The sequence below is a fragment of the Oleiphilus sp. HI0128 genome (genome assembly GCF_001635365.1).
In genome coordinates this window covers 1-50,860 of the sequence record NZ_LWGG01001230.1, presented here as the reverse complement: position 1 = coordinate 50,860, position 50,860 = coordinate 1, and the positions used below count along the sequence as shown (strand labels likewise).

At 44.5% G+C, this 50,860-nt stretch carries 54 protein-coding genes and 1 pseudogene; 34 read left to right on the top strand and 21 right to left on the bottom strand.

Annotated features, from left to right (window positions below):
- The first annotated feature begins 141 nt into the window (after nucleotides 1–141).
- The 4 genes from A3763_RS20955 to A3763_RS20940 are packed head-to-tail and all read left to right on the top strand — an operon-like array spanning nucleotide 142 to nucleotide 3,585.
- Nucleotides 142–729, top strand: a complete 588-nt coding sequence (locus A3763_RS20955; RefSeq protein WP_068553422.1) for a gamma carbonic anhydrase family protein — start codon at nucleotides 142–144, stop codon at nucleotides 727–729.
- Nucleotides 730–1,665, top strand: coding sequence for a ribosome biogenesis GTPase YlqF (gene ylqF, locus A3763_RS20950; RefSeq protein ID WP_068553421.1), 936 nt, complete (start codon nucleotides 730–732; stop codon nucleotides 1,663–1,665).
- 5 nt (nucleotides 1,666–1,670) lie between these two features.
- On the top strand, nucleotides 1,671–2,453 hold the full coding sequence (locus A3763_RS20945; protein ID WP_068553420.1) for a TSUP family transporter: 783 nt from the start codon (nucleotides 1,671–1,673) through the stop codon (nucleotides 2,451–2,453).
- A gap of 25 nt (nucleotides 2,454–2,478) precedes the next feature.
- The gene (locus A3763_RS20940) at nucleotides 2,479–3,585 is read left to right on the top strand and encodes a YafY family protein (RefSeq protein ID WP_068514624.1); all 1,107 of its coding nucleotides are present in this window, start codon (nucleotides 2,479–2,481) and stop codon (nucleotides 3,583–3,585) included.
- Nucleotides 3,586–3,648: 63 nt separating this feature from the next.
- Here the strand turns inward: A3763_RS20940 and A3763_RS27725 are convergent, their stop codons facing one another.
- The 3 genes from A3763_RS27725 to A3763_RS20930 all read right to left on the bottom strand — a co-directional run bounded on the left by A3763_RS27725 (nucleotide 3,649) and on the right by A3763_RS20930 (nucleotide 5,786).
- Nucleotides 3,649–3,792 carry a hypothetical protein gene (locus A3763_RS27725; RefSeq protein WP_156490390.1) on the bottom strand — a complete coding sequence of 48 codons (144 nt, stop codon included), beginning with the start codon at nucleotides 3,790–3,792 and terminating at the stop codon, nucleotides 3,649–3,651.
- Between the two features lie 113 nt (nucleotides 3,793–3,905).
- Nucleotides 3,906–5,153 (bottom strand): alpha/beta hydrolase, encoded by a 1,248-nt coding sequence (locus tag A3763_RS20935; protein ID WP_068514622.1) that lies wholly within the window; start codon nucleotides 5,151–5,153, stop codon nucleotides 3,906–3,908.
- Between the two features lie 78 nt (nucleotides 5,154–5,231).
- A complete protein-coding gene (locus tag A3763_RS20930) occupies nucleotides 5,232–5,786 on the bottom strand; it encodes an NnrU family protein (RefSeq protein WP_068514618.1) in 555 nt (184 codons plus the stop codon).
- A gap of 303 nt (nucleotides 5,787–6,089) precedes the next feature.
- On the opposite strand from A3763_RS20930, the gene A3763_RS20925 reads away from it, so the two are divergent.
- The 3 genes from A3763_RS20925 (at nucleotide 6,090) to A3763_RS20915 (ending at nucleotide 8,333) form a co-directional block, all read left to right on the top strand.
- Nucleotides 6,090–6,419 (top strand): hypothetical protein, encoded by a 330-nt coding sequence (locus A3763_RS20925; RefSeq protein WP_068554002.1) that lies wholly within the window; start codon nucleotides 6,090–6,092, stop codon nucleotides 6,417–6,419.
- A 137-nt stretch (nucleotides 6,420–6,556) separates the two neighbouring features.
- Nucleotides 6,557–6,973: a hypothetical protein gene (locus A3763_RS20920; RefSeq protein ID WP_068552917.1), complete on the top strand. Its 417-nt coding sequence runs from the start codon at nucleotides 6,557–6,559 to the stop codon at nucleotides 6,971–6,973.
- A 106-nt stretch (nucleotides 6,974–7,079) separates the two neighbouring features.
- Nucleotides 7,080–8,333 (top strand): methyl-accepting chemotaxis protein, encoded by a 1,254-nt coding sequence (locus A3763_RS20915; protein WP_068514611.1) that lies wholly within the window; start codon nucleotides 7,080–7,082, stop codon nucleotides 8,331–8,333.
- A 10-nt stretch (nucleotides 8,334–8,343) separates the two neighbouring features.
- On the opposite strand, the gene nadE is transcribed toward A3763_RS20915, so the two are convergent.
- A complete protein-coding gene (gene nadE / locus A3763_RS20910) occupies nucleotides 8,344–9,183 on the bottom strand; it encodes an ammonia-dependent NAD(+) synthetase (RefSeq protein WP_068513073.1) in 840 nt (279 codons plus the stop codon).
- Nucleotides 9,184–9,247: 64 nt separating this feature from the next.
- Nucleotides 9,248–10,075 carry an outer membrane protein assembly factor BamD gene (locus A3763_RS20905; protein WP_068514606.1) on the bottom strand — a complete coding sequence of 276 codons (828 nt, stop codon included), beginning with the start codon at nucleotides 10,073–10,075 and terminating at the stop codon, nucleotides 9,248–9,250.
- 222 nt (nucleotides 10,076–10,297) lie between these two features.
- Here A3763_RS20905 and rluD point away from each other — a divergent pair, with 222 nt between their 5' ends.
- On the top strand, nucleotides 10,298–11,242 hold the full coding sequence (gene rluD, locus A3763_RS20900) for a 23S rRNA pseudouridine(1911/1915/1917) synthase RluD (protein WP_068514603.1): 945 nt from the start codon (nucleotides 10,298–10,300) through the stop codon (nucleotides 11,240–11,242).
- The gene (pgeF, locus tag A3763_RS20895; RefSeq protein WP_068514602.1) at nucleotides 11,239–12,009 is read left to right on the top strand and encodes a peptidoglycan editing factor PgeF; all 771 of its coding nucleotides are present in this window, start codon (nucleotides 11,239–11,241) and stop codon (nucleotides 12,007–12,009) included. The genes rluD and pgeF overlap by 4 nt, the downstream gene beginning before the upstream one ends.
- 15 nt (nucleotides 12,010–12,024) lie before the next feature.
- Here pgeF and A3763_RS20890 read toward each other — a convergent pair whose 3' ends face one another.
- From A3763_RS20890 to folX, 5 genes are all read right to left on the bottom strand, one after another.
- Nucleotides 12,025–12,972, bottom strand: coding sequence for a VanZ family protein (locus A3763_RS20890; RefSeq protein ID WP_068514599.1), 948 nt, complete (start codon nucleotides 12,970–12,972; stop codon nucleotides 12,025–12,027).
- Nucleotides 12,973–13,797, bottom strand: a complete 825-nt coding sequence (locus tag A3763_RS20885; RefSeq protein WP_068514595.1) for a DUF2059 domain-containing protein — start codon at nucleotides 13,795–13,797, stop codon at nucleotides 12,973–12,975.
- Nucleotides 13,798–13,988: 191 nt separating this feature from the next.
- Entirely contained in the window at nucleotides 13,989–14,609 is a 621-nt protein-coding gene (locus A3763_RS20880; protein ID WP_068514593.1) for an FKBP-type peptidyl-prolyl cis-trans isomerase, read from the bottom strand.
- 126 nt (nucleotides 14,610–14,735) lie between these two features.
- Nucleotides 14,736–15,452 (bottom strand): dihydromonapterin reductase, encoded by a 717-nt coding sequence (gene folM / locus A3763_RS20875; RefSeq protein WP_068514591.1) that lies wholly within the window; start codon nucleotides 15,450–15,452, stop codon nucleotides 14,736–14,738.
- Between the two features lie 6 nt (nucleotides 15,453–15,458).
- Entirely contained in the window at nucleotides 15,459–15,827 is a 369-nt protein-coding gene (gene folX / locus A3763_RS20870) for a dihydroneopterin triphosphate 2'-epimerase (RefSeq protein WP_068514588.1), read from the bottom strand.
- Nucleotides 15,828–16,042: 215 nt separating this feature from the next.
- Between folX and A3763_RS20865 the strand changes: the two genes are divergently transcribed.
- The 8 genes from A3763_RS20865 to A3763_RS20830 all read left to right on the top strand — a co-directional run bounded on the left by A3763_RS20865 (nucleotide 16,043) and on the right by A3763_RS20830 (nucleotide 24,727).
- Complete coding sequence (locus tag A3763_RS20865) at nucleotides 16,043–17,281, top strand: HD-GYP domain-containing protein (protein WP_068634312.1); 1,239 nt, start codon at nucleotides 16,043–16,045, stop codon at nucleotides 17,279–17,281.
- A gap of 134 nt (nucleotides 17,282–17,415) precedes the next feature.
- On the top strand, nucleotides 17,416–18,126 hold the full coding sequence (locus tag A3763_RS20860; protein ID WP_156494858.1) for a GspH/FimT family pseudopilin: 711 nt from the start codon (nucleotides 17,416–17,418) through the stop codon (nucleotides 18,124–18,126).
- On the top strand, nucleotides 18,111–18,662 hold the full coding sequence (gene pilV, locus A3763_RS20855) for a type IV pilus modification protein PilV (RefSeq protein WP_068634310.1): 552 nt from the start codon (nucleotides 18,111–18,113) through the stop codon (nucleotides 18,660–18,662). The genes A3763_RS20860 and pilV overlap by 16 nt, the downstream gene beginning before the upstream one ends.
- A 14-nt stretch (nucleotides 18,663–18,676) precedes the next feature.
- A complete protein-coding gene (locus A3763_RS20850) occupies nucleotides 18,677–19,840 on the top strand; it encodes a PilW family protein (protein ID WP_082880544.1) in 1,164 nt (387 codons plus the stop codon).
- Nucleotides 19,841–19,859: 19 nt separating this feature from the next.
- Nucleotides 19,860–20,342, top strand: coding sequence for a PilX N-terminal domain-containing pilus assembly protein (locus tag A3763_RS20845; RefSeq protein ID WP_068634309.1), 483 nt, complete (start codon nucleotides 19,860–19,862; stop codon nucleotides 20,340–20,342).
- Nucleotides 20,302–20,808, top strand: a complete 507-nt coding sequence (locus A3763_RS20840) for a hypothetical protein (RefSeq protein WP_197475992.1) — start codon at nucleotides 20,302–20,304, stop codon at nucleotides 20,806–20,808. The genes A3763_RS20845 and A3763_RS20840 overlap by 41 nt, the downstream gene beginning before the upstream one ends.
- Nucleotides 20,805–24,260 carry a pilus assembly protein gene (locus A3763_RS20835; RefSeq protein ID WP_068634307.1) on the top strand — a complete coding sequence of 1,152 codons (3,456 nt, stop codon included), beginning with the start codon at nucleotides 20,805–20,807 and terminating at the stop codon, nucleotides 24,258–24,260. The genes A3763_RS20840 and A3763_RS20835 overlap by 4 nt, the downstream gene beginning before the upstream one ends.
- Complete coding sequence (locus A3763_RS20830; RefSeq protein WP_068634306.1) at nucleotides 24,260–24,727, top strand: type IV pilin protein; 468 nt, start codon at nucleotides 24,260–24,262, stop codon at nucleotides 24,725–24,727. The genes A3763_RS20835 and A3763_RS20830 overlap by 1 nt, the downstream gene beginning before the upstream one ends.
- 64 nt (nucleotides 24,728–24,791) lie before the next feature.
- On the opposite strand, the gene A3763_RS20825 is transcribed toward A3763_RS20830, so the two are convergent.
- Together A3763_RS20825 and A3763_RS20820 are read right to left on the bottom strand one after the other, a co-directional pair.
- Nucleotides 24,792–25,250 carry a DUF1499 domain-containing protein gene (locus A3763_RS20825; protein WP_082865110.1) on the bottom strand — a complete coding sequence of 153 codons (459 nt, stop codon included), beginning with the start codon at nucleotides 25,248–25,250 and terminating at the stop codon, nucleotides 24,792–24,794.
- A 107-nt stretch (nucleotides 25,251–25,357) separates the two neighbouring features.
- Complete coding sequence (locus A3763_RS20820) at nucleotides 25,358–26,311, bottom strand: hypothetical protein (protein WP_068506619.1); 954 nt, start codon at nucleotides 26,309–26,311, stop codon at nucleotides 25,358–25,360.
- A gap of 287 nt (nucleotides 26,312–26,598) precedes the next feature.
- On the opposite strand from A3763_RS20820, the gene A3763_RS20815 reads away from it, so the two are divergent.
- Genes A3763_RS20815 through A3763_RS20805 form a run of 3 tightly spaced genes read left to right on the top strand, consistent with a single transcriptional unit; the run spans nucleotide 26,599 to nucleotide 28,957 of the window.
- Nucleotides 26,599–27,258: an alpha/beta hydrolase gene (locus A3763_RS20815; RefSeq protein WP_068513036.1), complete on the top strand. Its 660-nt coding sequence runs from the start codon at nucleotides 26,599–26,601 to the stop codon at nucleotides 27,256–27,258.
- 25 nt (nucleotides 27,259–27,283) lie between these two features.
- The gene (locus A3763_RS20810; protein ID WP_068514564.1) at nucleotides 27,284–28,537 is read left to right on the top strand and encodes a glutathione S-transferase family protein; all 1,254 of its coding nucleotides are present in this window, start codon (nucleotides 27,284–27,286) and stop codon (nucleotides 28,535–28,537) included.
- A 42-nt stretch (nucleotides 28,538–28,579) separates the two neighbouring features.
- Nucleotides 28,580–28,957, top strand: a complete 378-nt coding sequence (locus A3763_RS20805; RefSeq protein WP_068514560.1) for a hypothetical protein — start codon at nucleotides 28,580–28,582, stop codon at nucleotides 28,955–28,957.
- A gap of 10 nt (nucleotides 28,958–28,967) precedes the next feature.
- Here the strand turns inward: A3763_RS20805 and rep are convergent, their stop codons facing one another.
- Nucleotides 28,968–30,983, bottom strand: coding sequence for a DNA helicase Rep (gene rep, locus A3763_RS20800; protein ID WP_068514558.1), 2,016 nt, complete (start codon nucleotides 30,981–30,983; stop codon nucleotides 28,968–28,970).
- Between the two features lie 353 nt (nucleotides 30,984–31,336).
- Between rep and A3763_RS20795 the strand changes: the two genes are divergently transcribed.
- From A3763_RS20795 to rmf, 3 genes are all read left to right on the top strand, one after another.
- Complete coding sequence (locus A3763_RS20795; RefSeq protein WP_068514555.1) at nucleotides 31,337–33,697, top strand: Tex family protein; 2,361 nt, start codon at nucleotides 31,337–31,339, stop codon at nucleotides 33,695–33,697.
- 57 nt (nucleotides 33,698–33,754) lie between these two features.
- Nucleotides 33,755–35,353, top strand: coding sequence for a glutamate--cysteine ligase (gene gshA, locus A3763_RS20790; protein ID WP_068514553.1), 1,599 nt, complete (start codon nucleotides 33,755–33,757; stop codon nucleotides 35,351–35,353).
- A gap of 524 nt (nucleotides 35,354–35,877) precedes the next feature.
- Nucleotides 35,878–36,087 (top strand): ribosome modulation factor, encoded by a 210-nt coding sequence (gene rmf, locus A3763_RS20785; protein ID WP_068514633.1) that lies wholly within the window; start codon nucleotides 35,878–35,880, stop codon nucleotides 36,085–36,087.
- Nucleotides 36,088–36,139: 52 nt separating this feature from the next.
- Here rmf and A3763_RS20780 read toward each other — a convergent pair whose 3' ends face one another.
- On the bottom strand, nucleotides 36,140–36,565 hold the full coding sequence (locus tag A3763_RS20780; RefSeq protein ID WP_068514550.1) for a flagellar basal body-associated FliL family protein: 426 nt from the start codon (nucleotides 36,563–36,565) through the stop codon (nucleotides 36,140–36,142).
- Nucleotides 36,566–36,820: 255 nt separating this feature from the next.
- Between A3763_RS20780 and A3763_RS20775 the strand changes: the two genes are divergently transcribed.
- The 3 genes from A3763_RS20775 to A3763_RS20765 all read left to right on the top strand — a co-directional run bounded on the left by A3763_RS20775 (nucleotide 36,821) and on the right by A3763_RS20765 (nucleotide 39,146).
- The gene (locus tag A3763_RS20775; protein WP_068511884.1) at nucleotides 36,821–37,318 is read left to right on the top strand and encodes a disulfide bond formation protein B; all 498 of its coding nucleotides are present in this window, start codon (nucleotides 36,821–36,823) and stop codon (nucleotides 37,316–37,318) included.
- A gap of 244 nt (nucleotides 37,319–37,562) precedes the next feature.
- The gene (locus tag A3763_RS20770; RefSeq protein WP_068554126.1) at nucleotides 37,563–38,033 is read left to right on the top strand and encodes an Rsd/AlgQ family anti-sigma factor; all 471 of its coding nucleotides are present in this window, start codon (nucleotides 37,563–37,565) and stop codon (nucleotides 38,031–38,033) included.
- Between the two features lie 162 nt (nucleotides 38,034–38,195).
- A complete protein-coding gene (locus tag A3763_RS20765; RefSeq protein ID WP_082865345.1) occupies nucleotides 38,196–39,146 on the top strand; it encodes a WD40 repeat domain-containing protein in 951 nt (316 codons plus the stop codon).
- Nucleotides 39,147–39,201: 55 nt separating this feature from the next.
- Here A3763_RS20765 and A3763_RS20760 read toward each other — a convergent pair whose 3' ends face one another.
- A complete protein-coding gene (locus A3763_RS20760; RefSeq protein ID WP_368664592.1) occupies nucleotides 39,202–39,831 on the bottom strand; it encodes a cytochrome c in 630 nt (209 codons plus the stop codon).
- Between the two features lie 262 nt (nucleotides 39,832–40,093).
- Here A3763_RS20760 and yihA point away from each other — a divergent pair, with 262 nt between their 5' ends.
- Nucleotides 40,094–40,759: a ribosome biogenesis GTP-binding protein YihA/YsxC gene (yihA, locus tag A3763_RS20755; RefSeq protein ID WP_068508187.1), complete on the top strand. Its 666-nt coding sequence runs from the start codon at nucleotides 40,094–40,096 to the stop codon at nucleotides 40,757–40,759.
- Here the strand turns inward: yihA and A3763_RS20750 are convergent.
- The gene (locus tag A3763_RS20750) at nucleotides 40,756–41,418 is read right to left on the bottom strand and encodes a TetR/AcrR family transcriptional regulator (RefSeq protein WP_068514544.1); all 663 of its coding nucleotides are present in this window, start codon (nucleotides 41,416–41,418) and stop codon (nucleotides 40,756–40,758) included. The genes yihA and A3763_RS20750 overlap by 4 nt on opposite strands.
- Before the next feature lie 265 nt (nucleotides 41,419–41,683).
- On the opposite strand from A3763_RS20750, the gene A3763_RS20745 reads away from it, so the two are divergent.
- The 4 genes from A3763_RS20745 (at nucleotide 41,684) to A3763_RS20730 (ending at nucleotide 44,897) form a co-directional block, all read left to right on the top strand.
- Nucleotides 41,684–43,147: a coniferyl aldehyde dehydrogenase gene (locus A3763_RS20745; RefSeq protein WP_369820153.1), complete on the top strand. Its 1,464-nt coding sequence runs from the start codon at nucleotides 41,684–41,686 to the stop codon at nucleotides 43,145–43,147.
- A gap of 208 nt (nucleotides 43,148–43,355) precedes the next feature.
- Entirely contained in the window at nucleotides 43,356–43,826 is a 471-nt protein-coding gene (gene coaD, locus A3763_RS20740; protein ID WP_068634304.1) for a pantetheine-phosphate adenylyltransferase, read from the top strand.
- A 59-nt stretch (nucleotides 43,827–43,885) separates the two neighbouring features.
- Nucleotides 43,886–44,131 (top strand): YfhL family 4Fe-4S dicluster ferredoxin, encoded by a 246-nt coding sequence (locus A3763_RS20735; RefSeq protein ID WP_068514535.1) that lies wholly within the window; start codon nucleotides 43,886–43,888, stop codon nucleotides 44,129–44,131.
- Between the two features lie 211 nt (nucleotides 44,132–44,342).
- Nucleotides 44,343–44,897, top strand: a complete 555-nt coding sequence (locus A3763_RS20730; protein WP_068514531.1) for a hypothetical protein — start codon at nucleotides 44,343–44,345, stop codon at nucleotides 44,895–44,897.
- Nucleotides 44,898–44,911: 14 nt separating this feature from the next.
- On the opposite strand, the gene A3763_RS20725 is transcribed toward A3763_RS20730, so the two are convergent.
- Nucleotides 44,912–45,964, bottom strand: coding sequence for an AI-2E family transporter (locus tag A3763_RS20725; protein ID WP_068514528.1), 1,053 nt, complete (start codon nucleotides 45,962–45,964; stop codon nucleotides 44,912–44,914).
- A 41-nt stretch (nucleotides 45,965–46,005) separates the two neighbouring features.
- Nucleotides 46,006–47,448, bottom strand: a complete 1,443-nt coding sequence (locus A3763_RS20720) for an aspartate kinase (RefSeq protein WP_068514525.1) — start codon at nucleotides 47,446–47,448, stop codon at nucleotides 46,006–46,008.
- Nucleotides 47,449–47,668: 220 nt separating this feature from the next.
- Between A3763_RS20720 and A3763_RS20715 the strand changes: the two genes are divergently transcribed.
- A complete protein-coding gene (locus A3763_RS20715; protein ID WP_068514521.1) occupies nucleotides 47,669–47,965 on the top strand; it encodes a PilZ domain-containing protein in 297 nt (98 codons plus the stop codon).
- Nucleotides 47,966–48,034: 69 nt separating this feature from the next.
- Entirely contained in the window at nucleotides 48,035–48,775 is a 741-nt protein-coding gene (locus tag A3763_RS20710) for a hypothetical protein (RefSeq protein ID WP_068514520.1), read from the top strand.
- Nucleotides 48,776–48,849: 74 nt separating this feature from the next.
- Here A3763_RS20710 and A3763_RS29900 read toward each other — a convergent pair whose 3' ends face one another.
- Nucleotides 48,850–49,545, bottom strand: a complete 696-nt coding sequence (locus A3763_RS29900) for an FKBP-type peptidyl-prolyl cis-trans isomerase (protein WP_068514517.1) — start codon at nucleotides 49,543–49,545, stop codon at nucleotides 48,850–48,852.
- Nucleotides 49,546–49,630: 85 nt separating this feature from the next.
- Nucleotides 49,631–50,125, bottom strand: coding sequence for a peptidylprolyl isomerase (locus A3763_RS20700; RefSeq protein WP_068514515.1), 495 nt, complete (start codon nucleotides 50,123–50,125; stop codon nucleotides 49,631–49,633).
- Nucleotides 50,126–50,285: 160 nt separating this feature from the next.
- Here A3763_RS20700 and A3763_RS20695 point away from each other — a divergent pair, with 160 nt between their 5' ends.
- A complete protein-coding gene (locus A3763_RS20695) occupies nucleotides 50,286–50,666 on the top strand; it encodes a YbaN family protein (protein WP_068554137.1) in 381 nt (126 codons plus the stop codon).
- On the opposite strand, the pseudogene A3763_RS20690 reads toward A3763_RS20695, so the two are convergent.
- Nucleotides 50,663–50,860: pseudogene (locus A3763_RS20690) on the bottom strand (argininosuccinate lyase); the annotation flags it as partial. The gene A3763_RS20695 and the pseudogene A3763_RS20690 sit on opposite strands and share 4 nt — an antisense overlap.

Below are 50,860 nucleotides of genomic sequence, written 5' to 3'. Positions count from 1 at the left end.
TAGCAACTTGCTCGCATAGCGCTAGATACTGGTGAAGATCACTAATTTTCGGTATTCTCTGCCCTCAAGTTGAACCGAAAAAACACTTAGGTCGCAACGACGTCAATAACACCGCCAGATGTATCACAAGAGGATCAGCCTATGAGCTGCGTGAGAAACTATCTCGACTTTTCCCCCAAACTAGACTCATCAGTTTTCGTCGACCCAACAGCCATTGTTATTGGTGATGTTGAAATCGGAGCCGATAGCTCTATCTGGCCTTTAGTCGCGATTCGCGGTGATATGCACAAAATTCGAATTGGTGAACGCAGCAGTATTCAGGATGGCTCTGTGTTACACATCACACATGCTGGCCCCTATAATCCAGACGGTTTTCCACTCACCATTGGCTCTGACGTTACCGTTGGTCATAAAGCTCTGCTACACGGCTGCACAGTAAAAGATCGAGTATTAGTAGGCATGGGGGCGATTGTTATGGACGGCGCGGTGATAGAAGAAGAGGTCATTCTCGCTGCAGGTAGCGTTGTCCCGCCAGGCAAGGTTCTGGAGTCCGGCCATATGTATCGTGGCAGCCCAGCAAAAAAGATCCGCCCCATTAGTGACAAGGAAAAAACCTTTTTCAAGTACACTGCAAGCAATTACGTCAAACTGAAAAACCAGCATATGGATGACCTTTCAAAACAAGGTTTGGATACTCGTCCAGACTCTCTTAAGAATCAGGATAAGTAGATGGCAATTCAGTGGTTCCCGGGTCATATGCACAAGGCCCGCAAAGAAATTAAGAAAGTCATGTCTCAAATAGATGTGGTGATAGAAATACTGGACGCTCGGATTCCATTCAGCAGCTCCAACCCAATGATTCGCCAGCTTAAGGAAGATAAACCCTGCATTAAGATTCTCAACAAGTCTGATTTAGCTGATCCAGACGTAGTCAAAGCTTGGCAAGAACACTTCGAAAAAGATGCACAAGTTAAAACCTTGGCAATTAGTGCTAATACCCTTAGCAATAAAGGCGCTATCGCCAACTTATGTCGAAAACTCGCACCACATCGTCAAGATTCAGATAAGCCCATAAATGCCATGATTATGGGCATTCCCAATGTCGGTAAATCTACCCTGATTAATTCCATCGCCGGCCGAGCTATTGCAAAAGTTGGCAACGAACCTGCGGTGACAAAGCGCCAGCAAAAGATAAACCTTGATAACGGCATCGTTCTCTCGGACACCCCTGGCGTACTCTGGCCAAAACTCGAACCCGAAACCTGTGGTTATCGTTTAGCGGCAACAGGCGCGGTTAAAGACACCGCAATGGAATATGAATCCGTCGCTATTTTTGCCCTGGAGCATTTGGCAAACCATTACCCAGAAGCCTTGGCAACTCGCTTCAAGCTCGACTTCTCTACCTTTGATCTTCAGCAAGATAAGCTGGAGTTATTAAAACTTATCGGTAGTAAACGGGGCTGCCTAAGGGCGGGTGGTATTGTCGACTTATATCAAGCCGCAACTATTGTTCTAAATGAATTACGTTCAGGCAAGCTAGGCCAGATTTGCCTCGAGACTCCAGAAATGATGGAACGAGAACTTGCTGAGTTCCGCGCCATGATTGAAGCCAAGCGCCAGGCTGAAGAAGAGGCAAAGGAAAAACGTAATCAGGACGCTGATTAAAGATAATGTCAGAACTTAGCCTTGTTCAGTGTGCATTAATCGCTCTCACCTTTATTTGGAGTGGATTTGTGCGTTCAGGCTTAGGCTTTGGGGGAGCAGTACTATCACTGCCCTTCCTACTGTTAATTCACAATGACCCTTTGCTTTACCTGCCAATCATTTCGCTTCAGTTGCTATTCTTTTCGGGCTTAATATTTTTTGAAAATCACAAGATTCGCAAGAAATATGCACACCAGGGCGCACAAGACGAATCAGCTATTGATTGGCCCTATCTAAAGCGTGCGCTTCTAATTATGCTGATTCCTAAGATTATTGGCGTATTTGGGCTCATAACCTTGCCTGCTACCGTAATGGGTTTAATAATATTTTCTATCGTCGCGGTTTATTCCGTCACTTATATTTTTAACAAGCCCTTTAAGAGCCGTTTTAAGTCGCTGGATATCACTTTTTTAATGCTCGGTGGTTACGTCAGTGGTACCTCACTCATCGGGGCTCCTTTATTAACAGCTGTTTTCGCCTCACATGTTAAGAAGGAGCAGCTGCGAGACACCTTATTTGCCCTATGGTTTATTTTGGTGTCGATCAAAGTCGCAGCTTTTATTTATCTGAATGTCGACTTCCAGCTAACCCACCAACTATGGCTGCTACCCTGCGCGGCTCTTGGCCACCTGTTAGGTTTAAAGTTTCACCGAAAACTACAAGAAACCGACTCAGTCGTATTCTATCGCGTAATGGGTAGCGTCTTACTGCTCGTCAGTTTTATTGGTTTGTTGCGCGCTTTGCAATAAGCCACCGTATTGAAAGTGAGGACCAATGCAAACCTTTCTTAGAAGATTAGAAATACTCAACTATTTGAAGTCGCAGCACCTCGCCATCGGCACGGATGAAATTATTCAGCATTTGAGTGATGCAGGCTATCTGGATACTCAGGCCTCCAAAGCAAAAAGCCAGTTTAGACTCGTACAACGTGACTTGAAGTTCCTACTCGGTGACGAAATAGACGATAATGACTACCATAACGAGTTTGGCCTAAGCACTGAAAAAGGCCTGGGAAAGAGCCGGCTCTGGCGTCTCGACCCTTATTCTCTTATTGGCTACAGTTTTGAGAAAATGCCTGACTACATGGCATTGGCACTCTCCATAAGCCAAAAGCATCTGAAGCAAGTCTTACCTGTTGATACTCAGAATGTCCTTAAATCTATTTTTCAGGAAGCTCAAGACAAGCTTCTAAAACAAGAGAAGTCGATTTCCCCCAAGCATTATCAACGCCTGACTAGCGCCGTAGAATTTTTCCAACGCGGGCAACAGTTAAAGGCTGCCGATTTTGACCTGGAAATGCTAAACCGGATATACAGCGCTATCCTTCATCGCAAACGCCTGATACTAAGCTATCAAAGCCAAGGAAAACTCAAAGATTATGAGGTTCATCCTTTCGGCGTTGCGATTATGCTGCCGAAAATATATTTAGTCGCCAAGAAGGAAGGTGACATGCAAAAGGGCGATGAGGCTTTTCGAAGTTTCTTGATTCATAAGATAAGTGACTTAAGTGTTAGCAGTCACGCAAATGCGGTGCCTGAAGATTTCGAGCTAAAAAGCTATCTAGATCAAGGAAATATGGATGTCTTAATCGACTTTCAAGACGCTCAGACTTACACCCTGGAGCTGAGTATTACGACGGGAAAACACAGCAATTTAATACAAGACTTACACGACAACCCTATCAGTCACGATCAGGAGCTACATCACGCTCACGATGATGACTGGAGCTTAAGTGCTACAACTAAGCGCACGGTTCAACTCAGAAACTGGTTAATGTCATTAGGCCCTCAGGCCAAAGTGATATCGCCCGACATCATCAAACAGGACCTTATCGATAACATCGACTTGATACGGGCGAACTATATAAAGCGTCAACACTGACATTAAGTTTAAACGAGATAAGCATGAAACTATTGGCTCTAGCGTCAATACATACTTCCTCTATTAAACTGGCTCAACCAGTACCAAACGCATATCCTGACCTTCAAAAATCTCTTTTAAAGTGTCACGAACATTATGAATGTTGTCGCTTTTGATGCGGAAACGAAACTTAGTGCCTTTTTGAGTGAATGCGTTAATTCTGAACATATTAGATCTCCTGATGATATAGGTCAGCAGCATTTAATGTGTGCTGCTAAGTAAGTACAGGATCTATAATATGGAGCGGAGCGACATATTTTGTCGCTAAATAGGAGTTTTCTTTAATTTCCTTTATTTTTCTTAAGAAAATCTCGATGCCATTGCTCAAGACGCTCAGCAACCCCTAATAATACATAGTCGCTGCGTAGCGAAGAGAATACATCAAAGGCGTGTTGCGCCCCCGCGATCTCGGCAAACTCCACACTTTGCTTAGACACTTCATCTAGCCGACTGGCAAAGTATTGCGCTTCCCCTAGAGACGTCAGCGAATCTTTATCGCCATGAATGATGAGGAAAGGAGGTGCCGCTTCATTAATGTGATTGATCGGCGACATATGACGATATATCTCGGTATTTTCTTGTTTTGTCTGTTTGATAATATTCTTGCGCATGATGATATCCAGGCCAACCGTCAGTTGCAGATTCTGCTCATTCATCAAGTCGTAAATACCATAATAGGGAATACAACCTTGCACACTGGTATCTACATCTTCGAAGCCAGGTTGTAGACTTTCATCATTGGCGCTCAGACTGAGCAAAGAACATAAATGGCCACCGGCAGAGCCCCCTGTTGTTACGATGAAGTCAGGATTACCACCATACTCCTTAATATGCTCCTTCACCCAAGCCAAGGCTCTTTTGCAGTCGATTATATGCTCTGGCATGGTCGCCTTCGGACTTAGCCGATAGTCAATGGCTACGCAAATCCAACCCCGTTTAGCCATTTCCACCATAAGCGGAATACCTTGCTCCTTTTTGCTGCCATAACCATGAGTCCAGGCACCGCCGTGAATCTGAAATAGTACCGGCGCAAAATTGGCGGTCGTTCTTGCTCGGCGAATATCGAGCTTCAGATTCATACCATCAACTTTATGGTAAACGACGTCTTTAATATTTTGCACACCGGGATCTGTCCAACTGTAGAAGGGATAAAGCAGCCGAAAAGTATCAAGCTCTTCATGACGGCTCCAGGAGCTATTATCTTCCTTACGACGATGAGGAATAACGATCTGATCCATCAGACCTTTGGCTTTGTAACCAGAAAAATAGTGGTAACTTAGAAACAGCCAGGAAAGCACACATATCACTAATGACACGGCTGGAATAAAACTGTCGACCGCACCAAAAACAACAAAGAGGAAGACAACTATCAACTGAAATGCAATAACGTGCAAAGCCAGCTCTCCGGTCAGCCAGCCCAGCAAAAAGCTAAGAACTATCCATTTCGGATGAGAGTAATGGGGACGCAATACATTAACAGCCATTGCCAAACACAAGAGACTGAATACAAAGAATACAAACGTCGCCATATTTACCACCTCAACTTAGGGATAGCTTTGCCGCAAAATCACACTATAAAAGACTTTCGCTAAAGAAACGTAACGTACCTAGAAAAGCGGCACGCCAAACAATTGCATATGGTGCATCGCGACAGCACCATAGGCGATCACGCCGACACCTATAACAACAAATGTCATATAGGCTGGCTTAGGTTCCGGCTTGACCCATTCTGACCGTTTGTTCGCACGAATCATATCTATTACAGCATAGGCAAGAAAACCACCAAATAACAGAATTGAAGCCGCATCACCATTGATTAACAGGTGCCCCAAAGCCCACAATTTTACGCCAGCTAACATTGGGTGACGAACTCTACGTTTAATGTTGGAAGGGATATAGGCCGCAACAAGCAAAATAAATGCAGGCAGCATCAGAAGCTTGGTCAGGTGTGACAAAAACTGTGGTGGTTGCCAAATAGAAATAAACGGAGCATCGGCCTTACCCATAATAATCAGAGCAAAACCTGCTATAGAAATCACCGCAAATATGCCTTTGTAGGGCAGTTCTCCAAGTTTATCGATATATTTTTGTCGCAATTCGGGCAAGGTAGGTAAAAGATGAATACCGATAAAAATAATCAGTCCAATAAGTAGTGTGGTCACGAATCTGTCTCCCAGGGCGTTTATTCAGGTCATCATTTTGTTTGTATTATTTTCCAGTGCAGAGGATAAGAGATCATCACTATTAAATGCTAGCCCTATACTGATGAATTCAGCATCTAAAACACAGTTTGCCAAATATGGAAGTTAAAGCAGCGCCCTTTAAGGAAGCCTCAGATCGGCAACAATTACGGTTAAAACCTACATAGCCTTACATTAAATAACAAGACTTAACACACTAAAAATTATAGTTAACTATAATTCGCCGCGAGTTTTTAGCCCTATCAACCTGCTTCGGAGATCTGAATGATTCGTACCTTAACCAGCTCGTTAAGTGCTTCACATGTTTTTCTATGCACCACTATCGCTATCACTCTTTTTTCGCCCAATAGCTTCGCCAACCCGCTCATGAGCAAAGAACAGTACGCCGACTATAGCGTACGCTATCAATGCGCCGAGATACTGTTTCATAATGATCTACAAAAGAAAGAAGCTGAACTCATTAAAATTGAAGACCAGTACGGCTTAACCGACGATAACTTTGATGCCTTTGACGAACTCATCACCGAATACGAGCGTGACGACACTTTGCTCGATACTGTCCGAGAACGCATCACTAAAGAATGCTCAAGCTAACAAAAAGTAAGAGGGCTCTATTCAATGAGCCCTTTCCTGTCACAATTTCTAATGGTAGAAACTGTCTTTCCCAAGCACTGTATATTCCAAACATATTCCCTGAGTTACTATAAGACACCTAATCAGAGGAATACTAAATGACTAACGTAGCCGACTATTTATTACTTACCGCAGCGTTTTCCTTACTGCTGTCTCTTGCCTTGGCTTGGTTAGCCTCCTTTATCCTTTACGCTGATATAAAAGCACTTAAGCGTCTATTTCCTGCTAGCCACCAGCTTATCCGAGCGCATATTGATTACATCTTGATGTGCCTATTGCTGGTAGCCTGCTATTATTTGAATGAAAAGCTTAGCCTAGAACTACCCGGCTGGGTCATTTACACCACGTGCTTTGGAGCACTGTACAACCCTTTCGGCTTCATTGTGCTAGCTATAAAACCTCACATGGCTAAGCCTAAGTCGACTAGCGATAAAGCCCGCATTCTTCTAGGCTTCTTACCCGCGACAATTGGCTACGGTTACATTATGTGGCTTACCTTGATCACATTATTGTAAGCCCAGTAATCAAACCGCTTCTTCGAGATGGTAAGTCTGTGGTTATTAGCTATGCTAAGGGGTAGAAACAAGCTTATTCAGCTCCATTACAATACAAAGACCACAAATGAAAGCATTCTCAGCACACAACTGCCTGGTTATCTTACCGGCAACTCTTCTCTTTCCTTTAAGTTATTGGTTTGTAGGCGCTAGCACCGAAAACAGCTTACTAGCGTATATCTTGACTACCCTGATATGCTGCACATTGTCTTTGGTTTGGTATCAAAAAATAGTTATTTCACCCATAAACGCAGGAATCTCTGCATTAAAAGCGAACCTCGAAGAGAAGTTTTCTTACTCGACGCAATTAAATACCCAAAACATGTCTGGCGCGCCCAAAGAGTTATTTGAAATTTTGAATCAGCGCCTGAGCAATGCTGAGCAGGCTATACAGGGGATTCACCTTAGAGCCTCCCGCTTGCTCCCTATGAGCGCAGAATTAACCGAAACCTACAGTGCCATGAGCCAGAATACGATGATGCAATCTCATCACGGCGGCGTGTTGAGTGGAGCAATAAATAATATGGTCATGGCGACCGAAAACATCGAACATGACATTGGAGATATCAATAATCATATTCTCGAAATGAATAGCGAGCTCAATAGCTTTGGCGAGCACCTACATGCAACAACTTCCTCAATTGATACCATTGAAAAGCGCATATCTGAGTCGAATGAAGTATTAGATAAATTGCGTAACGATAGCGACCAGATCAACCAGATTATCACCGAGATCACCAGCATCGCAGAGCAAACTAACCTACTGGCACTCAACGCAGCAATCGAAGCAGCCCGTGCAGGCGAACAAGGTCGGGGTTTTGCCGTCGTTGCCGACGAAGTACGTTCACTGGCCGAGAGGACTCAAAGTTCAGCCGAACAGGTAAAAAGTATCGTCGATAGCATCCACACGAGCACACATGATGCCTCCAGTGTTATGCAGTCCAGCCAGAAAGACATTCAAATAACCGTTCGAAGTGCCCAATCCTCGAAAGAAGGCTTAAGTAAGACGGAGCGGGCTATCAAAGACATTATTTTATTGGCACAAAAGATCAAAGACGCCATGGCCTTACAGTGTGAAACAGAAGAAAAGTCAAAACGCTCTGCTGATGCGATCAGCAAATTGAATAGCGAAGCTTTGCAGCATAACTCCCTTCAGGCGATTACCAGCGAAGACCTTAAGAAGTTATCCGACAGCATCAGTGCTAATTTATCTTCAATTCATATCGACGAGGTTCTCAGCTCTACAGACCGTAGAACCAAAATCCGTCAAGAGAGAAAAGAAGTTAGCCAGTCAGATACAGATGAATCTGTTCTATTCTAAGGCCTAAGGCTTAGTCGTAGATACTAGGAATAGGCTGGCGCTTGTGTTGGGTGCTTTGATAAATCTTCATCAAGCGCTCTTCAGCCCATTCTTCGATTTCTTTTCCTTCCAAAAAATCATCGATTTGATCATAGCTGATACCCAATGCGTCTTCATCTTTCTTGCCCGGTTCGTTGGACTCAAGATCTGCAGTTGGGGCCTTGGATATAATAGCCTCTGGCGCGCCAAGAAAGCTTGCGCAAGCACGCACCTGACGCTTATTCAAACCAAACAAAGGGATCAAATCCACTGCACCATCACCGTATTTGGTGAAAAAGCCGGTTATATTTTCTGCAGAGTGATCCGTTCCCAATACCAAGCCACCCAAAATACCGGCGATATGATATTGGGCAACCATCCGCTCTCTCGCTTTGACGTTACCTTTTGAAAAGTCCAAACGTTGATCGGAAGCATGTAACTGGTCTACCGAGTCCAGTGCTGCAGTCACCTCTTGATGGATTGCATCGGAAGCTGACTTTACGTTTACCGCAACTGCGTGACTTGGTTGAATAAAGTCAATTGATAGCTGCGCATCATGCTCATCAGCCTGCTCGCCATAAGGTAGCCGTACTGCAACGAACTGGAAGCTATGAGGGTGAGCATTTTCCTGGTTAAGCTGATCAACGGCCATTTGCGCCAACTTTCCACAGGTGCAAGAGTCGATGCCACCACTAATGCCAAGCACCAAAGTTTTCAAACCTGAATCTTTCAATTTCCGCTTGATAAATGCAACACGCGTATTGATTTCCTGCTCAACATCTATCTCAGGCTTAACTTTCATTTCTTGCAATATTTGCTGACGTAGACTCATTCTCTTAACCAACCTTTCTATAAAAACAGTGCCCTTGTAAGAGCCTTTCAATTAAAGAAAATCCTTACTCAAATAAACCAAACGATATGACGCTCAATAGACTGCGGCTATGTTCAAGCTTATGCATCGCCACAAACTCGCCGCCATCATCAAAGCCTTTACCTTTTGGAAAGTTTTCTCTTAACACAGCCAAAGCATCATCTGCCTGTGAAGGAAGATCCAAATACCGATAAAGCGAAACCATCATAATTAAGGCCTCTTCGACACTTGGCGACGCGGGGTAATCTTTAACAACATAGGCCGCCCGGTTTGCCGCTGCCAGATAGGCTTGGCGTTTAATATAATATCGTGCAGCATGCAGTTCATAAGCCGCAAGACGATTTCTGATTTGTATCATTCTCTTTTGCGCATCTGCAGCATAGCTACTATCGGGGAAGCGAATTAACAGTTCAGAAAAATCTTTAAAGGCCAAACGCATATGCCCCGGGTCACGCGAGGTAATATCAACCGACGAAAAGTACTGACTGGAAACACCGATATCCAAATGATAGTTCGCTACTCCTCGTACATAATACGCGTAATCCACGCTCGGGCTTTGAGGGTGTAAACGAATAAAACGATCGGAAGCGAGAATCGCGCCTTCTAGATCTAGCCCACTATAACGCGCATAGATTAAATCTAACTGAGCTTGCTCAGCATATTGCCCAAAGGGGAAACGGGACTCCAACTCTTCTAGAGCGATCGTTGCTTGAGGAAAGTTCCTTAACTTGATCGCTCGTTTAGCATCATCATACAACTCTTGTTCTGTCGATTCTTTTTTCGGAGTGGAACTACAAGCAGAAAGAAACAGGACTGCTACCAGAGAAATCACGAGTGCAAAGTGTGAACGCATAATTGGATAAGACTTCTTGAGAATAATTGGAAAATGGTATTCGTTTTCTACACATTTTAATAAATGCTCACCAGAGATGCTCTCGGTGAGGTTATAATAGCCGACATTATTTCATATTTTACATTTTGCGTGTATGACAAATAATCAAACTTGAGGTTTCAACTCCCTTATAAGTCATAATTATTCAGTCTATCCCGTGATTTCTTTACATATCGAGACCTTATGAGCCAAATTATTGAAGCTGACTTTGTTGTTCCATTAGAACTATCTGGCATGCGTTTAGATCAGGTCATTGCTGATTTTATGCCTGAGTATTCTCGCTCACGCCTGCAACAATGGATTAAACAAGGCCATATTCGCGTAAACGAAGAAATCGCGCGGTCCAAAGACAAAGTCAAAATAAATGATCTCATTGAAGTGAAAGCCGAGCTTGAAAGTCAGGGAGAGTGGCTTGCTGAAGACATCCCGCTTGATATCGTTTATCAAGATGAAGACATTCTGATCATCAACAAACCAGCTGGAATGGTAGTTCACCCCGCCGCCGGTAACCACTCAGGCACTTTAGTTAACGCCTTGCTGCATCACTTTCCTGATATCAAAGCCGTTCCCAGGGCCGGTATCGTTCACCGCCTGGATAAAGACACGACCGGTTTAATGGTGGTCGCTAAAACACTAACAGCTCACGCCCATATTGTTGAACAACTTCAAAGTCGCGAAATGGGCAGAGAATACGAAGCTATCGCTGCAGGAGTCATGACGGGCGGCGGAACCATCAACGAGCCTATTGCACGCAGCCCTAAAAACCGCAAAAAGATGGCCGTCAACCAGTTCGGCAAACATGCGGTGACTCACTATCGCGTTTTAGAACGCTTTCTCGCTCACACTCACATACGCGTTAAATTAGAAACTGGACGAACCCATCAAATTCGCGTCCATATGGCACATATTAAACACCCGCTTATAGGGGACACCACCTATGCAGGAAGAATGAAACTTCCAGCCGGTGCAAGCGATGAAGTAAAAAATAAACTTAGGCAATTTGAACGACAAGCATTGCATGCTAAAAAATTAACCCTCATTCACCCTCAAACTGGTGAGGAGATGAGCTGGGAAGTCGATTTACCTGAAGATATGCAAAACTTACTAGCGGTGCTAAGCGAACAATGAGCCCTTGCGACTTACCTACAACATGGTTAAAACCTGAATGGCCCGTCGCGAGTCAAGTAGTCGCCTTTACTACGTCTCGCTTGGCTCCCGACACGATGCCAGATAGCAAGCTAAGCAGCTACCAAGACTTTAACTTGGCCCTACACGTCAACGATAATGAACAAACTGTACGACACAACAGGACAGTACTTGCGTCCCACTGCGCCTTAAATGCAGAGAATATTCATTGGCTGGAGCAGATACATAGTAATACTCTTGTTCAGGCCGAAAGCTCATCTATCAGCACTCAAGCAGACGCAAGTTATACTCGCAAGCAGCAAGAAGCCTGTGTCGTTATGACGGCCGACTGCCTTCCGGTACTGTTCTGCAACAAACAGGCAACGCAAGTCGCTGCCGCACATGCGGGTTGGCGAGGCTTAGCTTCTGGCATCCTAACTAAGACTGTAGAAAGCTTTGACTCACCCAATGAAGTAATTGCCTGGCTTGGCCCGGCAATCAGCCAAAAGGCATTTGAAGTTGGCGACGATGTCTATACAGCATTTTGTAACAAAGACCCCGAAGCCGCTCAAGCCTTTATCCCGGGAAAGGAACCAGGAAAATGGTTGGCAGATTTATACCTACTTGCCCGGATTGAGCTAAAAGCCATTGGAGTCAGCGCGATTTATGGCGGCACGCATTGCACCTTTCTTGAAAACCAACACTTCTATTCTTTTCGCCGTGATGGCCAAGTCTCGGGTCGTATGGCTTCTCTGATTTTCTTGCGCTAGAGTTTGGGTAAGGAATTAATCAGATTCTAAACGAATATTATCAATGTAAACCGTCAACTCCTGCTTCGGCTTATACATATAAAGCATCAGATCTACAACCTGTCCCATTTCCATTTTTCTGGTCTGTAAGCCATCACGAACCTTATCTAAGGGAATACTGTATTGATTCAGACCTTGAGCAATACGTACTCTAGTCTTGAAGCGATCATGATATTGATTCTGGTGTTTCATATCATGAATTCGCAGCACGGCATTTAGCGTCTCTGGTGCTTCAGAGTAGATCTCGAATTTTAGTCGATCATAATCCTGCCAGTCTCGATGCAAGTAGGCGAAACGCATTCCGGGATAGAGGGCATCTTTATTAAAGCGAAGCTTTCCAACCTGAGATTCATTAGCCCAGTCACCAGGTGCTTTGACAACTTCAAGCTCACTGCCATTTTTTGCTAACACAATTTGAGCCCAGCCAAAACTCTCGAAGTTCGCGATCACCGGAAATAAGCGATCAGCCTCCAGCTTCACATAACATCGATAAGCTGGGTAAAGCAGGCTTGCCAAAATCAAAAACAAAGCTATTCCCTGCATCATCATTTTCCGGCTTCTGCTAGTACTTCGAAATCGAGCGAGATACCACAGCAATGCAGCCAAACAACCAAAAACATCGTAAACAAAGTCTATTAAGCTACGCTCCCGGCCTACATAAGGCTGAACCAGCTCAACCAACAAACCAAACGAGAGGCAAAATAAAAGAAGGTAAATCAGCTCTTTTAAGGGCCGAAGCTGAGCAAAAAAAACCAGCAGCAGATAGGTCGCTAAACCGAAGACCAAAGCATGGCCAGAGTTGATCAAATGAGGATAAACCAAACCTTCAGAAGGCAACAAACTGAAGAACAATAAGCAAGCGAGTAGTAATACGCCACTTGGCAGTGCTTGCTTAATAGTCTGAAGGCTTATATCAAATAACATTTATTTTGCGCTAGAAAGCCCGGACACCAACTCAGAAACAAAACCTTGAATATACAAATCGACAATATCGACACCTACCTGCCAATACGCCTGACCCGGCTTACTCTTTAAAAATGTAATGTAGGCAGAGAGGTCCTCATCATTCAAATTACGATAGCTGTAATTTGCGCCCATCAACATAAATTCGGAAAACTGCTGACTTAGCATTGGTTCCATGCTCTGCCACTCCTGATTCATACGAGCTTCTAAAGCAGCTGCCTTATTTGGATTAATAACAGCAACCGCTTCCAAAACCGAAAAATACACGCCTTTCATTAGCTGAATAACAACCTTATCAGCATTCAGAGCTAAAGAAAGCTTCTCTAGCAATTGCGCTCTATCCTGCTTAACAGACTTGAAGCTTTGCTCCTGAAAATAGCGTTGCATCTTCTGCTGAGCTTCTGGTGTACTGGCCGCCCGTTCCTCTGTACTGATGCGTTGACCTAAGGGAGAAGCCAAGAACTTAATCGCATCAGACAAATCTTCAGCACGCTGATCCTGACTCAAATAAACCATTGCAATCTGTTCACCATCAACCTTTTTCGCTGCATGAGTCACGGCCGCACTGGTCTTTTCAAAACTGACGGAACTATTGACTGACAAACGTTTCATATCAAGCTGCTGCCCCATAGAATCAGGCAAAGAAGCAATCAACTCACTCAAGCCAGAGTCATGAAGAAACTGCTTCGCTTCCTCGATACTCAAACCTTTAGCCATCAGGGGTGCGGCGTGAGAAACAAATACAAGTAATAGGAAGGCTAAAGCCCTGTTTACCAATGCGTTCATGGAAAATTCCTTTGGAAAGCGCTGACCATTTGAAATCAGTAAATAATTTTCTGCCAAGAGCAGTTAATGCAAGAATATCATAGCCCCAGAGAAAGGGAGCAGGATTAACAAAGGGTAAGGCTTTGAGGGGGGGAGAGTATAAAGATATTGAACCTCATGCGTAGCGAGACGCATGAGGGAAAGCTATTTATCTAGCCAACAATTTCTAGCAACTCGATATCGAATACCAAAGCTTGGTATGGGCCGATATCGGCGCCAGCACCTGCTTCGCCATAAGCAAGGTGATATGGAATGTATAGCTTCCACTTAGAACCCACTTTCATTTGCTGAAGTGCTTCAGTCCAACCAGCAATCACGCCACCAACAGGAAATTGAGCTGGTTCGCCACGGTCATATGAGCTATCAAACTGCTTACCGTCGATCAAGGTACCACGATAGTGAGTGCTTACAACACTTTCAGCTGTTGGTATATCACCTTCACCGGCAGTGATTACTTCGTACTGAAGACCGGACTCTAGAACCGTCACTTCATCACGCTTAGCATTCTCTGCCAAGAAAGCTTCACCTTCACCCGCAAACTTCTTAGCTTGCTCTTGCTTCTCTGCTTCAACCTGAGTCTGAATCACTTGAAACGCCGCATTAATTTCTTCGCCAGGAATCTGTGGCCCCTTGCCAGAAAATGCGTCATTGATGCCAGCAATAGCAGCTTCTAATGACAGTCCGTTAAAGACGTTAGCTAATTGTTGGCCCATTTGAAGACCAACACCATATGATGCTTTCGCCTCATTTGTGGATAAATCTAAATCCGACATAGTGATTCCTGTAAATTCGTAAGATTAATAAGTTTTGATCAAAACAATGTTTGATTGCACAAAGATATAAGGACGTTTTTATCTAATAAAAGGGGGCAATTGAATTATTTTTGAACAGGCCACGCTTTATTTTAAATGCCGCCCACCATCGAGTTCTATACTTCGGCCTGTCATGTACTCACTTTGCAGCAAGTAGTGAATTGCGCGTAGGATTTCTTGAACGCCCCCTTCCCTCGCCATAACAGATTTGCTAAGCGCCTTTTCTTTATAGGCTTGTGTATCTTGCGCATTAAATATAATTAGCGCCGGCGCGATTGAATTAACAGTCACCTCTGGTGCTAGTTTTGCAGCATAAGACAAGACGAGATTCTCGGCAGCAGCCTTACTTGCCGCGTAAGCAATATGTTTTTTACTTCCGGTAGCTGCAACATAGTCGGTAATATGAATGATATCGGCAATGCCATCCGGGTAGGCCCTGAGCAAGGGCTCAAGTGCCAGATTCAAGTGATAAGGAATATTGACATGCACATTCATCATTTGTTGGATAGTGCTTAAATCATCTTCCCGATTTTTGCTATCGGGCAACCAATCAGAGGCATTATGGATAATTGCTCTTAACGATGTATGTTTTGCACTTACTGCATCAATCAACTGACTCACCTGCTCAGGGTATTGAAAGTCACACTGATATAACTCAGCTCCCATATCCTTCAGCTTCACCAATTCCGGGTAGCTAGTTCGATAGGTACCGATCACATGATACCCTTTGGCCAAACAATCAAGCGCCAGCGCCAAGCCAATGCGCCTGCCTACACCAGTGATCAAAACAGGTGACTTACTCATAAAACACTACTCCGGCTTCCTATATTCGAGACTGAGAGAAACTGAATCAGCAAAACGTAGCGCGTGAGGTTTATCAATTCGTACTTTCGCATAGCTCACCCAAGAGTGCTCACTGCAAAGACCCAACACGTCTGACACCAGTTTTTCCAATAATAGAAAGCGACCATCCTCAACATGCTTAATAATGCTTTTTGCAATGTGTTTATAGTTCAAGGCATCTTCAACACTATCTTCCAGGCACAGTTTATTTGCAGGATAATGTACTTCCACATTAATAATAATATCTTGTTGCTTTTCCTGTTCCTCAGGATTGAACCCAATATAAGTTCGAAGTCGCAAATTTGTAATATTGATAATCGCGTTATTAACAACCATTAAAAACAGCCTTATATTTCTTATTCCAACCCACCGAGCTTAGACCTAAATCGAAGCAGCGTAAATATCTGGGGATGATATAAACAGAATTTTCAATGCTAAGCTCAATACATCCAAATTGGTCAGATACTATTTTTGCGTCTAAGCTCCATTAAACAGCATAAATAAATTTTTATTCCTAGTAACGTGATTCCTGGTAACTTGCACACTAAGAAATGATTGAATACACACCACCCTCACAAGACAAGACTAAGTCTCTTATCGAAGTAAAGCTCCCTGCTGATTCATTAGAAATAGGCATGCATGTCACTCGTTTAGACAGACCCTGGACTGAAGTACCAGTACTGCTTCAAGGCTTAACTATCGAGACACCAGACCACATCGATTTACTCCGCGAACACTGTGTATTTGTTTATATTGAAATTGAAAAAGAGTTTTGGCTTGAATCAGGTAAAGGCACCGTTGAAGCCAAGGAAGAGAAACAATACCCCGGTTTTCGTGAAGAACTCGAAATCCACGATGAACTACCCAAAGCCAAACTAAGCTATGAAAAAACCAAAGACCATGTCGATGAAGTATTAACAAGCCTGAGCAATGGTGAATCATTTGATATGGATGCTTCGCGTAAAGCGATTCAATCTTGCGTCAGCAGCATTCTAAATAATGCTAACGCCCTACTATGGCTTACACAGGTAAAAGAACAGCACAAGTATACAGCAGAGCATTCGTTGCGCGTCGGTATATTAGCAATTGCCTTCGGGCGTTTCATTGGATTAAAAGAGCACGAGCTAGAAACCATCGGTCTGTGCGGCATGCTACATGATATTGGTAAAACTAAAATACCAGACGACATATTGAACAAACCAGGCCGTCTAACACGCATCGAATATGACATAATGAAACAGCACTCGGTGTATGGCAAAGAACTATTAGACGAACAACAAGGCGTCAACAAACTAATTAAGGATACAGCACACTTTCATCACGAACGTATCGACGGCAAGGGCTACCCAGAAAAACTAAGTGCAGCTTACCTCCATCAGTTTGTACGCATGGTATCAATTGTCGATGTTTATGATGCAATCACAAGTACCCGTTCATACAAAGACGGCTCACCAGCCTTTGATGCTTTAAAAATTCTCTACGCCGAACGAGACAAGCACTTCGACTCCGAGCTGGTTGAAGCGTTTATTCGTATGGTAGGCATTTACCCTCCGGGTACTTTGGTCGAAATGACCAACGGTGAAGTAGGCATCGTCGTATCAGCGAACGCTGACTCTCGTCTGCGCCCTAAAGTTGAACTGGTCATGACAGCCGATAAAAAATTCCGCTCTTCCTACGTAATTAATCTGATTAAAGACCCGATAGACAAGCATGGTAAACCCTATGCTATTAAGGAAGGCATTACGAATGGTACTCACGGTGTAGACGTAAAAGACTATATCTTGCAATAAATTCAGGCGCTTTAAGCAGCCCGAAAATTAGATGTAACGCACAATTTCAATTCCGGAATTACCGTCTATCATTACTATCGACCACTTGTCTCTTTGAGCTTGTTAGTTCTGCTCCTCAACTGTTTAATGACATTATGAAAAAACATATACCCCCAATTACAAATCCGCGTTCGCCGTTAAATAAACGGCTGATGGCGGGCTTTACGCTAGTCGAGTTGATGATTACCATCGTCGTCTTAGGCATCCTATTGGCAATGGGTGCACCAAGCATACAAGAGACGATTGATAAAGCTCGGCTTACATCTCAAACCAATGCCACTCTGGGCATGCTGGCCTACGCTCGTAGTGAAGGGGCTAAACGCCCTGGTACAACCATTACACTCTGCGCGAGCAATAGCATAAACACCGGCGCACCGGCATGTGACACCAACGACTGGGAAAATGGCTGGTTTATTATGTCTGACCTTAACGGCGATCAGGTGTTAGATAACATCAATGAAGATTTAAACGGCGATAATGTACTAGACCCTGGCGAAGACCTAAATGGCAACGGCGTTCTTGATAACGCCGTCGACGAAGTCTTACGAGTTGGCGAAAGGTTAACAGGTGATAACACTCTCCGAACGTTTGGCTTTCCTAATCAAGGCTTTGTTCAGTTTGATTCAAATGGTATCCCCGGTTCCTCAGGCACTTTTGTTTTGTGTGACGAGCGCGGTATCACTGAAGCCAAAGCAATTATTATTAGTGTGATCGGCCACGTCAGGTCAGCGGTAGACGAAGAAGAAACGCCCGATGATATCGTTAACAACCATGAAGGGGTGAATGTAATATGTCCAGCAAGCTAAGCCCCTATGCATCTTCAGCCCAACTATTGCAGCCTCTTTCTCCTAAGCATCAGGGTGGGTTCACTCTGATCGAGATTCTGGTTGCCATTGTTATTTTATCAATTGGTTTGCTGGGTGTTGCTAGCCTGCAAGTTCAGGGCTTACGTAATAACCAAAGTGCCTATCTTCGCTCGCAAGCCTCTCTACTTGTTTATGATATGGCAGACCGTATGAGAACAAACGCTGATGAAGCGATTGCCGGTGCTTATGACGGCTTCGATTCACTTGGCACAGTGCCATCAGACCCGGGCTGTATTAACAGCATCAATGGCTGCAGTGAAGCTAGATTGGCAGACAATGATTTGTTTGAATGGGCACAACGCCTCAATGGCACTGATGAGTCAGCCATTCTTTTACCCGATGCACGGGGCAGAATAATCCGGGGTGACAATAACCTGTTTACCATTGAAATCTCCTGGAATGAAACACAGTGGGATGACGAAACACAAAGCAATCAAGTCTCTAACCAAACCTTTTTGGTTAACCTAGTGTTGTAAGGGAGGAGCACATCATGAATCAATATCCAACAACATTACAGGCACATTCAGGCTTATCAACACTCAAGCGAATGTCTGGTCTCAGCTTAATCGAGCTAATGATTGGCCTAGTCATCAGTTCAATTCTAATGATTGGTGTTTCGAACATTTACTTCAACTCTCGTGAGTCAGATACATTTACCAACGAACTATCACGCATTCAGGAGACAGGTCGCCAAGCCATTGATTTCCTGGCTCGGGACATCCGCATGGCAGGCTATCAAGGGTGTATGGACCCAGCAACAGTTGCGGTCAATATCATTGCCAACACCCCCCCCACCGAAAACTTCTTTAAATCTGCTTTAATCGGCTTTGAGGTCGAAGATAACAATTGGGCAACAGACAACGATATCGATCCGCTTACTGGAGACATTATCCGAAATAATGGCGAATATTTTAGAAATGAAGATTTTGTCGACAATGCCTTGGTAGGTAGTGATGTCATTTCAATTCAGGGAGCCACCGTTGCTAATGCTCAGCTCGTAGGCAACATGACAGCCGCCAATGCAAACATTCAAATTTCTAATAATGATATGGGCTTTGTTCAAGACGACATTGTCGTGATTGCCAGCTGTCAAAACGCAGATATGTTTCGTATTACCAACAACCCTAATGCTGGTGCCAATGTTACGCTTGCTCATGCAATGGGTTCCAATAGCGATAACCGCTTGAGCCAACCTTATACAGATTCCGCTCAAATCATGAGATTTGAGTCAGTCGTCTACTTCGTTGCTGCGACGGGTAGAACCACAGACCGAGGTATACCGATCAACGCGCTATACCGAGCGACAGACACGATGAGTAATACGGCCAACCCTAATTTTACCGTAGAAGAACTTATTTCGGGTGTCGACAATATGCAGGTTCTTTATGGCGAGCGCCTAGTAAATGGCAACCTTCGTTATGTCACAGCCGATGAAGTTGACGACATGCAATTAGTCGAGAGCGTTCAACTCGGCCTGCTTATTAGCGGAAAACGAGAGGTGCTGCTCACTAATGATGAAGCCTCTTATCTATTGCCCGGCGAGACAATTCAATCCAGCACATCTGATGCAGAGGTTATCTATGACTCAGATCGACGTTTACGCCGTGAGTTCAGTACAACAATCAACTTACGTAATCGACGTACTACAATTTAGATCAGGTGGTATTTGAAGTATGAAAACCAGAACTCATCAAACCCTTAATAACATACCACGCCAGCAAGGTGCGGCACTCGTTATTAGTTTAATCATACTAATCGTTATGACGCTAGTCGGCGTATCTTCCATGAGCACATCACTGGTACAAGAAAAAATGGCTGCGAATGCTCAAAATACTAATATCACCTTTCAAGCTGCTGAAAGTTCAGTTGGTGGCCTGCTGCTAGATCTCACCAACAATCAGGATGCTCTTACCGATACGATGGGCGAGCCAGGCACTCGTGGAGAAATTACTAGCTATGATATTGAAGCCATTGATGTCAGCGCTGATTATCAGGTGACCTATTTAGGTGAAGTTATACTCAGCAGCGGCAGCTCATTAGATGCCGACGAAGGTTCTACAGACGTCAAAGCCCAACGTTTTGATGTCGCTGCAACAGGCAGGCTGGAATCAACGAATGCACAAACAGTACTTCGACAGGGTATTGAGTACTATTAAGTTATTACGAATAGAACGAATTACACGAGAAACCAATATTGATGACCCTCATCTGCAACGAGGCCATCAGGAGGCAACAATGAAAAAAACATATCGACTCACTTTATCTCTATTGATTGGCCTGCTCTTTAGTAGTTTGGCCTACAGCGATGCAAAGAATAATATTGGTGAAGATCGTGACCCGCCAACCCCCTTAGAGCATGTCACATTAGGTTATGAAACAGAATCTATTGAACTTAATCGGGGGCTGAATGGCAAAGTACATAGTATTGAAGCCCGCGAGTGCCCGACTTGCGCGCTAAATAAGTATAAAGTGACCGCTGCTAGCAAAGCCTATATCAGCTCACAAGCCGTACCCTTTGATGAGTTAACTAAATACAACGGAAAAAGCGGTGCAGTCAGTTACTATCCGGAAACAAACGAACTCCATCATCTTCGCTATTTCAATTTGGAGGCGACAAAATGAAAACCATCAGTTCTAAATTCAGCCACGGTATCGCCTCTTGCATCATCACCTTACTCTCTGCCAATTGTGCCCACGCAGATGATACCGAAATACTATTTGAATCCAGCGCTTCAAATGAACTAACGCCTAACGTGCTGTTTATTCTTGATAACTCAGGCAGTATGGCAAGTACAGTTAAGACTGAAACACCCTATGATAATAGTGTTAACTATACTCAAAAAGCCATAGACGATGGCAAGAGCGCGTACTCAGATACGTATATCTATGTCTACAACAGCTATTATAGATATAAAGGGCGAATTTTAAGTAGCCAGAACCATTGCCAAACGATGGTTGATAAGTTGGCAGCATCGGGCCAATACACATCGGCTAAAACAGCAGGCTTCAAGAAGAGCAGTAACTCCTGGAAAAGTTTGTTTGGCAACTCTAGTGGTGCGCAATGGGTCAGCGGGGGCTGGCAAAACTCGAATGTTATCGAGTGTAAAGACGACCGTGGCGAACACGGGAAAAACGGTACCACCGGCAACACTTATGCTCGCAACAATAATTCCATGTGGACGAGTAACAAATCAAAAGAAGTTAGTTGGGGAGGTTACAGAACATACGACTTCTTTTCAGCAAACTATCAAAACTGGTACAAGTACTACCGAGAGCCGGTTTCACAGTCTCGAATATCGATCATGAAGAACGTTATTACCAACCTCGTTAATAGTACCTCCGGTATCAATATTGGCTTAATGAGTTTCAATACTGACCAAGGCGGTAAACAAGGCGGGCGCGTAACAACTCCGATCGGCTACATCGAGGACAATCGTACCGCCTTTAACGCGGATTTAAAGAGCTTATCTCCTGATACATGGACTCCGCTTTCAGAAACCTTATTTGAAGCCTCTCGTTACTATTCAGGTGGCAGTGTATTCTTGGGCAGGGGCAGTGTCGCAGCGTCGAAAGACCCAAGCAGCTCTAGTAAATACAACAGTCCAATCTCTGATGAATGCCAACCCAATAACGTTGTCTTACTTACCGATGGTGAGCCTACCTATGACGCTTATAATTCAGGTTATAGTGACTCCAATGATACTGCATCACGCTCTGTAATACAGAAGACTGTTGGCTCATGTTCCGGCAACTGCCTAGATGAAATATCTCGTTATATGAACGAAAACGATATTAGCAACGAGTACGACGGCGAACAAACAGTGACGACCTATACGATTGGTTTTGAGCTGGACGATGATCTATTACGTCGTACCGCAGAAGGTACCGACTCACACGCCGGTGGTGGCGGTAAGTATTATACTGCCAACGATACCACCGAGTTAGAAAGTGCGATTAAGCAGATTTTCTCTAGCCTTAAGGATATTAGCACCTCCTTTGTTTCTCCTGGCGTCGCTGTGAACACCTTTAACCGCCTTAACCATCGTGATGAGTTATATTTCTCGGTATTCAAACCTGAAAGCGGCCCACGCTGGACAGGGAACTTGAAACGCTACCGGCTGGGTTCTGACGGTATTGTCTATGACCTAAAAGATCGCGCCGCGATTGATGAAGAAACAGGTTTTTTTAAAGGTCGTAGCAATACAGAAACCGACCCCGGTGCATGGAGCTGGTGGTCAAAAGAGATCGATGCAAACGATATTCAACTCGGGGGTGCAGCAGAAAACTTGCCCAATAACGAAGCCGACCGCAATATGTTCACTTATTTGGGCGGTTCCAAAAACCTAACAAGCGCTGAGAACAAAATATCTTCTGACAATACAGCCATAACCAAAGACATGCTAAATATCAGCTCAGCCACTGATGCAGAACGTCAACAGCTACTCAACTGGGTTCGCGACCTAGATGTATTTGACTCGGATGGTGATGGTAGTCAAACTGATACTCGCCACCGTTTAGCCGACCCTTTGCATTCATCTCCCGTTGTTGTCATTTACGGGGGTAGCGATGATGACCCTGATACGACTATATTTTTTGGCGATAACCAAGGCTTCCTTCATGCTATCAATGGTCGCTCGGGCACGAGCAGCACTTATGGTCAAGGTGAAGGGGAAGAATACTTTGCCTTTATGCCTGACGAGCTACTAAGCAACCAAGCAGAGCTGATGGAAAATTCTCAGTCTGTTTCTCATATCTATGGGCTAGATGGTTCGGTATCCGTTTGGTCACACGACAGCAATAACGACCTCGACCTTTACGATGCCGATGACTTTGTCTATGTGTACACGGGCATGCGTAGAGGCGGGAGTAATTATTATGCGCTTGACGCTTCTGATCGTAACTCTCCACAATTCCTATGGGAAATCAAAGGCGGCCCGGGTGGCACAAATGGCTACGAAGAATTAGGCCAGACTTGGTCTAAACCCGTGAAAACAAAAATTAAGATGGGCAATAATATTCGCGAAGTCTTAATTTTTGGCGGTGGCTACGACACCAATCAAGATACAAACACTACACGCTCTACTGACTCTATCGGCCGTGCAGTATATATCGTGGATGCAGAAACAGGCGATAAGATATGGAGTGCGACAGGCTCTAACTTCAGCGACATGCAATACAGTATTCCCTCTAATGTAAAAGCAATTGATGTGAATGGTGATAAAATTGCCGACCAAATTTATGTCGGAGATATGGGCGGTCAGCTCTGGCGCTTTGATATCGACAACGAAAACAGCAGTACGAATTCACTGACCGTAAATGGTGGCGTTATTGCACGCTTGTCTGGCACCGATACTGCAAACAATAGACGTTTTTACCACACACCCGATGTATCTATTCTTCGAAATGATGGTCAAGTCAACCTAGCGATTGTGATTGGTTCTGGCTGGCAGGCGCACCCTTTGGACACCAATGTGGTAGACCGTTTATATCTAATCAAGAGCTCTGATGTCTTTGAGCCACCAACGAATGAAGATGGCGCTATCACTTATACCACGCTCACTGAAGAAGATCTTTATGATGCAACTGAAAACCACCTAGGTGATGTTAGCGCACAAAATACAAAAGACGAACAAGAAGCCGCTTATAAAGAGTACTTTGGTTATGATGACGGTGAAGGTAATGTTGTTCCACCAAAAGAAGGCTGGTTTATACGCTTAACACGCTCTGGTGAAAAGGTCTTAGCGCCAACGCTAACGGTTGACGGCGATGTTTACTACACCACTTACGAACCCAAGCCCAATAAATCGGGCTGTACCTTTAACCCCGGTATTTCTCGTCTATTTCATGTAGCGTTATTAGATGCAACACCGGTCAAAAACTATGATGGCATTGGCTTGGATACAGAGTTGACGGTTCCCGATAGAGAAGTGAAAATTCTTGCCACGCAAATACCTGCACCACCTAAGAGGCTATGCATAGATAATAAATGTACTATATGTACAGGTTTGGAGAACTGTGAACCACCCGAAGGTGAACGACCTATTATTAAAACCTATTGGGTTCAAGAGGAGTAATGATGAATAATTACAGCTCAATATATAAGAGCCAACGTGGCTTCACTTTAGTGGAGCTACTAGTAGTCGTCGCTATTGTCGCAATCATTAGTGCTATCGCTATTCCGGCTTATCAAGACTATGTCATCGATGCCAGAAGAAGTGATGCGAAAACTGCGCTCGTTGCATTTGCCTCGGCAATGGATAAACACTCGACACAAACAAACTCCTATCTGGGGGCAGCACAAGGTGGTGATACAGGCTCCCCAGCTATTTTTTCAACAACGGCACCTCTAGGCAGCAGTGCAGTGTTCTACAACCTAAGCATCACCGCGGCGACAGGGAGCACTTATACCTTGCGTGCAACGCCTACTAACGCTCAATCAGGCGATGGCTTTTTAGAATATAACTCCCTAGGCCAAAAAAGCTGGGACGAGGATAATAGCGGCGCGATCGGTGCAAATGAGTTTGACTGGGATAAGAACTAAACGATAGATACGCCGTTCAATAAGGCCTATCAGCTTTCCGCTGACAGGCCTTTTTTAATTTCGCTTATTGACTCAATACAGACAGTCGCCTAGCAAAGTCCTCATATCGCTTCCGGTTAACACCTAAGTCTGAATACCCCACCCTACTCGCTGAACGAAAGTGAATTAGCTTCTGCTCATCATCCAGATAAACCTCCACATCGTCTTTGAAACGCATCAGCGGACTGGTAAAAACGGCATACAAATAGTGATCACTTTGCTGAAGAATTTTTGCCCCCGGCATAGCGTCTATGACATTTTGAACCTTCTGCATCTGCTGCTTTGCTTCTATATCGAAGGCAATCGATTTTACCTGCTTATCAGGCTTATCGGTTTGAGTTGATACGCTATTAGGCCGACTTCCCAAGGGCTTCAGCTCACCATTTTGAACACCTAATTTAGGTGCTGTATTGTTCTCAATTACTCGCATTGTGATGACTCCAGCCAGTATAAAAAATATCAGTAGATAAATAACTTTCTTCATTGTCTTATCCTCTAGTTATGCAAGTATATTGCGCACAATCTATTTATTCAAGCCACAAAAAAGGCCGCATTAATGCAGCCCTATTATTCACCTAATAGTCTAGGTAATTACTTACTCAACTTACGGTAAGTTGCCACAACACGGTCCAGATTTTCCAGAGAGGTATCACTATGGAAAGTATCACTTGTAGGTTTCTTGCCAGGGAAGAAGCCTAGGTAAATATCCAGCTTACTCGCATTTGCCAGTTTATCTAGCCACTCACCTTCAACAATTCCAATATTATTCTCAGCTATTCGCGTAAAAGGAATCAAGTCACCTCCGTCGATACGAATACCTAAATTCTTTGCTTCGCTGGCAATATCAGAAGAACTGTTAATGTGAATCTCATTTTCTTTAAAGGTTAGCCAAATTTGAGACATATAACCTTCTTTACCCATCTCCCAAGTTGGCGTGCTAATAACAAGCCCTTGAGTTAATGCTGTATCACCCTGCTTTAACACCCAAATATCATAGTTTGCAGGAAGGTCTTTCTCGCTAATTGCTAAGGGCTTAACAGAGCCTTTCTTTTGCACAACAGGCGCTTTAACAACATCTTTTTTAGCTTCCTCTACCTTCGCAGCTACTTTTTTAACCTCAGCTTTAGCTGGCTCTTTTTCTACTGCTACCTTCACACCCTTGTCTGCTACCGCTGTAACGGCCTTCTGCGTTACTTCTGCGACAACTTCCTTAACTGTAGGCTTCACCTCTTTGCTGACCGGCTGTTCAGTCTTAGCACCTGGTTCAACCACAGGAGCTTTAAGGCTTTTCATCATTTCATCAGCTTTAGCAGCATTTTCTTTCTCGTTCCTAGCTAGCTCCTCTTGGCTTGGCTGTACTTCCGCCACACTAAGCTCAGCCGAGCTATCAGACATCGCACTATTGTCCTTCTTATCAACTGAAGCACAGCCAGCAGCTAAACTGATGACTAAACCAGCTCCCACCAAAGATAGGCTGCGATTCAAGTTTGAAAGATTTGTTTTTGCTGCATTCAGCATTTGAAATGTATTGAGTTCGGGTTTCATTTTTTCTTCCTAAAACAAGCAACAGAGCGCCTTGCACTTTTCGTCATAACTACAACATTTGCCACTTATGCCACCATAAGCACCAATAATTTACTCAAGATCAGGAAAGGCTTTAATTCAGTGTAGACATAATTCTCGCTTTGCCAGCTTTACAAGCAAGGTATAAGGTTAAACAATGTCAAATACGCAGGTTTATCATTAATTTTGTCCACTGCGTCACACGAGTTACCCATACTACCTATTAAAACTATCTTTTTCACCTATTGGATAATTAAGGATTTCATCACATGCCCCTATTAGACTGTATTGAGCGACAAACTGCTGACACGGTATCAGCAAGTATTATTTGGCTGCACGGCCTCGGGGCAAATGGAAACGACTTTGTACCTATCGTCGAGGAATTAGCGCTACCGGAAGGCTTAGGTATACGCTTTATATTTCCAAATGCCTCGGAAATCCCCATCACGGTTAATGCTGGCTATATCATGCCCGCCTGGTATGACATTCTTGAACTGACTGAAGAGCGCGTGATAAACCACGAACAATTGCAAAGTTCGGTGAAGAATATCCAAACGCTGATCGATAGGGAAATCGAGCGAGGCATCAAGAGCGAACGAATCATTGTAATGGGCTTTTCGCAGGGTGGAGCCGTGGCCTACCATGCAGCCTTAACTTACCCCAGCCCCCTTGCAGCACTGGCAGGCTTGTCGACCTATTTTCCACAAGAAGATAGCTTTGATACCGCGCCCGCGAATAGCCAGCTGCCAGTATTAATCTGCCACGGCACTCATGACCCAATGGTCGTGGAAAGGCAAGGTAAAAAAGCGGCGGCGATTCTTGAAGCGCGAGGCCACACAGTGCAATATCTAAACTACCCGATGGAACACGAAGTTTGTCTAAGCGAGATACAAGACCTATCGCGTTTCTTTCAGGCTCATTTGATGTAATGCTGTTTTATAGGTTGAGCCCTAAATGAAAAATAAGAATAAAATACAAATCAGTTCTGCAATTATTTGGGGCGTCGAGCTTTCGCCCTTCGTATTAAAGATGCAAGCTTACCTGGAGTACTGTGGCATCCCTTATCGCCGCTTACCCGCGCATGGAAGCTATCTTGAAAATACTCAGACCTTATTACGCCTTGAGTATCAAAAACAGCATAAGCAGATAAGCCGCTATCCTGAAATGGATGCCGACTTAGATGAGTACCCTGCCGTTCCTTTCTTTACTGAAAACGGCAAAGATTTTCAATACGACAGCACAGCCATCGCACACTATCTTGACCAGAAGCCCCCCACTCAGGGAAATAGCCATAGACATCGCTTATTCCCGGAAGACCCTTGTTTGAATTTTATCGCCAGCTTAATCGACGAAGCCTTTGACGAGTTCGGCCTATACATGGTCCATCATATGCGCTGGGTAGGCTCCGCCAAGTCGAACATAATGGGTAAATTACTCGCAAAAGAATTTCGTCACGCTTTGCCGCCAGGCGGCCCCTTACTACTTTCCAGGCGCTTTCCTAAGCGACAGGTCGCACGCTGCCCTTACTTATTTAGTGTCGCGCCAAAGAGCTATCGAAGCGGTGTTTCAAAAGCTCTATCCCCCCCGTATAAAGAAGGTTTTCCTGAAACACATACCTTATTATTCGAAAGCTGGAAGCAATATCTAAAAGGCATGGAGGAAGTATTAACCCTGCAAAAATTCTTACTCGGTGATCAGTTTACCATTGCCGATGCCAGTGCCTACGGCCAACTCGCTATGAACCTGGTCGACCCAGAAACAAATAAGCTAATGCAAGAACTCGCTCCGCAGACACACGCCTGGCTTGAGATGATCTATAGCGGCAAACATCGCTTACAACAGAAAGAAGGGGAGCTTTATTTTTCAGGGGCACTTAAGCCCTTGCTCAACACCATCATGAGCACCTATGCATCGCTCATGGTTCAAAATAAGCAGGCATATCACCTGGCAAAAGCTCAGGGAGCAACAGAGTTCAACGAACTAGCCTTCAATCAGGGAAAAACACTTTATACAGGAAAGTTACGTGGCTACCCTTTTAAGTCAGTGGTAAAAACCTTTCAACTCAGAACCTGGCAGGAGCTTTGTGACAAATGGAAGCGTTTAGACCAAAGCGAACAAAATACCATTAAAGCACAGCTAGAACTTTGTGCTCTTTTCGAAACAGAGGATGCTGAATTGAAAGAGACAATTGTTTCGGCAGAGGCTTAAGGGCTATGATAGCTTCATATTTTTCTTCAATAAGGATTCTCAGTGACAGATCAGGCAATTACCCTACAAAACATTTCTGGAAAAACCATTCTGGTAGGCATCACCTATTTTGACCTGTCTGGAGAAGTGCTGGATCAAAAGCAGCTCGCTGGTACTGTTTGCAAAGTCACAGAAGAAGATGGCATCACCGTCCAGGACTTGAAACAAGAAAGTGAATTCACCATCCCTTCTTCACTTCGCCCCTGGTTTATTGCACCACCCGGTGACTATCACGACCCGATTAGTGGTAAGCAGGTACAAAACCCTGACTATCTCGTCACCTGGGATGTCTATAAAACCAAAGAAAGTACACCGGAAGGCGAACATGAATGGTGGGAATGGCGACCACAGCTCGCCAACCCTAGCGTCGGCCAAAAGTAATCAGTAATATTTACTTGAGGCCATCTAAAAGCGCCGAAAGAGTTTGATTGCCCTTTTTCTGCACAAGCTCTTTATCTTTTTGCTCGCCACCTTCCCACTGCAAGTCATCTTCGGGAATTTCATCTAAAAAGCGACTAGGAATGGTTTCTATTTTCTCGCCATATTGTTTTCGTGCTGCAGCATAAGTCAATGCTAAAGTCCGCTGGGCTCTTGTGATGCCCACATACATCAGGCGGCGCTCTTCTTCGATGTTATCTTCTTCAATGCTGTTTCTATGCGGCAATAATTCTTCTTCAAGCCCCATGATAAAAACATGTGGAAATTCAAGACCTTTCGAGGCATGAAGCGTAAGCATGTGCACCTTATCGCTATCATCCTCTTCTTCTTGTTGCTCCAGCATATCTCGAAGGATCAATTTGGAAACCGCTTCTTCTATACCAATTTCATCCGCTGTGCCTTTATCGGCGTCGATCATATTTTTTAACGAATCAACCAAGTACCAGATATTCTCCATACGTTTCTCAGCCGCTTTTGGCGTATTAGAGTTTTGGTACAGCCATTGATCATACTCAATATCGGTAAACAACTGCTTGATCACAGGTATCGGATCTTCCTGATAACAACGTTCCGTTGTTTTTCGTAACCAATCGCTAAAGCGCCTGACCCGATCCAGCGCCTTACCACTCAACACTTGTTCCAAACCAATTTCACCGACAGCCTGATTCAAACTAATATGTCGCTCAGTCGAATAATTTCCGAGTTTCTCCAAGGTTGAGGGGCCGATCTCTCTGCGTGGTACGTTGACTACCCGAAGAAATGCTGCGTCATCATCAGGGTTAGCAATGAGACGCAAGTAGGCCATGGCATCTTTGATTTCATTCTTGGCAAAGAAGGAGGTACCACCAGACAAGCGATAAGGCACCTGAAAAGCCTGCATCTTGATTTCCAGCAGACGCGCCTGGTGGTTACCACGATAAAGCACAGCGAAGTCTTTAAAAGGAATGTCCTTTTTCAACTTAAGATCAAGAATCTCTGCGGCAATTTGTTCTGCCTCTGCATCTTCATGGCGACAACGAATTACACGAATTCGCTCTCCGTCACCCAGCTGGCTCCATAGTGCTTTATCAAACATATGAGGGTTGTTGGCGATCAAGGTATTCGCCGCACGCAAGATCAAACTGGTAGAGCGATAATTCTGCTCCAGCTTAATCAGCTTCAGGCTTGGGAAGTCTTTTTCCAGACGCGCCAGGTTTTCTGGCCTTGCTCCACGCCAGGCATAGATAGACTGGTCATCGTCGCCTACGACTGTCAAAGCATGACGGTCACCCACGATTTGCTTCACCAGCTCGTACTGAGCCATATTAGTATCTTGGTACTCATCAACCAAGAGGTAGCGAATCTTCTGCCGCCACTTGCTTAATATATCCGGATGTTCAGCGAAAAGTTGTACGGGTAAAAGAATCAGATCATCGAAGTCGAGCGCATTATAGGCTTTGAGGTAGCGAGTATAGGTTTCATACACATGTGCCAGGGTGACATCGTCAGGCGTTTGAGCTTGCTGTGCGGCCTGAGCCGGAGTTAGCATGGCATTTTTCCAGTTTGAAATCGCCATCTGAAATTCATTGATTCGGTCGCTATTCTCTTCACCATCTTTCATCATCAGGTCGCGAATCAACGCTTTAGCATCTTCACTGTCGAAAATAGAAAACCCCGGTTTATAGCCAAGCGCCTTATGCTCGGTGCGAATGATATTCAAACCCAGGTTATGGAAAGTCGATACGGTTAAACCACGCGCATCAGGCCCCGAAACCAACTGCCCGACACGCTCTTTCATCTCGCGAGAAGCTTTATTGGTAAAGGTCACCGCAGCAATATGGCGCCCCGGAATACCACAGCTTTTAATCAGGTAGGCAATTTTTCGCGTGATTACACTGGTCTTGCCGCTGCCAGCGCCCGCTAGTACGAGTAAAGGACCACCAACATAATCTACGGCTTCTTGCTGTTTAGGGTTTAACTTATTCGCCACTACTTTCTCTTCTTTCTGTCTATCTCGATAAAAATAAATGGGCTCAGGGCCCGTGACTCTGAGCCCATTTATTTTTCTATTCCATCATTCTTTCACGTCAACTCATTGCTTTCCAGATACATTTTGTCGCTTTGTAGCACTTATTCTAAATAGATATAAATAATGAACACAGTCGTAGCGCCGCAACACTGCCTTTAGTTGTGAAATTGGAACAGATATTTTCGTTGTTTTGTTTCATTTTTTATTTACTGCAGGGGTTTAAATCGCCATGCTCGTCACCATTTAGTGCATTGCTATTTGTTGTTTTTAAGACTGATACCTCTTTACCGCTCGCAAGGATCTTTTACTTTCGCATGAACACCTTATCTACCCAGGCTTCCTCCGCTTCCACGACCACCAAAAAAATTGCAGCCCAAATTGCCAGCGAGCTTTCGGTCAGACCTCAACAAGTCGATGCAACCATTGAACTAATTGATGAAGGTTCAACGATCCCCTTTATTGCACGTTATCGAAAAGAAGTGACCGGCGCCCTAGATGACTCACAGCTCAGAAAGCTTGAAGAAAGGCTCCGTTACTTACGAGAGTTAGATGATAGGCGTAAAACTATTCTCAGCAGCATTGACGAACAAGGTAAACTCACTGATGCGCTTGCCTCGCAAATCGCTAATGTCGCCAGCAAGAACGAACTGGAAGACCTCTACCTTCCTTACAAACCCAAGCGCAGAACCAAGGGCCAGATTGCAATTGAAGCCGGTCTGGAACCCTTAGCGGATAGTTTGTTTAAGGACCCGACTCTAGACCCAGAGTCTGAAGCGAGTAAATTCATTAGCACTGATAAGGGCATTGATGACTCACAAGCCGCACTAGATGGCGCAAAGTACATTTTGATGGAACGCCTCAGCGAAGAAGCCAAGCTACTCGGCATACTCAAAACTTACCTCTGGGATCAGGGCGAGATTTTTAGTGCCGTTGTCGAATCTGAAAAAGCCAAGGGTGATAAGTTCCAGGACTATTTTGACTTCAGTGAAGCGATAGCAAAAATCCCATCACATCGTGCATTGGCACTATTTAGAGGCCGCAACGAAGGCGTGCTCAATATTAGCCTGCAGCCTCAGGGTTATGACGCAAGTGACCGTTTAACGATTCATCCCTGTGAAGCCAAAGTCGCCGCTTATTACAATATTGAGGACCAAGGCCGAGCAGCCGATAAGTGGCTAAAAGAAGTGGTTCGCTGGACATGGCGCGTTAAACTTAACAACCATATCGAGACTGAACTACTTGGCAAGCTAAGAGAACAAGCTGAAAAAGTTGCCATCGATGTTTTTGCAGAGAACCTAAAAGATCTGTTATTAGCAGCGCCAGCCGGTGCGAAAGCAACATTAGGCCTTGATCCAGGCCTGCGAACTGGCGTTAAAGTGGCGGTGATCGACCAAACAGGCAAATTACTGGATCACGCAACAATCTACCCTCACGCCCCCAGAAACCAGTGGGACGAATCTATCGAGATAATCGCCGCCCTCTGTAAAAAACACCACGTTGAGCTGCTCAGCATTGGCAATGGTACTGCCTCTCGTGAAACTGATAAGCTGGCTGCCGACGTAATGAAACGCTACCCCGCCTTGGCTTTAACCCGAATTATGGTCAGCGAGGCCGGCGCCTCGGTTTATTCTGCATCAGAATTAGCTGCAAATGAGTTCCCGGATCTGGACGTCACCATTAGAGGCGCCGTATCGATCGCGCGCCGTCTTCAAGATCCTCTGGCAGAGCTCGTAAAAATTGAACCTAAAGCCATTGGCGTTGGTCAATACCAGCATGATGTTAGCCAAGTACAGCTCAACCGCAGCCTGGGGGCAACCATCGAAGACTGTGTTAACGCTGTCGGTGTCGACGTCAATACGGCTTCTGCACCATTGCTGGCAAAGGTATCTGGTCTGAATGCCAGTATTGCCAGCAATATTGTGGCATTCCGTGATAGTAACGGACGCTTCAACTCTCGAAAAATACTCAAAGAAGTCCCACGCCTTGGACCAAAAGCATTCGAGCAATGCGCTGGATTCTTACGTATTCTTGATGGTGAAAACCCACTAGATGCATCCGCAGTCCATCCGGAATCTTATCCCACAGTGAAGGACATTGCTCAGAAGAGTCAGCAAGATATCGGACAACTTATAGGCAATGCCGGAACTTTAAAGAAGCTATCAGCTAACGACTTTGTTAGTGAAAGCTGCGGCCTGATCACTGTTCAAGATATTTTCAGCGAACTCGCCAAACCCGGTCGCGACCCGCGCCCTGAGTTTAAGTTTGCAGAATACAAAGAAGGCGTCGAGACAATCTCTGACCTGAAGCCGAACATGGTGCTCGAGGGAGCGGTAACGAACGTGACACACTTTGGAGCCTTCGTTGATATTGGTGTGCACCAAGATGGTCTCGTCCATATCTCGGCACTGGCGGACAAATTTGTTAAAGACCCTCGCGACGTTGTCAAAACAGGTGATATCGTAAAGGTGAAAGTCATGGAAGCTGATCCAAGACGAAAACGAATATCACTGAGTATGAGAATGGGCGACGAAGCACAAATGAACGATAAAGCTCAAAGCAGCCCAGAACATCAAAATAAGCACAGCAACGCCAAGCAGAATAGAAAACCCAAGCAAACCGAGGCACCAATGTCCGGCGCCATGGCCAATGCTTTTAGTAAGCTTAAATTGAAGTAAAATGATAATACTGCGGTCTTATTTCGAAACAACTCGCACCCACAATAGGATTAACACATGACAGCGCCCTCAAACACCAACAATAATGCTCATGCGGGCCTGTCTCCGAGCGACTTAACGATCCTGGCACAGCATATTAAAGAGCAGGGCTTACCGATTTCACGCGGCATAGAAAAAGAAGGTCTTCGGGCAGATAGCGAATTTTCGATCTCGCAGAGAAATCACCCTGAAGCCTTGGGCCATCCGCTGACTCACCCTTCCATTACCACTGATTACTCGGAAGCTTTATTAGAGCTAATTACACCGGTTGAAGACTCTAGAGAAGGCCTGCTAAAAACATTGCAAGATACGCATAAGTTTGTTGCTAGCAATATTGGCAATGAAGTTCTCTGGTCTGGCAGCATGCCCTGCAAGCTTGATGGCGAGCACAGCATTCGTATTGCTGAATATGGCGACTCCAACATTGGACGCTTGAAGTACGTCTACCGGGAAGGTCTAGGCCATCGATACGGCCGAACCATGCAAAGCATTGCGGGCCTGCACTTCAACTTCTCGATCAATGACTCCCTTTGGCTTAATCTAAAAGAAGCGCATGGCAATAAAGAGCAGTCACTACAAGACTTTAAGTCGGAGCAATATTTCGCTCTGATTCGAAACTTTCGTCGCTACTCTTGGCTACTCATGTATTTATTCGGTGCGTCGCCTTGCCTAGACCAGAGTTTTGTCGCTGGCCAAAATCACTGCCTCGAATCATTTGATGATAAGGGCACGCTGTATAAGCCTTATGCTACCTCGCTCAGAATGGGAGACCTCGGCTATCACAACAACGCCCAATCATCGCTAAATATCTGCTTTAACAGCCTGGAAAACTTCACCCATACACTTGGCGATGCCATTAACACTTCTTACCCGCCATACCAAGAGCTTGGGCTAAAGAAAGGTGACGCTTACCTTCAGATCAATACGAATATTCTGCAAATCGAGAACGAGTATTACAGCTCAATCCGACCAAAGCGCAGTGCACTGTCAGGCGAAACGCCACGGCATGCACTCAACGAACGCGGAGTCGAATATATCGAGGTACGCTGCCTGGATTTGAACCCATTTTTACCATTGGGAATTTCTGACAGACAGGTCGACTTTATGGATATATTCCTGAGCTTTTGCTTACTCCAGGACTCTCCGGTAATTGGCGATAAGGAATGTGAATATCTCGATAGTAACTTTGACCTGGTCGTCAATGAAGGTAGAAGACCAGGACTTGAACTCACCGACCAATCACAAAAGCGAACGCTAAGTAGCTGGGGGCTTGAGCTTCTAAAAGGCATGCAAGGTCTTGCCGAAGTACTAGACCAGGCAACGAGCGACCAACGTTATAAGTCGGCACTAAAGGAACAGCTAGCTAAACTCGATACACCAGATCTAACACCCTCCGCTCAAGTGTTGTCAGTCATGAAGAAAGAGTCTCTATCCTGGCTAGAGATCGCTGGAGAACTTTCAAAGAAGCATCAATTGGTACTCAGTGCTGAGCCAGCACAAAACCAATTCAGCCAGTTTGAAAAACAAGCGCAGGAGTCGTTTAAGCAAGCAGAAGAAATAAAGCGTAGTGATCGTATTTCTTTCGATAGATACCTAATGGACTATCAGGCGCAATAACTCTAGATTTTCTCACGACTCTTTCACAAAACTTGCTGCACATCTGTTCACCGATACGTTTTAGTATAAATTTTGTGCAGCGTTTTCCATGTCGTAAAACAAAACTGAAATTCCCCTCATTTTTGACCATCCTGTCATTGTTGCAGGTACGCTCCTGTGTTAATTTTGTTAACGCTTGAAACGGAGTATTTCTGTTGGTGTTCTTTTTGTATCTCGCTAACTCAGTCTTGATATCAAAAGCGTTCACTCACATTAATTGTTTCATCTTAAAATGATGACTTACACGCCAAATAAAATTATATAAATAAGGCATTTCACGCTTGTAGGAGAGCGTTCTGAGCATTAAGTTTATGTTCAGGCTTTGTGAATAAGTAAGGATTCTTAATGTGGATGGCGTTGCCAAACCACTTTGTTAGCCGAACGGGAAGCTATATTCTGCTCTACATCTCATGTGGCGTATTGAATATGGCTATCTCAATGATGCTTGTAAAAGTGCAAGGCAGCTTAATGAAAGGAGTGGCCAAATGGCCCAAGACTTTTCTTTATGCTGGGATATTGACTCACTAAACAAAGCTTATCGTCAGGGATATATGGCGGGAGTGATGGGAGCAGATATTCAGCAGTGCCCTTATTCTGGCGAAGTAGTGCAAGCTGCATGGGAAGCAGGCTGGGAAGACGGCGTCGAAAAATGCGAACTGGATAAGCCGAACGAAAGGGTTGGCAAAATCGCCTAAGCTCTCTACCCTACGGCCCCTTTCTTATTTTCGCTTTAGAAGTCGCTAAGCCTTATCTCTGAACAACAAAGCTGGTAAACAAGAGATCATCTATCTGCCCATCACCCGTTTCTTCTTCCAGAATCTGCTGCACAAGTTCTAACGCTTCAAGTCGAACCTTCTCCTGACCTGCTGAAGTACCGAGTGTTTCTTCAGTCTGACGACTTAAAAGCATCACGATCTGATGGCGAACCAAAGCATCATGATTCATAACTTCGTTTACCGCAGCGCCGCTCGATGTTCTGACTGAGACACCTGCCTTGAGAAACTTTAGCTTCTTTCCATTGTCACTACCAAAATTAGCGACAAACGGTGGCGTTAAGTCATGATATTGAATCGATACAGGCGCCCCCTCTTCACCCTCATCTTCTGCTGCTAAAGGCATCGCTACACACATCGATAGCATTAATAAAAAAAACGCTGGAACTTTTATACTCATTTGCACTCTGTCATCAATTGCTTAAAGAAGTAATTATAGGCTGGAAAAGTCAGCCTGCAACACCTTCACCGACATTCTTAACGCAAGACCAAAGCAATTATCATTGTTATCCTAATATGACATTACAAGCTCTTAAGAGAAAAACAAATTTGTTTACTCAGGCGGCTCACTAGTGAAGAATACATTTTTGACCGCGCTCTTTACCTCTTTTATAAGGTAAGCAAAGCGACTACAAGTTTACGAGCAACAAAGATCATGACATTCCCTTCTTCACAGCAACGCTTTCTATTTATTTTTATCGCTTGTGCGGCACTATTAGTCACTGCCACCTACATTGAGCCTTTTAGCAGCATGGACCCATGCCCAATGTGTATGATGCAACGAGTATTCTTTAGCGGCATTGGGCTCGTTGCGCTGATCGGTGCAATCCATAATGCAGGAAAGATCGCTTCGTCCATCTACGCATTCCTCGCAGCACTCTTATCTGTGGGTGGTGCCGCTGTTGCTATTCGACAATTGTGGCTACAAAGCTTACCCGAAGACCAGGTCCCCGCATGCGGCCCCGGCATCGATTATATGCTCGAAGTGTTTCCCTTATTGGAAGTAATCGAGATGGCCCTACGAGGCACAGGCGATTGCGCAAAAGTTCAGTGGACCTTCATGAGTCTATCAATCCCAGGCTGGAGCTTATTGGCGTTTATTTGCTTTGCAATAATCGGCTTGAGTATATTATTTAAGAAAGATAACAAATAAACTGTTGCGAGCATTAAACAAATTAGTTAGTTTCATGACTACACGCTATTTGTTACAGAAGTAAGCACAAAGCTTACCGAACAATACGCAAAACATTTTGTTTTTCATCTGCAAAAGTAAAATGATAATAAACAGGTAGCCAAGCAAGCTACAAACAACAATTACTTAAACGAAACGAGCTAGCTAAGTACCGACAAGGTACAACAAGTCTCGAAACGATAATGTAGTAGAAAGGGGTTAATGAATGCTCGAGAATTGCAAGAATGCTGCAGAGCGATGGGGTGGAGTAAACGACTTAATCGATAAATGGCTTAAGGAAAGGCAAGCGCTTATTGTCAGCCTGTGCGATCTATCTGTAAACCCAGGCAGCTCTCAAGAAAATAAAGCAGAGAAGTTCCAATCGTTTTGCCAGATATTGGTCGACTATGTTTCGGTCGGACACTTCGAAGTCTACGAGCAACTCGTTGCCGAGGCAGCAGAGTATGATGACGGTGGACTTGAGCTTGCAAAGAAAATCCTTCCTCGCATTGAAATGTCCACCGAACAATCTCTAGCGTTTAACGATCGCTTCGACGATATACATAAAGTCGACGATGGCATCGAAGGCCTTATTAAAGAGCTCGACTCCTTAGGAAAAACCCTTGAAGAGCGCTTTGAGCTTGAAGACACGCTGATTGAAGCACTTCACGCGGTGCACGCAGACACAACCGCTTAGTTCTAAATGAACTCCTGAGCGATAGCCAGAACTTCTTAATTCTGGCTATATTATGCGCTTCCCCTCCAGATCATATTTATTCTCTCTTTTTCCTCGTCTCTGACTATACTAAAGATGTAATGACGTCCTTTTAAAATCGAATCAAATCTATCAGGTCTATCGGTGTTTAAAAAACAAACTTCTACCCTTTTACTCAGTCTGGCACTTGCCGCATGCGCGGAAGGCCCCACTAGCAGTAAACAGCTTGCGACTCAAGGCTTACTAAGCGGCGAACTCAGCCCTAACGGATACCTTGCGGTCATCGGATCGGTTCATCATGGCGGGAGCTTTTGGAACACCAAAAAGAAAGAGCGCCTCTATGACTGGAATCATAAAAGCGGCGAATACTCATCCATCCGGGCCTCAGCGGTTTCCGGTGACGGTAAGAGAGCCGTAACCTGCCAAGAAAAAGACTTAGTGCTATGGGACGCTACGAATGGTAAGTCCCTACAGTTCTGGCAAGCAGCCGATCGAATCGAAGCGATTAGCTTAAACCAAGATGGGCGACGAGCATTGCTAGGCCTGAGAGATGGTACGGTCAATTACTTTGACCTTGATCGAGGTATGGCCATACACAGCTTTAAGCATAACGCACCAATACGGGCTACCGACCTCAGTGAAGACGGTGCAGTAGGTATTAGTGCCGGTGATGATAACATTGCAAAGATTTGGAACCTGAAAACAGGCAAAGAGCAATACGCCTTGAGCCTGAACAATCAGATCAAGACTGCTGCAATATCTGATTCTGGTAAGCTCGCCTTTACCACCTCACAACGCGAAGATGCTCTGGTTTGGGATACCAAAACCGGGAAAAGTAAATTCAAGTTTAAGAATCGATATATTAATTACACCAGCGCTGATTTTTCTGATGATGAGAAATACCTAACGCTTGGCACTTTCCAAGGCGTCATCAGTAAATTTAATATTAAAAAAGGAACTGAAGTGAAGACCTGGCAAGCAGAACCTCGCCAAGCTTATGGCGGCGCCAGCAGTAAAGCGATTATCGATGTCATCGATCAGAAGTCCAATGTTATTGCCTTGACCTCAGATGGAATGTTAGAAGTATTCAAATAGGAAGGTAGGGAACTAGAAAGCCGAGAAGCATATTGCTCCTCGGCAGAGACGAAGCTTATTTATATAAACCAGAAATATAGCTGGCAACTGCTTCAATTTCTTTGTCATTCAAACGAGCCGTTACTGAACGCATCATACGCGAATCACCATCGTTGCTACGCTCACCACTACGGAACTTCTTAAGCTGAGATGCGATGTAATCAGCATGCTGACCGGCAAGCGCTGGAAATGCAGCCAATGACACACCTTCACCTGCTGGGCCGTGACACGCTGCACACGCCGCAACCTTAGTTGCTGCATTACCCTGGCGGTACATGATCTCACCTTTTTCTACCAAGTCTTTCTTTGCTTGGCCAGGCGTAGTTGTTTGTGACGCAAAGTAAGCGGCAATGTTTTCGATATCCTGTGCAGAACGCGCATCAAGCAAGCCTGTCATTTCGATTACAGGACGCTTACCTTCTTTGATGTCATTCATTTGTTTAACCAAGTACTTCTCACCTTGGCCTGCCAGTTTAGGAAAGTTAGCAACAACACTATTTCCATCGGCACCGTGACAACCAGCACACGTAGCTGAAGCGGCCTTTCCTGCCTCAACGTCACCAGCGGCTGAAGCCCCCAAAGACCCTACCAAACCTGCAACGATCACTACACTTTTTAAAATCATTTTCATTTTAATTGCGCTCACTTTCATCTCTAAACATAAATCTAATATTGTCATTTTTACCCACATAACCAAGCAGCTCTGAAGGACAAAACAAGCTAATGAATTCTCTAATCTTCAAAACCTTAACAGTATGGCTGATCAAACTAAAACAACAAGCCGATCACCCTCACTCAGAAAATTATGGGCAAAAAATTTCAGGCTATTATACACTAAGCCCTTCCTGATAAAACCCTTACATTAAATAGTGGTTTTTATTCTGTGCTTTTTTCTGATTGAGTTAGTCATGAACCACCCAAATACGCCGAAGAATATCTCCTACAACAGCGCCCGTTTCAGCCAAAGCGGATCAAAACTCAAGAACTGCCCGCCAGACCAAGGCGTTGAAGTTGCCTTTGCCGGTCGCTCCAATGCAGGAAAATCTTCAGCCATCAACTCAATCACTAACAATAAGAAGCTTGCCCGAACCAGTAAGACTCCCGGCAGAACCCAACTGATTAACTTTTTTTCCCTTAGCACGCCCGGGGTTCGGCTAGTCGACCTGCCCGGCTATGGCTTTGCAAAGGTATCCCTGGACCTGAAAGCTGAATGGGGAAAGCACCTCGATGACTATCTACGCAACCGAGAAAGCCTTGCGGGCTTAGTGCTTATCATGGACATCCGCAAACCTCTTACCGAGTTCGACCAAATGCTACTCGACTGGTCCAGTGAATGTCAGCTACCGACATTAATCCTTCTAACTAAAAGCGACAAACTCAAGTTTGGCCCTGCAAAGCAAGTCATGTTTCAGGTTAAGAAGCAGTTAGAAGCACACCAATCTCTGGAAGATGTCATTTTGTTTTCGAGCCTGAAAAAGTCTGGCATAAAAGAAAGCCGCTTTGCTCTGGACAAGATTATCAATCAGCGCTTGCTAGATAATAGCCCTTCCCCTGAAGACAGCCAAGAAGATTAGACTTTTGGCGCGATCCCTTCAAAGCGATAGTTTTCCTGCAATTCCAGCGCTAAGGCCCGTTTGTCTTCATACAAATAAGGTATGACATAGTCGAGTATTTGATACACACCGTGCTGAATACTCTTCTGGTTCAGCGCCTGCGCTTCGTCCTCAGCACTTTGGATAGTTTTTAGGTAAGTCATCCAATTCGTCACAATCAACCAGGTATTTAAGGCTTTCGACTTTCGCTGCTGATCTTCCATTGGCTGATAGATTTCACTCTTCTCCATCGCATAAATAATGCTTTGGATACCACTCAAACAACGTAAAGTAAATCGTCGATAATCTTCACGCAGGCGCTCATCGCTGTCCAGCAAATGCTCTAGATCTCTATGCAAGAAACGATAAGCCCATAAACCGTTAAAGACCGCATCCAAATAGGTAATCAGATCATTTATATGTATCGCTCTGCCGCTCGGCACATTCAGATATGAATCTACAAGTAGCTCGTAGTTCTTAAAAATCTCGTAAATAATGTCGCTTTTATTTCTAAAGTGGTAATACAGGTTGCCGGGAGACATTCCAAGGTGAGCAGCAATATGGTTAGTCGATACGTTCCGCTCTCCACGCTCGTTAAACAACTCCAGCGCAGCCAATACAATTTTTTCTTTGGTTTTCATGTACTCACTAACCTCCCAATCATGTACATTTTCTTATGCAGCTCTTCAAGTCAGGCGTACTTGTACCTGATCAGCGCCACTATATATAGCTTTTAACAGGATGCAATCCTGGTCACCAAAATTAAAAAATGACTCGCAGTCATATTTTTGATCTCTAAGTGTTGACTTTTTAGAGTATATACTCTAAAAATATAAAGTATATTGTAAAAAGTAGATTATTTTCGTTTTTCTTCTATTTTTCGCCTAACACAAACAGATAGACATATTGTCGGAGCTCATCCCCATGGTTGCTGAAGTCATTCAAATAAGTGAAAGCAAAAAACAAATCCAACGCATGAATCAGATTTTTTCCGAGCAAAAAGCTGCTTTCCGTAAAAACCCAATGCCTTCTTATCAGGAAAGAGTCGCAAACCTTAAAAAACTTAGAAGCATGCTTCTTGATAATCAAGACGAGATTATCGAGACAATTTCCAGCGACTTTTCTAACCGCTCTGCTGATGAAACAAAACTTGCTGAGCTAATGACAACCATTCACGGCATCGACTACAACATCAAAAACCTGAAATCGTGGATGAGCAAAGATAAGAAAAAGATCTCTCCTTTATTTCAACCTGCGACAGGTTTTGTGCAATATCAACCGCTGGGGATTATTGGCATTATTTCGCCTTGGAACTATACCGTGTCTTTATCAATGGGCCCTCTTGTCGCTGCTTTGGCTGCAGGTAACAGATCCATGATCAAGATGTCAGAGTTTACACCGCAGACCTCTGCACTAATCGAGCAACTAATCTCCGACACCTTTCCTCAAGATCTGGTTGCGATTGTTCAGGGTGATGCAGAAGTCGCGACTGAGTTCTCTAGCATCCCATGGAACCATTTACTGTTTACCGGTTCAACGGCTGTTGGCCGCCATGTAATGAAAGCAGCGGCGGCTAACTTAACACCCGTCACGCTTGAGCTTGGCGGCAAATCTCCAACAATCATCTCTGACGATGTCAATATGGACGATGCAACACAGTCAATTGTTTTTGGTAAGGCTTTTAATGCTGGCCAAACCTGCATTGCACCTGACTACATTCTTTGTCCAGAGCACCGCCTGGAGCATTTCGTTGATCGATTCCAACACTTCTTTGCCAAGATGTACCCAACGCTGAAGCACAACACTGACTTCACCAGCGTAGTCGATGAACGACAGCTCGCACGCCTGCAATCTTACCTGGACGATGCAAAAAGCAAAGGCGCAACGATTATTGAGTGCAACCCGGCTGACGAAGATATGCAAACCGGTACACGTAAGATGCCTATCCACCTGGTGCTAAATGCCACTGATGATATGCTAGTGATGCAAGAAGAACTCTTTGGCCCAATCCTGCCAATCCTACCCACTAAGTCGCTAGACCAAGCTCTGGACTTCATTAATGATCGCCCTCAGCCCTTGGCGCTTTACTATTTTGGAATGGACAAAGACGAACAGCAATATGTACTAGAACAAGTTCGAGCTGGCGGCGTCTGCATTAACGACACAGTCTCTCACTTTGCTCAAGAAGACTTACATTTTGGCGGCGTTGGTGAATCAGGTATGGGCTCCTACCACGGCGAGCAAGGCTTCCTGACCTTCTCTCATGCAAAATCAGTATTCTGCAAGAATCATTTCAACAGTACCAAGTTTGCCTACCCTCCTTTTGGTACCTTGATTCATAAGGCCTTATTCTCTATTTTCTTACGATAAGCTAGCTCCTTATAGAGATAACCCTTCAAATGCGCTGGCTATCTTGCCAGCGCAGACTTCTTGTTTACAACAAGCTGACTAGCAACCCACCCGAAATTTGGTTACTATTCCGCCCCTTCTTTAGTTCTTGGTTGTCTATACTTCCAATACTGTAAAATTGACTTAGGCACTGCAATCGTATTCCGCAGCTTCAGGAGTAAGACCCCCTATGAATACTGTCGTTTATCCTGGCACTTTTGACCCAATTACTAACGGCCATACCAATCTTGTAGAGCGTGCTGCAAAGCTTTTTGATCGCATTATTATTGCTGTCGCAGCCAGCCCAAAAAAGAACCCTATGTTTCCACTTGAAAAACGGGTTGAACTGGCAAAGGACGTTTTGGCTCATCTCGATAATGTAGAAGTCATTGGCTTTGACTGCTTATTGGCCGAGTTTGTAAAAGAGCACAAGGTCAACGTTATTCTACGCGGTTTACGTGCTGTTTCAGACTTTGAATTCGAATTTCAACTAGCGGATATGAATCGGCGCTTGGTTCCTGAAGCAGAAAGCTTGTTTCTTACTCCTGACAACCACCTCTCTTATATCTCTTCCACTTTAATTAGGGAAATTGCCTCTTTGGGCGGTGATGTTTCAGAGTTTGTAGCGCCAGCCGTCATTAAGGCCTTAGAAGAGCGATAGCAGGATAGTATTTTGACCTTTAACCCCACTTTTATCAGATCATAGCAGAGGTATTTTTCATGGCATTAATGATCACAGATGACTGTATAAATTGCGACGTGTGCGAGCCTGAGTGTCCCAATGAAGCCATCGCACCCGGTGAAGATATATATATTATTGACCCGAGCAAATGCACCGAGTGTGTCGGCCATTACGACGAACCACAATGTGTCGAAGTATGCCCTGTAGACTGCATTCCCAAAGACCCTGATCACAAGGAAAGTGAAGCAGAATTAATGGATAAGTACGAAAAGTTAACAGGCTAATAGAACTTATAGCGCTAACTATCTAAGTTAATTAGTAATATTCGTATTAATATCACAATTAATCACATTCCTTTGGTAGGTACTTCAGATAGTTTTGGTCTACACTAAAACTATCTGGGCTCACCGGGGTTCGCATAACTTCTGTTCGATTTAGCATGACTACATGCACACCTCCCGAGCTCATAATCAAATTCGCGACGTAGGATAGACCATGGCCAAGAAAGATGAAGTGGAGCACGAGCCACTCACTGAAAAGCAACGAATTACTGCTCTGGAAGAGAGTGTCGGGACGAACAAAATAGTACTACTGGTTGTCGCACTCTTACTAATCGTGATTATTTCTGTTTCGATTACAGTAATAACGATCACCGTCTTCGGAGATGAAGAAGAAGAGTCCGTCAACCTTGAAGTCGTTGAAGAGCTACAGCTACAAATCTCGGAATTGACCAGCCAAAACGAAGCTCAAACTCAACAAATAAAGAGCCTTAAGAAAATATTACCCGTTATCCAGGATCAACTGGGCAATACAAGCAACCTTAAATTGCTTAACGTGGTGATGGAACAAGAAAAAGGTAATCAAGAATTTCTAGAAGCCTTACGTACCGGCATGTATGACCTGGCTCACATGCTACCTGGCTCACGTACCTGGCTCGAAGTTTACGGCGAAAAAGTTGATTTAGCCGAAGCTCATAGCAAAGACAGAGAAAAAGACCTCAAAAGGATTCTAATTCAAAGCGACTCTCAAGATGAAGAGGATCTTTGGTAGCTGCTCATTTAGAACTACCGCTTCTCATCTTTTTCTTGAGCAACATCTGGCCCCATAATGATTGCGATCCAGCGGGTCTCGTCACTGCTTTCAAAGGCAATTTTTAACAGCATGGTCAGTGGGACAGACAGTAACATCCCCACTGGCCCAAGCACCCAACCCCAAAATACCAAAGACAAGAAAACAATCAAAGTAGAAAGCCCTAAGCCCCGCCCCATATAGCGCGGCTCAATAACATTGCCCATCAAGGTATTAACAAATAAATAACCCGCTGCAACCAACAACATATGCAAAGGCCCTAATTGAATTAAGGCCAACAACATCACGGGTACTGCTGCGATAATGGAACCAATATTCGGTACAAAATTTAGAAGATAAGCAATTAAAGCCCACAACAAGGGATATTCAACCCCCAGAATAAGCAACCAGATATAGATTAACCCACCCGTTCCCAGGCTCACTACAACCTTGATACTCATATAACGATTAACATTCTCTAAAAATAATTCAATATGCTCCATCAAGGTACTGTCTTCGCCGAAAGCCTTATGAAGTTTTGCCGGCAATGAAACACCTTCAAAAAGCATAAAAATCACTGTTAACACAATCAGAAAGGAGTTCGATAAAACGCCACCCAGGTTCCCCAGAGTGCTTACCGCCAACTTAAAAATCGTTGACGGGTCAAACAATTGCATTAACTTTTCCTTTGGAATATCCAAGCCCCAGGAATTTAAGCCACTGATTAGTTCGCCCATCAATGCTTGCAGGCGTATCTGGTACTGGGGTAGGTCATTTGAGAAAGCAGTGAGTGAAGTGGTAATAATAGAGATAATCACCAACTGCACCAGGCTGATAAAAATAACCACCAGTATCAAGGACAGCCAGGCAGGCAAGCCTTTCCGTTGCATAAAGAGAAAGGGAGGCGCACAAATGATGGCAAAAAAACCGGAGAGTAGAAACGTCACCATCAATGACTCAGCAGCGCGTATACCTGCAACCACAATAACAAATGCCGCCAAAACAAACAGCGTACGTGCTGCCGATGAAAACCCAGAGATCTGATGCATTGCCAACTCCTTTAGCAGGATGTTCCCACGAGATCTAATTGTTAATTAGCAGGGCAAATCGCGATACCGTGATTGTGAATTTCGACCAAGCTACTATGCAGGCTCTTCACCGCCAAGTCATAGTCGTCTTCGTTGACAACAAACTGCATGTCAACTTGTCGCATAGATTGATGCATTGCTAAAACACTAATTTCCTGCTGTGCCAGCGCCTTGACCGTCACCGCCAACATACCAGGCACTTGCATATTACTGCCAATCGCCGAAACAATCGCAACTTTGCACTGGTCAATCTCGGCCTCAGGAAAACATTTTTCCAGAGCACCGTATATACGCTTTACTGTTTTCAGGTTTGTAGCAAGATAATGAGTAATGGTGTTCGCATTAATATCTTTAGAAACAACATGGCCTTTGAAGCGCCTGATCAGCTCAAGAATTTTCTGGTCATAAGTATCGACACTACCCGTCATCCCCTGATCGAACACTTCCAGTGCATAGATGCCCTTGCAACCTGCAATAATTTCGACACAAGGCTCGTCACTGACATAGTCTCCGGTGATAAGTGTACCAGGATGGTCAGGCTCAAAAGTATTCTTAACTCTTAAAGGAATACGGTTACTACGTAAACCCTTGGCCGCTTTAGGGTGAATAGCTTCCATTCCCAGGTTAGCTAACTGATCGGCAACATCATAGTTTGTCCGTCCGATAGGAATAGCATTTTCTTCACCAACCAAACGAGGATCAGCCGTGCTCAAGTGAAATTCTTTATGGATGATGGTTTCACGCGCTTCGGTCAATACAGCGATGCGGCTAAAGGTCATTTCACTATAGCCACGGTCAAAAGTAGACATCAAGCCTTCCTCGCTATGCGCATAACCCGTCGCGATAGGTATCTGACTTGCCAAATCCAAGCCTTGAAACGCTTCAACGATCCGCTCATCCAAAGAGGTATGCTGTGCCGCGCGCCAGCCAGTTAAATCAACAAAACAAGCATTGAAACCGTCACGTTCAAGAAGCTTTGCAGTGTTCCAAGCGCTATGAGCCTCACCGATACTCGCCAACATTTCCCGAACAGTCGCCAAATGTGCGGAAAGCTCAAAATGCCCGTGTTGACAAAGTCTTTGAAGATCAACAAGACACTGCTCTGCATCATCCAGACGCTCGCCAATAAAACTATTCGCCTGCTGCAAAAGCTCACCTTCACCAAATAAGCCTGCGTTTATGGCCTGCATATCAGCTTTCACTTGCTGCAGCGCCTGGTGCCAACTCTTGTCTTTCAAGCCGTTGGCAAATAACGCATAGATTCCTGGCTGGCTAGTCTTTTTGTGCTCTAACAAAGCGTCTGTCATGCCGCCATACGCTGAAACCACAAATACACGCTGATAGATCGTATCCTCTCTTGAGGGTTTGCTGATTATATTATCGCGAATAGCGACATAATCACTCATTGACGTTCCACCGATCTTTTCAACACTATGCGATTTCATAACACCCTTCTATCACCAACACGCTTTAGAGAACTAGCCTGTAAAAAACGCGCTATTTTACGCCATTAACGAAATTTGTCTATCTGCCTCATTTTTAGCCCTCACTGAAAGACTGCAAGCCATGTAATCTTTCCAAAACTTAAAGCTAGATTGGCGATATTCGTTTTTATTATCGATATAATGCAGAGCAATTATTTAAGCTAAGTGGCCTGCTAATAAAATGACCATTGAAAACGAAAACACCTCAACATCCGCACAGCCCGACAAACGCTCTGAGCACCGGACACCAATGAAGTGTAAACTTAAAGTGTCTCACCCCAGTATTGGCGATCAAATTGTCACTACCCGTGATATCTCCGATGGCGGTGTATTTCTTCTAACAGAGAATATTCCTATGCCACCGGTCGGCACCGTTGTCCAGGGCCAGGTCCAGGGCATGGGAGAAACAGCGCCTGTACTGAAAATGAAAATTGTCCGAATGGAACCTGCGGGTATTGGTCTGAAGTTTATCTCCTAGTATCAGTTGCCCCCTATTTAAACTTAGCCAAATTGAATTAATATCTGTGAAATCAAGGAACGTCTAATCATGAAAAACCACCTTCTTAGCTATTCTCTTATTGCCTGCAGTGCCTCTGCCAGCACCTTTGTCGCCGCTGAAGAGCCGTTTAAAAAAGCTTATACGCCTCCTTCACGCGGGTTCTTTCTTGAACAGGGTAAAGTAAACACTGGCGACCATATATCCATTGACCTGCACAGTGGTGCGAACGGTTTACAAAATGGCGGCAGTATTCGACTCGGGCTTTCCCAGGCTGAGCTTATTTTGAATAGTGGACTAGGCCTTAACACCGCCTCTACAGGGAACGACGTTAGCCTAAAATGGGGGCTCCCGCCTATTAGATCAGGTGATCAGCAAACGACAGATCAGTTTGCTTGGTCTTTGGTAACAGGCTTATCTGTCATTGATTTTGACAACAGCAATAACGATCAAACTAATTTAAAGCTAGGGGTCGCAGCCACGATTTCGGCCGATGCAGCAACATTCACACTCACACCATCTCTTATTTACAGCGATATTGCAGACAATAGTGATACATTCCTAGAATTAGGTTTGGGCGCTTATGCTGGTCTAATTGATACAGAAAGTGGCTTATTCTCGATTGGCGCTGAAGTTGTTATGTCAACGCAAGACGATAGCGATACAACGGCCTTAGTCGGTACCCGCTGGTCTTATAATGAACGAGTCAATATCGATATTATCCCAATGATATTCAGCAATAGCGATATCTTGGGCATACCCGGACTAGTTCGTTTGAATGTAGTGTTTTAATAATAAGAGTAAGAAGAAGAGATTCGAAAGAATACATTGTGTATTCTTTCGATAGTACTGACGATTAAGCTACTTTATTTTTTCGCTTCGATATCCAACAACTCGACATCGAATAGCAACGTTTCATTCGGCCCGATAGAACGGTTACCGTTTGGACCATATGCCAAGTCCGAAGGAATAAACAGCTGCCACTTTGAACCAGTAGGCATCAACTGAAGGGCTTCTGTCCATCCAGCAATCACACCATTAACCGGAAAACTTACTGGCTGACCACGATCAATCGAGCTATCAAAAACCGTACCGTTGATCAAAGAGCCGGTATAGTGAACTTTCACAACATCTGTCGGCCCAGGCTGCAGACCTTTACCTTCGGTCAAAACCTTATACTGAAGGCCGCTCTCTAGGGTAACAATACCTTCTTTGTTCTTGTTTTCAGCTAGGAATTCTTTCCCCGCTTTTTTGTTTTCTTCACCCGCTTTTTGAACTTCTTCTAGCTGCTTTTGCTGTAGGTCTCGCTGAAAGTCAGATAGAGTCTGCGCGACCTGCTCATCGGTAATAAGTTGAGGGTTGCCACTATAAGCATCTTTCAAACCTTGGACGAATACGTCGATTTGCAAATCAGGCATATCGTTAGTCATGCGCTTACCTAGAACCAAGCCAAAGCTATAGCTAACTTTTTGATCTTGAGTATCAAGAGACTTTAGAGGTTCAGCAGCATAGCTGAGAGTAGAAGCACCTATTAGAGCTAGGCCTAGAAGCGTTTTTTTCATGTTCATTTCCTGAAGAAGCCATTCTAAAAACGCTCACGTTACTTGTTTTTTGGTGAAATCTCTATGCTTGCAACATTAGCACTTGTTAATGGTGGTGACCACCAACACCATGAGCATGCCCGTGAGCCAACTCATCTTCTGTTGCTTCCCTGACGCTCTGAATTTCAATATCGAAACTCAAAACCTGCCCGGCCAAAGGGTGATTCGTGTCCACATCGACATTAAACTTTCCTGCCTTTAATACCACAACCTGCCTTGGACCTTCTTCGGTATTAATCGAAACCACCATACCAGGCTTCAACTTGGAATTTTGCTTTTTATCGCCCACTAGGTGCTTAATTGGTACGCGCTGAACAGCTTCTTCTTTACGCAGGCCATAGCCGTCTTGAGGTTCAACCGTCACAGTCAAAACATCTTCTGCCGACTGACCTTCCAGGCCTTTTTCCAAACCAGAAATAATATTTCCATGGCCATGCAAATAAGCAACCGGGTCTTCTCCATGAGAGGTCTCCAGCTCACTGCCTTGCTCATTCGATAGTCTATAATGAAAGGTTACCACTTTATCTTTGCTAATTTGCATCTGAAGTCTCGTTTATCAATAGTAAAAGACACATTATCCCGCGTTGGTAGAATAGTGTCTATGCGCTAATTTTTTACAAAAAATAGCCTCTATATTTATAGAAAGCTATTTAAAGGTCTACAATGGAAAAACCGTAAATGTATTTGTCAGGAAAGTAGTAATGAAAGGCAGCGTCAAAATACTTATTGCCTCCTTGGGGTGGCTCTGCGTCATCCTTGGCGTGATTGGTATTTTCTTGCCGATATTACCGACAACACCTTTCTTACTATTAGCTGCCTGGTTATTCACTCACTCATCGGAACGTTTTCACCGCTGGTTACACGAACACCCGAAGCTAGGCCCCATCATTTCAGTTTGGAAAAGCGGCGAAGGCCTGGACAAAAACATTCGAACCCGGATACTAATATGTATGTGGGGAAGCATGCTTTTATCCGCACTCATCATTGGCAAGTTATGGGCCGTCATTATGCTTAGCTGCATAGGTGCCGGCGTCACAACCTATATCTGTCGCCTGCCAATCAAGTCAGGCACGACAAGTTAACGTGCAGCTAGTTTTTCAAGAACTCTGTCAGCCGCAGCAGAAACCTGTGCAGGTGCCGTCCCGCCCAGGTGATTTCGTGCATTAACAGAGCCTTCAAGCGTCAGAACGTCAAATACATCTTCTTGAATCTGATCGCTAAACACCTGCAACTCTTCTAGTGTCATGTCTGAAAGGTCTTTTTCCTCAGCAACACC

Excerpts from the sequence above, each read along its gene's own strand:
- A3763_RS20710 (WP_068514520.1), top strand. The coding sequence starts at position 48,035 with ATGAAAAACCACCTTCTTAGCTATTCTCTTATTGCCTGCAGTGCCTCT.
- rmf (WP_068514633.1), top strand. The coding sequence starts at position 35,878 with ATGGCCCAAGACTTTTCTTTATGCTGGGATATTGACTCACTAAACAAA.
- rluD (WP_068514603.1), top strand. The coding sequence starts at position 10,298 with ATGAGCCAAATTATTGAAGCTGACTTTGTTGTTCCATTAGAACTATCT.
- A3763_RS20890 (WP_068514599.1), bottom strand. The coding sequence starts at position 12,972 with ATGTTATTTGATATAAGCCTTCAGACTATTAAGCAAGCACTGCCAAGT.
- A3763_RS20815 (WP_068513036.1), top strand. The coding sequence starts at position 26,599 with ATGCCCCTATTAGACTGTATTGAGCGACAAACTGCTGACACGGTATCA.
- A3763_RS20915 (WP_068514611.1), top strand. The coding sequence starts at position 7,080 with ATGAAAGCATTCTCAGCACACAACTGCCTGGTTATCTTACCGGCAACT.
- folX (WP_068514588.1), bottom strand. The coding sequence starts at position 15,827 with ATGGTTGTTAATAACGCGATTATCAATATTACAAATTTGCGACTTCGA.
- A3763_RS29900 (WP_068514517.1), bottom strand. The coding sequence starts at position 49,545 with ATGAAAAAAACGCTTCTAGGCCTAGCTCTAATAGGTGCTTCTACTCTC.
- A3763_RS20940 (WP_068514624.1), top strand. The coding sequence starts at position 2,479 with ATGCAAACCTTTCTTAGAAGATTAGAAATACTCAACTATTTGAAGTCG.
- A3763_RS20905 (WP_068514606.1), bottom strand. The coding sequence starts at position 10,075 with ATGCGTTCACACTTTGCACTCGTGATTTCTCTGGTAGCAGTCCTGTTT.
- pilV (WP_068634310.1), top strand. The coding sequence starts at position 18,111 with ATGTCCAGCAAGCTAAGCCCCTATGCATCTTCAGCCCAACTATTGCAG.
- A3763_RS20850 (WP_082880544.1), top strand. The coding sequence starts at position 18,677 with ATGAATCAATATCCAACAACATTACAGGCACATTCAGGCTTATCAACA.
- A3763_RS20720 (WP_068514525.1), bottom strand. The coding sequence starts at position 47,448 with ATGAAATCGCATAGTGTTGAAAAGATCGGTGGAACGTCAATGAGTGAT.
- A3763_RS20830 (WP_068634306.1), top strand. The coding sequence starts at position 24,260 with ATGATGAATAATTACAGCTCAATATATAAGAGCCAACGTGGCTTCACT.
- A3763_RS20945 (WP_068553420.1), top strand. The coding sequence starts at position 1,671 with ATGTCAGAACTTAGCCTTGTTCAGTGTGCATTAATCGCTCTCACCTTT.
- yihA (WP_068508187.1), top strand. The coding sequence starts at position 40,094 with ATGAACCACCCAAATACGCCGAAGAATATCTCCTACAACAGCGCCCGT.
- A3763_RS20825 (WP_082865110.1), bottom strand. The coding sequence starts at position 25,250 with ATGAAGAAAGTTATTTATCTACTGATATTTTTTATACTGGCTGGAGTC.
- folM (WP_068514591.1), bottom strand. The coding sequence starts at position 15,452 with ATGAGTAAGTCACCTGTTTTGATCACTGGTGTAGGCAGGCGCATTGGC.
- A3763_RS20840 (WP_197475992.1), top strand. The coding sequence starts at position 20,302 with ATGCACAAACAGTACTTCGACAGGGTATTGAGTACTATTAAGTTATTA.
- coaD (WP_068634304.1), top strand. The coding sequence starts at position 43,356 with ATGAATACTGTCGTTTATCCTGGCACTTTTGACCCAATTACTAACGGC.
- A3763_RS20925 (WP_068554002.1), top strand. The coding sequence starts at position 6,090 with ATGATTCGTACCTTAACCAGCTCGTTAAGTGCTTCACATGTTTTTCTA.
- A3763_RS20795 (WP_068514555.1), top strand. The coding sequence starts at position 31,337 with ATGAACACCTTATCTACCCAGGCTTCCTCCGCTTCCACGACCACCAAA.
- A3763_RS20865 (WP_068634312.1), top strand. The coding sequence starts at position 16,043 with ATGATTGAATACACACCACCCTCACAAGACAAGACTAAGTCTCTTATC.
- A3763_RS27725 (WP_156490390.1), bottom strand. The coding sequence starts at position 3,792 with ATGTTCAGAATTAACGCATTCACTCAAAAAGGCACTAAGTTTCGTTTC.
- A3763_RS20775 (WP_068511884.1), top strand. The coding sequence starts at position 36,821 with ATGACATTCCCTTCTTCACAGCAACGCTTTCTATTTATTTTTATCGCT.
- A3763_RS20700 (WP_068514515.1), bottom strand. The coding sequence starts at position 50,125 with ATGCAAATTAGCAAAGATAAAGTGGTAACCTTTCATTATAGACTATCG.
- A3763_RS20735 (WP_068514535.1), top strand. The coding sequence starts at position 43,886 with ATGGCATTAATGATCACAGATGACTGTATAAATTGCGACGTGTGCGAG.
- A3763_RS20955 (WP_068553422.1), top strand. The coding sequence starts at position 142 with ATGAGCTGCGTGAGAAACTATCTCGACTTTTCCCCCAAACTAGACTCA.
- A3763_RS20770 (WP_068554126.1), top strand. The coding sequence starts at position 37,563 with ATGCTCGAGAATTGCAAGAATGCTGCAGAGCGATGGGGTGGAGTAAAC.
- A3763_RS20725 (WP_068514528.1), bottom strand. The coding sequence starts at position 45,964 with ATGCATCAGATCTCTGGGTTTTCATCGGCAGCACGTACGCTGTTTGTT.
- A3763_RS20750 (WP_068514544.1), bottom strand. The coding sequence starts at position 41,418 with ATGAAAACCAAAGAAAAAATTGTATTGGCTGCGCTGGAGTTGTTTAAC.
- A3763_RS20935 (WP_068514622.1), bottom strand. The coding sequence starts at position 5,153 with ATGGCGACGTTTGTATTCTTTGTATTCAGTCTCTTGTGTTTGGCAATG.
- A3763_RS20820 (WP_068506619.1), bottom strand. The coding sequence starts at position 26,311 with ATGAAACCCGAACTCAATACATTTCAAATGCTGAATGCAGCAAAAACA.
- ylqF (WP_068553421.1), top strand. The coding sequence starts at position 730 with ATGGCAATTCAGTGGTTCCCGGGTCATATGCACAAGGCCCGCAAAGAA.
- A3763_RS20835 (WP_068634307.1), top strand. The coding sequence starts at position 20,805 with ATGAAAACCATCAGTTCTAAATTCAGCCACGGTATCGCCTCTTGCATC.
- nadE (WP_068513073.1), bottom strand. The coding sequence starts at position 9,183 with ATGAGTCTACGTCAGCAAATATTGCAAGAAATGAAAGTTAAGCCTGAG.
- A3763_RS20885 (WP_068514595.1), bottom strand. The coding sequence starts at position 13,797 with ATGAACGCATTGGTAAACAGGGCTTTAGCCTTCCTATTACTTGTATTT.
- A3763_RS20880 (WP_068514593.1), bottom strand. The coding sequence starts at position 14,609 with ATGTCGGATTTAGATTTATCCACAAATGAGGCGAAAGCATCATATGGT.
- pgeF (WP_068514602.1), top strand. The coding sequence starts at position 11,239 with ATGAGCCCTTGCGACTTACCTACAACATGGTTAAAACCTGAATGGCCC.
- A3763_RS20860 (WP_156494858.1), top strand. The coding sequence starts at position 17,416 with ATGAAAAAACATATACCCCCAATTACAAATCCGCGTTCGCCGTTAAAT.
- A3763_RS20780 (WP_068514550.1), bottom strand. The coding sequence starts at position 36,565 with ATGAGTATAAAAGTTCCAGCGTTTTTTTTATTAATGCTATCGATGTGT.
- A3763_RS20715 (WP_068514521.1), top strand. The coding sequence starts at position 47,669 with ATGACCATTGAAAACGAAAACACCTCAACATCCGCACAGCCCGACAAA.
- A3763_RS20845 (WP_068634309.1), top strand. The coding sequence starts at position 19,860 with ATGAAAACCAGAACTCATCAAACCCTTAATAACATACCACGCCAGCAA.
- A3763_RS20730 (WP_068514531.1), top strand. The coding sequence starts at position 44,343 with ATGGCCAAGAAAGATGAAGTGGAGCACGAGCCACTCACTGAAAAGCAA.
- gshA (WP_068514553.1), top strand. The coding sequence starts at position 33,755 with ATGACAGCGCCCTCAAACACCAACAATAATGCTCATGCGGGCCTGTCT.
- A3763_RS20810 (WP_068514564.1), top strand. The coding sequence starts at position 27,284 with ATGAAAAATAAGAATAAAATACAAATCAGTTCTGCAATTATTTGGGGC.
- A3763_RS20920 (WP_068552917.1), top strand. The coding sequence starts at position 6,557 with ATGACTAACGTAGCCGACTATTTATTACTTACCGCAGCGTTTTCCTTA.
- A3763_RS20695 (WP_068554137.1), top strand. The coding sequence starts at position 50,286 with ATGAAAGGCAGCGTCAAAATACTTATTGCCTCCTTGGGGTGGCTCTGC.